Below are 57671 nucleotides of genomic sequence, written 5' to 3' on the forward strand. Positions count from 1 at the left end.
TCAACGAAACTAAACATGGGGACGGTTCTTCTGCTTCCATTTTTGACTATTCAGAAAATGGTGCAAGAGGACCGTCCTTTTGAAATGAAAGGATGGCGATAAGATATGAATAATCTTACTAAAATGAAAATAAATCGTCCGGCTAGTGAGGTTTTTGAGGCGTTTGTGGATCCAGCAAAGATCGGGAGTTTTTGGTTTTCATCCAGCTCAGAGCGGTGGGAAGCGGGGAAGATGGTAACATTGAGATATGATGAGTATTATGCTGAAGTCGTAGTAAAGATAACAGATATCGAAACAAATAGGAAAATTGTATTTGAGGATGAGGAAGGAAATACAACGACAATCACGTTGAAAGAAGAAAATCCTTCGACCACCATTATTGTAGTCAACGAAGATGGCTTTGATGAAAAGGATGTGGAGGGTTTAATTGATAATAAAGAAGGCTGGGTTTATATGCTAACTTGTCTAAAGGCCTACATAGAATGTGGAATCTCAACATTAAGAGCAGCATTAGTTAAATAAGACATCAACGTTGCAACCGTTTCATTATTGATGAAGCAGAGGGACGGTTCTTTCGCTTCCTTATGTGAACATTCAGATAAGGAAGCAAGAGAACCGTCCCTCTGTCAACATATTTATCCCTAAAGGGACAAATACTATTTGAAATGAAATTGTTTTTTAATGGAGGGAATTATGGCACAGAGGGAAAGTTTGTTAAAACAAGGGAATAAGTCGTCTCTTATTGCGGCGATTGTGAATACGATTATTGCACTGGTGAAAGGCGCTGCATTCCTTTTTACTGGAAATGTGGCGATGTTTGCTGAAACGATGCATTCCTTTGGGGATGCAGCAAACCAGTTTTTTGTATTTATTGGAAGCGCCCTGAGTAAAAAAATGCCGAATGATCGTTTTCCTAATGGTTTTGGACGGCTTGTCAATTTAGTTCTTCTTGGTGCAGTTTTAATAGTAGGAATCATGAGCTATGAAACCATTAAGGAAGGTTATCAGCATATTATACATCCTAATGAATCAAGCGGTATTGCGATTAATCTATCTGTATTAGCGGTTGCTGTTCTATTGGAGGGATTTGTACTCTATAAAGCAATGAAGGAGATTCTCCACGAAACAGGCTCTGAGGCGAAGGGACTTTCTATTGCCACAAAAAGCTTCAGCAGCTTAAATAAAGCAAAACCGGCAACGAAGCTTGTTTTCATGGAGGATTTAGTTGCTACCCTTGGCGGAGTGATTGCTATTGTTGGAATCCTGCTATCCTATTTTGCAGGCCTGCATGCTGCAGAAGGAATAGCATCTGTCATTATTGGTCTAATGATGTTTTTTGTGGTAGGTAGAGTATTTTTAGACAATGCAAAGGGTGTACTTGGTGAAGCAGATCAGGAGCTGGAAGCTCAAATAGCAGAATACATCTTTACTAATCCAGAAATTAAAGATATCCAAACACTGTTTGCTGTTAAAGAGGGAGAAGATTATCATATTGAAATGAAACTGGAAATTAATCCTTCACTAACAGTTGCACAGGCAGATGATATAAAGGATCGAATTGAAAATAAAATTCTCCAAATTAAAGGCGTTACGGACGTCATCATCGAATTCGACGAAGATGACGGCTTTCAAACATGGGAACGCAATCTAATACCGGGTAATTAGCGTTGAGGCAGAGGGATGGTTCTATTGCTTCCAATAAAGCAATTGAACCACCCCTCTGCCTTTTTATGCTTTTTCTTCTTCCATCATAGGAATAATTATGAAATTCTGGTGCATTCTAAAGATAAAAAAGTGGTGAAATCATGTTTATATTTCGCCGTCGCAAGCAGAAGAAGGCTGGCAGTAAACCAAGAGTGAACGAGATTCCTAGTAAAGCTTTAGAAGAAATTGAAAAAAATGATTTGACTGGATCAATTGAGACAACAGTCCAATTTATGAAGGAAATGCTTGGGGACAGTGATGACTTTTCTGTAAAGCACTTTCGAATTTTTGGACGATTTCATGCGGTACTGTTTTATTTTTCAAACATTACCGATAAAGACCGAATCGATAACGAAATATTAAAGCCATTAATGTATATGCCTGAGCATTTATTACAGAGAGAGATGTCCAAGCAAGAGCTGATAACCGTTCTGGTAGAAGAAACACTTTTCGATAGTCAGACCAATCGTGCAAACAAACTTGATCAGTTAGTTAATGTTATTCTGCGCGGCGAAACCGTTATTGTCATTGAAGGAATTACCGAAGCAATCCATGTTGGAACGAGAAAAATTGAAAAACGTTCCATTAAGTCACCTGAAACAGAGCAGGCTATTTTAGGACCAAGGGAAAGTTATATTGAGAGCATTGCAACCAATATCGCTTTGATTAGGGCAAGACTGCCGACTCCTGATCTATGTGTGAAAATGACGGAAATCGGTCGCCTGACAAAATCTATGGTTTCAATTTGTTATATAAAAGGTATTGCCAATGAAAAGGTTATAAAAGAAGTAGAAAAACGATTATCAGAAATTGATATTGATGCTGTTTTAGATATCGGCTATTTGGAACAATTCATTGAAGATAATCCTTTTTCACCCTTTCCACAAACACAAGCAACTGAAAGACCAGATAAAACAGTCGCCAATCTCGCAGAGGGTCGTGTGGCGATCTTGGTCGATGGCTCTCCATTTGCACTGTTAGTTCCTGTTGTGTTTAATCAATTTTATCAGACTTTTGATGACTATTCATCGAGGTTTCTCATGGGCAGCTTTGCCAGACTAGCACGGATGCTGGCCTTAGTATTTTCACTCATCTTTCCATCACTCTATGTATCATTTATCTCTTTTAACCCTGAACTGCTTCCGACAGAATTTGCTGTTGCGGTGGCAGGAGGACGGGCGGGAGTGCCCTATCCAGCAGTAATCGAAGTATTAATCATTGAGATCGCGATGGAGGTACTAAGGGAGGCAACCGTCCGAATGCCAAAGCAGGTTGGTGGGGCCTTATCCATCGTAGGTGTCTTGGTTGTTGGTGAAGCGGCAGTAAATGCGGGTCTAGCCAGTCCCATAACCGTTGTTGTGATTGCATTAACCTCTATTGGCTCTTTCGCGACACCTGCTTACGTTGCTGCTTTTGCACTTAGAATGCTTCGCTTTCCGATCCTTTTTTTAGCAGGGATTTTTGGTCTTTATGGAGTGGTAATCGGAGTTATCTTTATTTTCAATCATATGCTCTCCCTAAAATCATTTGGGGTTCCTTATATGTCACCGGTATCTCCAGGAGACTCTCAAGGTCTAAAGGATGTTATTATCAGAAGTCCATTATGGTGGATGCCAAAAAGACCAGCTTTTCTACAGCCAACGAATCGTGACAGACTGGGAGAAGTAAAAAATAAAGTGTTACAGCATAGTAAAGTGGGAAATGACCAGCGGGAGGAAGTACAGAATGGAGGATCCAAAAGAGGTCACAACGGTTCAGGCAGCGACAACCTTAATTAGTACGATTATCGGAGTAGGTGTACTGCCACTGCCGCTTTTTGCTGTAAGAGCAGGAGATACGGGAGCTCCGTTTATCACTTTATTAGGAATTGGGATTGCTGCATTTGGATTGTTTGTTGTTACAAAGCTTGGTCTACGACATTCAGATAAAACCATAATTACCTACAGTGAAGATATTCTTGGAAAATGGCTGGGGAGATTTTTTAGTTTATTTGTCATCGTGTTTTTTTCGATTTTAACGGCTCTTGCTGCGCGTGAGTTCGGGGCAGTCGTCATTACGGCAGTACTGCTTGAAACACCGCTGGAGGTAACGGTAATTGTTATGCTTTTATTAGCTGCTATTAGTGCACGGAATACGATGAATACCTTTGCCTATATACACAATTTTTACATTCCTATTATTTTGGCGCCAGTCCTAATAATTGTCGCTTTATCATTAAAAAATGCGAACTTTCTATATGTACGACCTTTTATTTCAAGCGGGCTACATGATAGTTTCTTTGGTGCCTTAACGATTGCGGCCTTATTCCAAGGCTCATTCATCATGACGTTGATTATTCCGTCAATGAAAAATCCAAAATCAGCTATGAAAGCAGGCTGGTGGGCCATTTTCATTTCGGGAGGCTTATATTTATTACTCGTTCTTGCAACTGTAGCAATCTTTGGAGCTGAAGAGATAAAAAGACTGTATTGGCCCACTTTAGAGCTTGCACGTACGACTTCACTGCCAGGAAATATTTTGCAAAGATTGGATGTTATTTTTATTTCGGTTTGGGTTATTGCGGTGTTTACAACAATTTTTGCCAGCTACTTTTTAACCATTCATTCGGTCAAGCAGCTGTTTCGTTTACAGGATCATAAAATGCTTGCCTATTTTATGCTTCCTTTTATTTTTATTTTGGCCATGCTCCCGCAAAACATTGTCCAGTTATACGATGTTATAAAAATCGCCGGAAGAGCGGGACTCATAGTTACTATTCTTTACCCCATGCTCTTATACATAATTGATGCAATGAAAAGTAAGATGAGGAAAAAGGGTGAGTCTAAACAAGCATAGATGGAGACAGATCCTTCTGTTACTAATAATCATGTCTCTTTTAACCGGTTGCTGGGACAGTCGAGAAATAGAGAAACGTGCGACGATTTTAGCTATTGGCATCGATAATGCAGAGCATAATGCTAAAAATGAAGAGGATGAAGTAAACCATTTAAAGGGAGCTAACCAAATTCCTAATGAACGAATGATTGAATTAACGGTTCAAATGGCGATTCCAGGAAGAATTCCACTTGGTCCACAGATAGGAGCTGGGGATAAAAGCCCCGTCTTGGTTATACAAGCAGTAGGTCACACGATAGAAGACGCCTTGCTTAATATTCAACAAGAAGTGGCAACTGAGATTTTTCTAGGTCATTTACGGTTAATTATTTTAAATGAAGAAGTGGCAAGAGCGGGTGTAGGTCGGTTTACTGATTATCTCAGACGCAACCCTCAAATTCGGAGAACGGCTTCACTCGTCATTTCAAAGGAAAAGGCCTCAGAATATATGAATATTAAACCGGAGCTTGAGCGTGTCCCGTCATTATATTTGGCCGAAATGGTTGATAGTTTAGTTCAATTGGGAAAATTCCCACCCACTTTTATTGGAATGTTTTGGAGCATCCTATCAAGTAAGGGACAAGAACCCTATTTGCCATATTTTAAAATAAAAGGAAAAGCCAATATCCAAATCAACGGCCTTGCCTACTTCAAAGGTGACAAAATGGTTGGGAAGACTAAACCATTACAAATTGGTGGTTTTATGGCTGGAATTGGGGCTGAAAAAGGAGGATATGCTCTCTTTATTAAAATTCCTGACTTAGAACAGGCTGTATTGGTTCGTGCAGTAGAAAGAAAAACAAGAGTGAAAGCAAGTATGAAAAACGGAAAGCCACATATTTTACTGAAAGTACGTTATGAATGTGAAATCGAGGAGGTCGAGAGCGTCAATCCCTCTAATATTAAAGAAGAAGAGTTACAAATACTTGAAAAAAAATTTTCAAGTGAAGCTACTAGAGCTTGAGAAACGTTAATTGTAGAGACCCAGGAAGTGAAGTCAGATATTTTTGGCTTTGGAGAGCATTTTCGGGCAAAACTACCTAATTATTGGAATAACCAGGTGAAAACAAAAGAAAACTGGCAGGATATCTATCAAAATCTAGCTTATGATGTAGAAATAAAGACAAAGATTCGACGGACCGGTATGAAAGCCAAATAGAAGGGATGTAAGATTACGATGTTTGGATTCATTGGATATGCTGTTTTTGTTTTTGAAATAAGCGGCTTTTTATTATTGATCGAAGATGTACGAGCCTATAAAAATGCAAAGTTAAAAAAAGAAAAAACAACAGCCAAACTACTAGGCTGGTCCAACATCATTCTAGGACTGCTTATCATCCTATCTAACTGGATCTATCAGCAATTGACTTGGTAGCAGGGGGACGGTTCTCATGCTTCCAGCTTAATTAAAACCATCCTATTAATGAGAATACAAGAAAAACGGGGACTTCCTATTGAAGTCCCTTCATATGTAGATACTCATTCTATGAAACCGTAACAAATATTTGAACAATTAGGTGTTCTTCTGTTTACCTTCATGTTAGTTTGATGGTACAGTCATTAATAAGAACATTATTAATGCTTTTAACTTGGAAAAGAAAAATAGTAATCTATAGGCATGCACCTTGTCTCTTTACTTAAAGGAAGACTGCCTGATTCAAGTTCAAAAACTCACATATATAAGAAATCTCTATGGAGTTGACGCTTTACAATGAATAAAGTAATAACAGATTACCATAATAAACGATATGAATGGGCATTCCATGCGAAAAAGGAATTCTTAGATAAATTTATTCAATTAGACGTGAAAAAAATGAATCTATTACATATTGCTGAAGACAATTCGATAGGCTCCGATATGAATATATCACCCTTTCTATGTTTAACAAACTGTCTCAACCTAGCGGAAAAAGAGAGGAAGCAAAAGGCTGAGGAAACCAATAAAGAATTAGAAAGGCTTGGGCACATAATCTCGGAAAAAAAGGCTGTGCTTGACCAGAAATTGAACTTTTTTCACATGAAAAATCACGAATATTTAAGTAAAATAGAGAAATATACTAGATTTTCTAATGAAATAGAAGCGATTATCCAAGAAATAGAACATACAAATCGTGAATTACTTGTGAAAAATATCCTGACATACGATGTAAAGCAAAAAAAGGCAAGTGTTCTTAATCAACATGCCCTACAATTACAACATTCGTTCGAAAAAAAGATTGATAATCAGCTTTCAGCAATAAAAGAGAGAGCAGAAAAAATAAACTTGTCAAAAGCCAGCCATTTAAAGCTGCCAAATTTGGATCCTATACCGAAAATTCAACAAAAAATAGATTCATATTGGTTAACAAGCCGATATGATAAGGCATTTAATCGAATGTGTCACAACGCAATTCTATGGGTCGAGCAATTGTATCATGCCTACAAGGAAGTTCTAACACCCATTTTAGATGAGGTTTTAATGCACCGGGATCAATTATTGATTGAAGCTGAAGCATTAAAATGTAAAAAAGAGCTGATCATTTCCGAATGGCTTACCGAACTGGCTGATAAGGAGAAAACACGTGACGCCCTGCGTGAAGAACACGTAAAAGTGAACGAAATGTGGGCACAGGATTGTGAGCATGCTAAGCAGCTCCAAGGCTATTTCATAAAGCATTGGCTGCGATACAAGGAAGAATTACAAGAGAAATTTCTAACAACTAATCCACAGGAGCGCTGGGCTGCTACTCAATATTTGCAACTCCTCCAGCAGGATGGTGAAAACATTATCGAATCTATGAATATATGAGGGGATAATAATGGTTAATACTGAATTACCAACAAAAAAGGACTATGAAGAGGCTATTAATGAGCTGAGGAAGTTAAATGATGAGCTATTTTATGAAGATTTTAAAATGAAAATGAAACAATTAGCTGATCATAGTGAGCATTTGACTAATAGCAGCCTGCAGGATTTTAAGAATGAAGCCGATCATATCCTCAGTCATACCGAAGACTTAGTGAGAAAGCTAGAAAGCCAGCAGACTGAAATGAAAGCGGCGATTGAACATCAGCAGCAGACAATCATTGATAAGAACCTGGAATTCATAGTGAATGAAAGAACACAGCTTTTAGCGGTGTATGAAAAACTTGAAAAAAGCATAAGTGAATTTAATGCACTAACATTCGCTCTCCAGCAAAATATAGAAAATAGTAATAAGGAATTAGTTGATAAGGCCACTTTGGCTGTGGCATCTGTCTCAGATCATATTAACGAGTTTATTCAAAAGCTTGCTCTAGCGGACGAAAAAAATAAAGAGTTTTTGGAGCAAAATCGAGCATATGTAACTTTGACCAAGAAGCAAATTACCGAAACGGAAGAAAAGTTAACCATAATGGGGGAAACGCTACAGCAGATGGATGAGCGCTGGGAAGACTTGTTTACGTCTTACGAAAAAAAGTATCAAGTCCATGAACAAGCATTAAAAAATCTGTTGGTGATTCGTGAAGAAGCACTGATTAACAAGGTTACACAGCTTCATGAGAACTGGAGCGTTCAGCAATATAACCATGATGAAGCGCATAAGTCAGAAATTCTACATTGGCATGAACAAGTGGCTGCCCATATTAAAGCTCAAAGCAGGCAGAACGAAAAAATGCTTGAAACCATTACAACCAATTTGTCCAGCAAGGCTGATTTAGTAAAGGTTGAAAAAAAACAATCCCTAAAAACCAATATTCTAATTGCCGCTGTCATAGCTGAAGCCCTATTAATTGGTATGCAGTTTTTTATTTAATTTGAAAACGCTGGTTTAGCTCATATTTCATTGCATCTTTCCAATATCTCATAGTGCCTTCTTTATATCCGCCATTGACTTTTACATAGAAGTTGTATTGGATGAATATTCCATCCCTTAGAGGCTCGAATATTTTTACGTTCTCTTTTCTAAGCTGTTGATTTGCTTGTTTTAACCTTTTTAGTGTTTGATCTAATTTTTCTTGGAAAAAGTGAACTTGGGGTGTTTTTTTTTGAGTAGCTTCGTTTAAACGTTTTGTTAAGACATGTACCTCTAAATCCAGGTAGATTTTTTCATCGATTAATTTTTCAAGCTTCTCAGATATATTTGCTTTCATTCTATTCACCTTTATAAGAACAAATGTTTGTATCGATATTATAATATGATTTTCCTATTAAAACAAATACAGACTTATTATTGCTTGGAAGATGGTTTATTATATAGCTTATGTATTTAACCATACATTACGTTAATTCGATGTTTAACAACGCATAAAAAAGATTAATCATATGAAGGGGATGATTATGATTCAAACTTTTAATGTATTCGTGTATGGTACATTACGGCAGCACGAGGAGAATTCTTATTTTTTACATGGTGCAAAATGTCTTTCATCTCAGTGCTGGACCTACGGAATTCTATACGATACAGGCTGCGGCTACCCGGCAATGGAAACGAGCCGTAATAAAAAGGTATATGGTGAATTGTATCAAGTAAATCATGAGCAGCTGAAAAGACTTGACCACCTTGAAGGATATGAGGGTGATGAGAAGGATAATCTTTATGACAGAATCACACAAACCATTTATACAGACACTGGTACAATACAAGCCTATGTATATGTATTTCTTCCTGACCAAACAGCGAATTTAGAGAAAATTTCTTTCGGTGATTGGAAATGTCACCGTTATATAAAACAGGATGAACTTTATTATTTTGCCTACGGGTCATGTATGGATGATGAGCGATTTCAACTTGCCGGAGTTGAAATGCAGTTTGAACATGTGGTTGGTTGTGGGATTGCTAACAACTTTTCACTCGCATACACGCGAAAAGCACATGATGGCGGGCGGGCGGACTTAATTGAATCAGGTGAACAGGTTGAAGGGAAGGTCTACCAAATTGAGCAAAAAACCCTTCATTACCTGTTCAAACGAGAAGGAGTCCATGCTCAGATTTACCGACCGGCTTTCATTGAGGTCACTATAAATGGGACACTTTATCAAAATGTATTGACCTTTTTAGTCATTGAGAAGGAAGAGGAAACAGCACCGCCAGAACATTATGCGATTGAAATTCTTCGCGGTGCTAAGGGCTTTGTCAGTGAAGAATATTATAAAAAACTGCAGAGCGATTTGGCTGAAAAGTTTGGTTTGAGACTTAATTAAAGGGAAGTGTTGCCCTCATCCAATGGTTGATCAAAAAAACCAAGGGCGCATTTAATTCCTTCTTCAATATTATTTGTTTCATACCCTGCTAAATCCTCTTGGGAAATATCCAATTTTGTTCCGGTCAGGGAATAACCGCTATCTAAATTAATATCAAGCAAAACCTCATACCCAATTGGTGTCTGCTTTACATTGATAATGTCATAATCACGGATGGCAGTTCCTGTTTGGTATAGAATGGGTTCTAATTCAGACATCCTATTTACCCTCCTTTTTCATAATTAGTAAGACTTCTGATTACAAAGCTATTATTTCTAGAAAAGCCTCTAATTATGCTGGGCGGTTTACTTTGATGATTCAAATGAGAGGATAATTTAGAATGGAATGAATTATTTCATAGAAGTTCTCAAATAAGAAAAAGGTATGACTGAAAAATAATTTAATCGCCTATTTTCAAAATATTAGTCAAATACCCATACACTTATAGTCAAAAGTACATAACAATATAGGGGTGGGTTTTAGTCATATCGTAAGAGCTATTAAGAACCGAATGGACCGCATGTTAAATGCGGTTTTTCTAGGTCATAATAAATCTATAACGATCAGTGCAAGATGAACCCAAAAAGGCAGGTGAAACATTTGGTTGATGTTTTGACAGAAATGGTTATTCATGCTCCAAGAGAAAGAGTGGCAGAATATGCTGCTAATCCTGATAATGCCCCAGAATGGTATGTAAATATTCAATCAGCTGTATGGCGAACACAAAAACCAATTGCCATAGGTACTCAGGTTGCATTTAAGGCGCAATTTTTGGGAAGGGAACTTTCTTATGTATATGAAATAATTGAATATGTTCAAGGACAAAAATTGAAAATGAGAACAGCAAACGGGCCTTTTCCAATGGAAACCATTTATACGTGGGAATCTATAAATGAAAATCAAACAAGGATGACTTTACGAAACAAGGGAAATCCAACAGGATTCTCAAGGGTGATGAAACCCTTTATGTCTCTCATGATGAAAAAGGCAAATAGGAAAGACCTCAAAAAATTAAAAAACATTCTAGAAAACGAATAAATACATATAAAATGCCAATCGCTCATCAAGAGTAAGGGCCTTTTTCATTATTTTTCCAGTCCATACATATAATCATAACCTCTATTTTTCAACTTACGTACTAGGTTATTGACGTTTTCATAATCCGTCCTAGTCACCAATTGATATGGATCATTTTCAGCAGGTGCTTCATTGGGAGCATAATTTTTTAATGGAACACATAAACATCTCTCTTCCTCTCCTCGGTCCTTTATATGCAAACATCAACTAAAAGTGTGAATGAAGCAGAGGGACGGTTCTCTTGCTTCCTTTTCAGCGCAATGTTCTCCTTGTATGATAAAATAAAGAATAAAAAAATAATCATTACCCTTCAAATATAAAGGCGGCAGCATTCATGAATATTAATACGACGATTTGTATTGTCGGTGGAGGACCTTCGGGTTTGTTACTAGGCTTATTACTAGCAAAACAGGGAATTGACGTGACTGTCATAGAGAGTAACGGAAACTTTGAACGTCAGTTTCGGGGAGAGGTATTGCAGCCTCGTTTTATACAACTCATAAGACAGTTGAACCTTGACACATATCTTGAACAATACGAATTGATAAAGCTTTCTTCAGGAGATGTTTGGAGTGGAAATCGAAAAGTGCTCTCTATCGATTACGTAACTGATACACCTGAAATCCCTTATGCGATTCGAATAAAGCAGTCAGTCCTGCTGCAAGCTTTATATAATCTAGCCAAAAAGTACTCAAGCTTTCATTTCTACTTTAACGCAAAAGCGAAAGCGCTTATCCGCAGTTCAGACGAAACCACAAAAGGTGTTGTCGCAGTAATAGAACAAAGAGAAGTAACCATTACAGCAGACCTTATTGTAGGAGCAGATGGCCGTTTTTCAACGATTCAAAGGCTCGGTAACTTCCAATATAAATACCATACCTATGATTTTGACATGATTTGGTTTACAATCCCAGCGCAGGAGATGCACGACTTTGGCATTCAATTCAAGGTAACTCCATTTAGTAATATGATTGCGATACCAAGCACTCCCACAAAACTCCAAATTGGTTTTACTTTAAAAAAGGGAGAATGGGAGAAATACAAAGAAAACGGAATTGTGACTCTAAGGAACCACCTAATCGAAGCATATCCTTTTTTGAAAAATGAACTCATGCAACTAACAAATTTTCGTCCATTCGTTCCTTTACAAGCCAAGACTTTTTTCGTTAATCAATGGTATAAAAAAGGCTGCCTCCTGATAGGTGATGCTGCTCATTGTTCCTCACCGTTGGGGGCAGTTGGACTTTCATTGGGAGTTGAAACAGCTACAGTTGCTGCGGGAATCATTACTGAATGTCTTCGGAATCAAGATATAGAGTTTAAAAAATTAGAATCATTAACCCATATTCGTTCGAGCGACATTTTACTTGTTCATCATATGCAAAAGATGTTGACTCAGCTTTTTATCAAAAACCCACCCTTTTTGAAAAAAGGTGTAGTGGGAATTATACCGATTGCTTCAAAAACAGTGTTTTCCAAGCTGGCTAAGCGAAAATTTTTATTAGGTTTAAAAAAGATACCGATTCAACCAAATCAAATTTTTACTGATAATGAAATCATGAAGGGGTCTTTTTATTTCACAAATTAAAGAATGGTAATAAATATAGATAAAAAGGATGAAGTTTTAAAACTCATTAAGGAAAGATTATACAACCCTTTTCCTTATCAAGAATTCGCTATGATTCAAGCGGATTATGAGGAAGTGACTTTGAATGAATGTCCCACAGGTGATTTAAACACCTATTGGTTAACTATCGCTGGAACGTTAAGCTATGTTCTAAGAGGGAGGGAAAACAGTATTCCAAAGGGGCAAATAGAATGGATGTATAAAACCTTCTTTGACTGCTTTCCGCAATTCAGCTTTTTGAAAACTAATCTATCTGACTATCCACTTCTTTATGAGGAATTTATGAATTATGAAACAGTACGACAATTATTAATTGAATATTTGTCTATTAAATAAAAGCAAAGGGATGGTTCTCTTGCCCCATGGAAGCAACAGAACCGTCCCTTTGCATCTATTTGGAGGGGTATTATTGAATAATCCATTGATTAAATCTCTAGAACCAATAGTGGATCAACAATCTAAGGTATTAATTCTTGGTTCCATACCAGGGGTGGAATCTTTACGGAAGCAGCAATACTACGGAAACCCGCGTAATCATTTTTGGGGAATTATGTACAGGCTTTTTCATCAGGAGGAACTGAAAACGTATGATGAGAAAATTACTTTTATCAAAAAACATCAGATTTCCCTTTGGGATGTAATTTATTCCTGTATCCGAGAGGGAAGTCTTGATTCCAATATTCAAGAAGAACTGCCAAATGATATTCCAGGTTTATTGGAGCAGTTCCCGAGTATTCAATTTATCGGCTTCAACGGCGGGAAAGCTTATGATGTTTTTAAAAAGAAAATCGGCTTTCATACCCTTAAGGATGTGCAGTATTTGAAACTGCCTTCTACAAGCCCGGTTCCCGGAAAAAATGTAAAATCTTTTGAAGAAAAAGTAATGGTATGGCAAGTAGTAAAGGATTATCTTGTTTAATTTGTACAATAAAAATGTGGTTCTCTTGATTCCAAAGGAAGCAAGAGAACCGTCCCCATGCGTTAGGCTTTTTCTCAGATCATTCACGAGTGCTTTACGAATCTCTTACTGCTGCGTTGTATATCTACTTCACTTTTTAATCCCTTTAGTAACGAGTAACTCATGACAATCATGATTAGAGCAAAAGGAAGGGCAGCTGCAATTGATGCTGTTTGTAATACGTTCAAACCACCTGCTAAAAGCAATACAGCTGCAACGGCTGATTGAAAAACACCCCAGGTCATTTTAATTTTATTAGAAGGGTTTAATGTTCCTCCTTCACTAAGCATGCCTAGGACAAAGGTTGCTGTATCGGCAACCGTAATATAATAAATGACTACAACAGCAAAACCCAGGATGCTTAACAGAGCACTCAATGGGAGATAATCAAAGAATGTGAAAATCGATAATGACACGTTTTCCGTAATAAAGGTGGCCAGGTCATGGTTGCCGGTGTTTTGAACAATTTGAAGCGCAGAGCCCCCAAAGATAGACATCCATAGACAGGTTCCCAGTGTTGGAACGAGCAGCACACCAATCACAAATTCCTTTACAGTTCTTCCTTTTGATACACGAGCAATGAACATACCAACGAAAGGAGCCCAAGCTATCCACCATGCCCAATAAAATAAAGTCCATGATGCAATCCATTCCCCTTCACCAAAGGGCTTTAAGCGTAAACTCATATGAATAAAATCACTTAAATAAATTCCCGTTGTATTAAAAAGGACTTTAATAATGGTCATAGTAGGGCCAACAATCAGGATCAGGAGCATGATTGCAAAAGATAAAATCATGGCTGCATTCGATAAAAATTGAATGCCCTTCTCTAAGCCGGTATTAATTGAAATGATAAACAGGACGGTGGCAACAGCTATGACGGTCATTTGAACCAATAGATTATTTGGAACACCGAATAAATCGTGCATGCCAGCATTTACCTGCATTGCCCCCAGACCTAAAGAAGTCGCAATACCAAAGACAGTTGCGAAGATTGACAAAACATCTATCGTTTTACCAATCGGTCCATAGATTTTTTCTCCAAGTATCGGGTAGAACGCAGAACTAATTGCAGCAGGCAGCTTTTTATTATATTGAAAAAATGCAAGCGCTAAACCGATAACCGTGTAGATTGCCCATGGATCCAAACCCCAATGAAAAAATGTATATTTCATTGCCGTATTGGCTGCTTCAATCGTATATCCTTCCCCATAAGGAGGCGTGGTGTAGTGTGTAACAGGTTCAGCGACACTCCAGTATACAATTCCAATTCCCATTCCTGCGCCGAATAGCATGGCAAGCCAAGACCCCGTATTGAAATCAGGCCGGTCCGTTGATTTACCCAGCCGTATATCGCCATATTTAGAGAACAATAAGTATATAGAAAAGATAACAAAAAACAAAGTAGCACCAAGATAGACCCAACCAAGGTAGTCGATTGAACCACTATAAATCGTATCGGTCACTTTAGCGAGATTATCGCTAAAAAAGACCCCCCAAACGATAAAAATAAGTATTAGTAATAGAGAGATAATAAAGACACTATTTCCCATATCTTTACTGTTATTCATAGGTAGCTCCTTATAATGAAAGTATGTAAAATATGTTTTTCGTTTTGTAAGCTGCAAATTCAACCGGATAAATCATTTATCGAGGAGATTATAAAGGAATTCCCAATTATCCGTATCCAGCAATTCTTCCTGTGGCAGTTCGAACCCGTCACCCAAATAAACCGTTTGACCATTAATAGCTATTACCATTGCTTCATGTATTGAATCACTATTCTTCTTTTTAAAAATATCTCCTATTACAGGCAATTCCCCTGAAAGTTGCTTAGCAGGTAAGTCAAGGCTATGAATTTTTTCTGACTCAACACCCTCCATATTTTGATAATCAATAGGTAGGCTGTTTTCTAATCGACCAGGTACCATTAGCAAATACTCGTGGTGCTTAATTCCGTGAGAATTACTTGTAACTACTCCTTTTTTATCCGACGTTTCTACTACTTCAATTTCATTTAACGAATACGTATCCAATGAATCTGGCATTGGATTATTGATGAGTATAAAATCTCCTGCTTCAGCATTTCTATCTTTATTAAGAGTGTATACCTTATGATTGAATATAAAGCTATCAAGTTCCTTCGGCCTGTATCTTTCAACGGCAGCGGCAATGGTTATATGCTGCGATAAATCTCTCAGCCTTATAAGATGAACAGACTTTTTAAACATTGGCTTGACCCCGTAAACCTTATGCAGCTCATTATTAAAATATACAAATTGTCCCTTTCTAACCTGATACAATTTCACTAGAAGATCTCCCTTCAAAACAGTGGATATATAAAGTGAATTTATTTGAAAATTAGTTTATGACTAAATCACTCGTTCTAAACATATCCCGTAATTTCTTGTGATTATGTAATTAGCTTGTCTTTTTTTCAATAAACATGTTGTTTGGAGATTGAACGTTTTTTATTTTTCTTTAAACGTTCACAATTCACATAGGGAAACGGTTACAAAATGAGATATGCTTAAGGTAGAACATTTGGGAGGTGCTGTTATTGTATAAATTGCAAATTCAAAATGCTGAGACCCAAGAGATCCTTCGTGAAAAGACTTATAAAAAGCCTGACCTGATTTTTAGTTTGTTAGAGTCAGCAGAAAAGGGCCAGGAATGTTTTCTATTTGATGAAAAATGTAAAACATATAGAGGGGACTATGTTACCCATTCAACTTATACTGAAAATGATACAGAGGTTTATCAGATTATGTTTCATGTAGAATTGTCTGATATCCAGGCAAGAGTAGCACAACTATAAAAAAAGGTTTCATGAAAAGAGGAATTTTTGTCCAATATGGAGATAGTTCCTCTTTTTTTTGATTCAATAATTCGTACTCACTGTAGTCCAAAATAAGTTGTAAAACTATTCGGAAGATTAAAGGCAGAATAGTTATGACAAGACAAACAAGTATATGTTCATGCTATAATATTAGAGTCTCTTCATTTCTACCGTTAGAGAGAGTGTAAAATAACGATCTTAGGGTAGTATACTGTACATAACTTCCATAATTTACCTCGATTAGATTAATCACTTACTATCTTTTTATTACAATCAATCGTACTATACTAAGCCCACCTGTTATTTTTCAAGTTACATAATTAAAGATGATTAATGATTCGTTAATTAGCCGAATGTGTTATTTGCTAACTGGAGGAATTTGATGAGTGAATTAGCAGTAGAAAAAAAGAAAATAAGTCATAAAAGGTTAACGCTTAGAAGTGTTATCAAAAGGGGTCTATTCATTACAATTGGAGCCATTATTATGGGCTACGGGTTAGAGGCTGTACTCATCCCAAATAATATGATTGACGGTGGTGTAACAGGGTTATCGATGCTGTTGAGTCATATTACACCAATCAACCTGAGTATTTTTCTAGTCCTATTAAACCTGCCTTTCTTTTTCTTGGGCTATAAGCAAATTGGGAAAACCTTTGCTTTCAGTATGCTATATGGAATCGTAGCTTTATCGGTTGCAACTTCTTTTATGCATCATGTAAAGCCTATCGTCCAGGATGAATTATTGGCCGTAGTTTTCGGTGGTTTAACATTAGGGGTAGGAGTAGGGCTGACACTTCGAAATGGAGGAGTACTGGACGGAACGGAAACCTTAGCAATCTTGGTTGAGAAACGCTTACCGTTTTCTGTGGGTGAGATTATCATGTTTGTTAACGTGGTTATTTTCGCCATTGCAGCTTTTGTATTTGGATTAGAAAATGCCTTATTTTCCATGCTAACCTACTTTATTGCTTTTAAGACAATTGATGTGGTGGTAAAAGGACTAGAAGATATGAAATCCATGTATATCATAAGTGACAATACAACTGAAATTGCAGAAGCCATTACAGAGCGGCTAGGTCGTGGTGTAACGTATCTCCATGGAGAAGGATCATATAGTGGTGAAGATAAGCGTGTTATTTTATGTGTGTTTACAAGACTTGAGGAAACCAAGATGAAGGATATTATACGAGAACTTGATCCAGGAGCCTTTATCATTGCTAGCGACGTTGCAGAAGTACGCGGAGGCAGATTTAAGAAAAGAGACATTCATTAAAAGTATTTTTTCATAATGGAAAATACAACGCTTCTTTTACCAAAAAGAGTAATAGGGATGCCTCATTAACGGTATGATTTTGAAGGAGAAAAAGAATAGTTCATAATAATATTACTCGGCTATATAACGAATCACCGACTTTTCGGGAAATGACTAATTCTTCGATACGCATCATATGAATGTAAATAAGCTTTATAAAAAATAGCTTGGAGGCTGATTCCAAGCTATTTTTTATGGAGTACATAGAGATTTGAATAAATAGCTTTATTTGGAGGTGTTAGGATTGATAAGAATTATGCTCCATACTGCCAGAATATTTCTTGGACTAGTGTTTTTAATCGCAGGTGTGAATGGTTATTTTGTTATTTTTGGTTATGAAGCTTTCATTCAAAATAGCCCGGAAGCATTGAAATTATTTGAATTTGAATATTTGTTGATATTCGAAAAATCATTAGAAATTATCTGCAGTGTTTTATTACTTTTTAATCGCTTTATTCCATTAGCTCTTTCCATCTTAGCCCCTCTTATTACAAACATATTCTTGCTCCATTTATTTGTCGACCATTCTTTACTACCTTTAGTTACTGTCCTTGTCATTGTTTATTGTTTTATGTTGTTTCAATATAAAAGGAACTTTATATCCATTTTTGAGAAAAATCCTAAATTGACTTTTGGTATCAAAGGAGGAAAGTTATGAAAGCTATAATATGCTCAGAATATGGACCACCCGAGGTTCTTGAACTCAAAGAAATTGAAAAGCCTGTCCCTATGGACAATGAAATCCTGATAAAAATACATGCAACAACAGTAGCATCTGGAGATATCAGAGTTCGAAGCTTTAACAGCCCTCTTCTGTTATGGATTCCAATGCGGTTGGTATTAGGGCTAAGGAAACCTAGAAAATCCATTCTGGGCGTAGAGTTAGCAGGTGTGATTGAAGAGGTAGGGAAGAATGTAGAAAAGTTTAAAAAGGGCGACCGCATTTTTGCTATGACCGGTATGAACTTCGGTGCTTATGCAGAGTACATATGCTTGCCTGCTGAAGGGAACGTGGTAATCAAACCTGATAATCTGTCTTGCGAAGAAGCCGCTGCTATTTCTTTTGGGGGTACATCCGCACTCCATTTCCTTAGAAAAGGAAATATCCAGGAAGGACAAAGGGTTCTCATATACGGGGCTTCCGGTTCAGTAGGGACGTCCGCTATCCAGATAGCTAATTCTTTTGGAGCAGAAGTGACGGCTGTTTGTAGTTCTTCCAATATAGAATGGGTAAGGTCATTGGGAGCACATCGTGTAATAGATTATATAAAAGAAGATTTTACAAAAAGTGAAGAGCGATATGATTTAATTTTTGATGCGGTTGGGAAATGTCCAAAGAAAGAAGTAAGTAAAGCACTCACTGCGAACGGGAAATTCATGTCAGTCGAGGGACAGGGAATCGCAAAAGTACTTAAGGAAGACTTACTCTTCCTCAGTGGGTTAGTTGAAAAAAAATTGTTCAGACCCGTTATCGATAAATGTTATCCTCTCGAACAGATTCAAGAGGCGCACAGATATGTTGAACAAGGACATAAAAAAGGGAACGTTATTATTACAATTAATCAAAAGTAATCACTACTAAAAAGAGGGTTAGATTTATTGCTTTTTAGAGCAATAAATCTGCCCTTTTCTAATATCAATTAACGGTTCCCCTTACTTCCAGGTCATTCCATTTGGGACATTATTCGTTCCAATAGTCGGCTTAAGAAGCCAGTTTGGGGCGCTCTATCTTTAACAGGCAGAAGCCGCACAAACAGGTTAATTTTTAAAAAAGTATAATAAACCTACAGTTTTACGAACAATAAATATAGGCAATAGGCGAATCGAACACTCAGAATGAAGCATCTTAGAACACATATGAATGAATTAATGATAAAGTATTCACAGTATATGAAATGAAAAGGGGATACAATGACAAATCAAAACGCATCAAACAATATTGGCTGGAACTTTGACAATAGCTTTGCCAGGCTTTCAACGTTTTTTTATAACAGACAAAATCCTGTGCCAGTAGATTCACCAAAGCTCGTTGTTCTGAATGAACTTTTGGCTGCATCACTTGGTCTAGATGCTCAAGGCCTTAATAGCACAGAGAGTGTAGAGGTTTTTACCGGTAATCGAATTCCCGAAGGTGGAGCACCTCTGGCTCAAGCATACGCAGGACATCAATTCGGGCATTTTACCATGCTGGGAGACGGCCGTGCCGTTTTGATTGGTGAGCAAATCAATCCTGAGGGTGAAAGGTTCGATATCCAGCTTAAAGGATCTGGCAGAACGCCTTTCTCCCGCGGGGGCGATGGCCGAGCTGCTCTCGGGCCCATGCTGCGTGAATATATTATCAGTGAAGCGATGCATGCACTAGGAATACCAACTACTCGGAGCTTGGCAGTTGTGACAACCGGAGAAACCATCCTTCGTGAAACGGTGCTCCCAGGGGCTATTTTAACTCGTGTTGCTGCAAGTCACATTCGAGTTGGTACCTTTCAATATGCTGCTGCATGGGGTAAGGTTGAGGAAATCAAAGCCTTGGCAGATTATACAATCAAGCGCCACTACCCTGACATTGAAATAGATGATGATCGCTATCTTACATTGCTGCGCGAAGTAATCAAACGCCAGGCTGCACTGATTGCAAAATGGATGCATACCGGTTTTATTCATGGGGTCATGAATACCGACAATATGGCCATTAGCGGGGAAACGATTGATTATGGTCCTTGCGCCTTCATGGACACCTATTATCCTGCTACTGTATTCAGTTCAATTGACAGAGAAGGCCGTTATGCCTATCGTAATCAGCCATTTATTGGAGGTTGGAATCTCGCACGTTTTGCTGAAACGCTATTACCTCTCCTGCATGATGAAGAGGAGAAGGCAGTGGCTATGGCACAAGAAGAGCTTTCAGGCTATATGGAAATCTATCAGTCCTACTGGCTTAACGGCATGAGAGCCAAGCTTGGCATCATGAATGAGGAACTGGAGGATCAAGCCCTTATTGAGGATCTTCTCAATATGATGCAAAAGCATCGAGCCGATTTTACAAATACCTTCCGTGCCTTAACCTTTGATAGGCCAGAGGAGACGGCTATGAACGGGATCAATGCATTCGATAATTGGTACGGAAAATGGAAGGCTAGATTGGAAAGACAGGAGGGGATGAAGGAATCCGCCCAAGAGCTGATGCGGAACTCAAATCCTGCAGTAATTCCGCGTAACCACCGTGTAGAAGCGGCGCTAAAGGCTGCAGTAGAAGAGAACGACTTCAGCGTGATGGAAAAGCTGGTTGCGGTACTTTCGAAGCCATTTGCACATTCGCCTGAACAGGAGGAATATGGCAAAACGCCTGAACCGACAAACACTCCGTACCAGACATTTTGTGGTACATGATAGATTAAACTATATATATTTTAAGAAAAAACTCGCCAGGTATGGCGAGTTTTTTTGCGGATAATGTAACAGATTATTTTTTTACAGCATGAATATAATGAATCGTTTCAAATGCAGACAAATAATCATCTCGATTTACGAAATAACGATGGTTAATCATTTCAGGAGTCAAATGCTCGTAAATAAGTAATCCTGCCTTTTCTAACAATATTTCGATTTCATCATATGAAAAACAAGATTTCATTGGCTCGCCACTGACTGAAGCCATTTTTCTAATGTTTTCTACTCTTTTAGACGCACCTTTTTCTTCAAAAAACTTCTCATCTCCAAAATCAAAAACAATGGAGCTTCCTAAAGGAAGTTCGGCAAATAGTTGGTTAAGTAAGCTTTCTAGCTCCTCTTTGCCTAAATAATAAGAAACTCCTAAAAGGCTGAAGAAGGTTTTTTCATTAGTAAGCCCATTATCACGCAGGCTTGGATATGAAAAAGGATGGCTAAAGTCCATTGAAACAAAGTGAAGATTACTTGGAGTAGAAAAATTGGCTTGAGCTAGTCTTTTCTTTTTAAATTCTTGGGTAGCCGGGTGGTCGATTTCAAAGATGTCGAGATCTGTTTCTAATTCCGGATGCCGGAAACAAAAGGTATCGAGACCGGCTCCTAGTATGACATATTGTTTAACACCTAGAAGAATTTCATGAAGTAATACGTTTTCGCAGAAAGCAGCTCGCGCTAAGGGTGTAGGAGAAAGCTGAACCTGTGTAATCCATCTTAATATTTCATCAGGTTTTTCCCGAAACTTTTGTGCAATCTCATTGTTAAAGAACTCAATTCCTTGAATCATATTTTGACTAATATCTGAAAACTCTTGTTTGGTAATAAGTTCTGGGGCAATAAAATCATCAAAAATTTTGGGTGTGTCATATATACTATGGTATGCTCGACTAAAAGCAGATACTAAGGATGTTACACTGAACTCATTTTGCTTCATGAAATCGTCCTCCCGAAAAAAAATAAGATTCCCCTGGCCAGGAGAATCTTATATTACAACAAATATATTAAAATGTAAAATTATAGCATAAAAACTAATATTTGTCAATACACTTTATTTTTTATTTATGGAATGGTGCTCTAAACCCGGTGTCAGGCACCGTAAAAAGACAAAAATGCTAAATTGTCCATTTCTGGTGCCTGACACCAGAGACTTTATTTCGTTGGAAGAAACGATTAGAATAGTAAAGAGTAATGTAGGAAAGGTTTGTTGATATGGCACAATTATTTTTTAAGTACGGTGCAATGAATAGCGGTAAATCGATTGAAATTATTAAGGTTGCCCATAACTATGAGGAACAAAATAAGAATGTGATGATTTTTACTTCAGCACTTGATGATCGTTATCAGACTGGTTATGTTTCTTCGAGAATTGGCCTGCAGCGGGAAGCCATTCCGATTGATGCTAGTAAGGATATTTTTACTATTGTCAGTGAAGCTCCCTTACCGTTAAGCTGTGTTTTGGTGGATGAAGTGCAGTTTGTATCAAAGGATCATGTTCTGCAAATGGCTAGGATTGTGGACGAGCTCGACATTCCAGTCATGGGATTTGGCCTGAAAAATGACTTTCAAAATGAACTATTCGAGGGCAGTAAATACATGCTGCTATATGCAGATAAGATAGAAGAAATGAAAACGATTTGTTGGTTCTGCGAGAAAAAAGCTATTATGGCCTTGCGGGTAGATGAATATAAAAAGCCGGTTCGCGAAGGCAGCCAGATTCATATAGGGGGAAATGACAGCTATTATCCTGTATGCCGCAAGCATCATCTGGATCCACCGTTATAAGTCAATAAGGCAAATGCAAAACAAACAAATATCTGTCAATATGCAATGCTGCTTGGTATGATACAGTTGAAAAGGAGGTTGTTAGATACCATGTTCTCATGCAAAAAGTTAATCTATTACATATTAGTTTCAATTGTTGCAGCTGTCCTTTTGACAGGCTGCGGAACTCAAGTTGAAAACAAACAAAATGCTGCAAAGAAAACGGAAGAAAGAGATGATTATTCATCGGAAGTGACTGAAAAACCAATTGTTACAATAACGATGGAAAATGATGAAAAAATTGTCCTTGAATTAGATCCTGCAACTGCACCTAATACAGTGGCTAATTTCATTTCTTTGGCGGAGCAAGGTTTTTATGATGGACTCATTTTCCATCGTGTGATCCCTGATTTTATGATACAGGGTGGAGACCCTGAGGGAACTGGCGGTGGCGGACCAGGTTATTCAATAAAAGGTGAATTTAATGCAAACGGCTTTGAAAATAACATGAAACACGAGCGCGGTGTTATTTCCATGGCTCGGACAAATGAACCAAATTCCGCCGGATCACAATTTTTCATAATGACGAAGGATTCTCCACATCTCGATGGTGAATATGCAGCCTTCGGTAAAGTAATCGAGGGAATGGAAACGGTTGATAAGATCGTTTCGGTTAAACGGGATAGCGCTGATAAGCCATTGGAAGAACAAAAAATGAAATCCGTCACAGTGGATACAAAGGGTTTTGATTATCCGGAACCAGTAAAGCAATAATGCACAGCACCAGCCTACAGGACAAGCACCGGCCTATCCTATTGGCTGGTGTTTTTTTAAAAGCTGCAGTTACGCTTTCTATTGATTTTGAGAATTCTAATAACAATAGACAATGTACCCAAACAAACACTCCAGCGTATAGTAACTTCTGTGTGAGATGTATTTTGAAAGGAAGGAAGAACGATGGAAAATCTCCAAATTAACAAGAAGAGTAACAATGCCTCAGGAAATGAATTTAAAGTTGTTAAAGTTAATTTATCAAATCCAACAGAAAGTATTTATGCGGTATGCACACCAATCAAACTGAAATAATTTGTGTAGAAAACCATCTCTTCCATTCTATCAAGTTGGTGAGATGGTTATTTTTTCCTGCGTATAGATAGGTCAATCCATTTTCCTTTTTCGTTCATAAACTTTTTCAGCTAAAAATAACCCCATCTTCTTATTCCTTATCCAAATGTCGTGGAACTCTTCAAGAGGCAGGCTGCTGTCTTCTATCAATTGGCCGATTTCAACAGTAAAAGCAGGCTTCCCAAATTCCTCGATAAACCAGTCCGTAAAGCCGCCGCCCTGTTGGTACGACTCAGGTTCGTCTATAGGATACCCTGTAAATGAGGAAACTTGTTCTGCAATGGCAAAATAATCCTGGGAAAATTTCGTTGTATGGGTCAAACCCCATTGATTAAACCCCCAAAAAATAATGTTTCCTGATGAATGATACGAAACGGCTACTTCAGGCTTTATCTCATATGTGAAATCAACTAGCGACCTTACTTCGTCTGTTTCAAGCGCCCGGGTTCCTTTATAGAATTGATAGCTTGGATTACCATTCACACCTTTTAAGTGTGACCAGTTGGCAGGATATTGACGATTCAAATCAATCCCGAGCAAATTCGCTTTCCACCTTGTAAAGTTCCAGGATCCTTTATTCATTTCAATCAAAAATGGATGAAGACCAATTGGATAAGCATTCAGACCAAATTGCTGCAACGTGACTCCATCAGGGTTAACCATTGGTACAAACCAAATAGAGACATTGTCTAAAATACTAGGATGAATATCCTCTACCGTTTTAACGTCTATGTATGAATCTGCATAGGTTTCAATCATCTTCATTAAAAGAGCGCTGGTTAACCATTCACGTGCATGGTGTGCTCCATTCATAAGTATAACTTTCTCACCATTGCCAACCTTGATTGCCCATACATTTCTTCCGAAGGGTGTTGTGGTTAACGATTTATAAGTTATCAAGTCTGGATACAATTCCGAAAGCAACAACATATCCTCCGTAAGGGATTCATATGTATAAATCTTCTCCGTGTCAACTATTTGTGCATGTGCCGTAATGGGAACTAACGTCATCCAGATCAAAAACAATAATCCAAAACACTTCTTCATAAGCTCCCTCATTTATTTAATCGATTTACAATAGTTTGAGTAATAGACACCTTTTTCATGATATATTTTGTGAATTCAAGTAAAATTGTGATATTGTGATGTATGAGATTTTGCGTTTTTTCATGAATGGATATTGTAGTTAAAATTTGAGGTGGAAATAAATGATACACATAGGTCTTGCAGGTTGGGGAGACCATGACTCCTTATATCCAGCAGGAATTAAGTCAAAAGATAAATTAGTCCATTATAGTAGTCATTTTCCAATTGTTGAAGTCGATTCATCCTTTTATGCCATTTCACCAATCAAAAATGTTGAAAAATGGGTAAATGAGACACCTGAAAAGTTTCGTTTTGTTGTGAAGGCCTATCAAGGAATGACAAGGCATAGGAAAGGTAAAGAAACTCCATTTAACACGATAACTGATATGTTTGAAGCATTTAAAAGTTCGTTGAAACCATATCAGGAAGCGAATAAACTGGCTCTTGTACTTTTTCAATTTCCGCCATGGTTTAATTGCAGGAAAGAGAATGTTGCTTATTTAAGATATTGTAAGAAAATGATGGAAGATATCCCTGTAGCGCTGGAGTTTCGACATCAATCTTGGTATAACGATGCTTATCGTGATGGAACATTATCCTTTATGAAGGAGGAAGGCTGGATTCACTCTGTTGCAGATGAACCGCAATCGGGGGAGGGCTCTGTACCGCTAGTTCCGGCACCCACTGATTCGCACGTAACGTTAGTACGAATGCATGGCCGGAACACACAGGGCTGGAATAAACAGGAGGGTGTCGACTGGCGTGAGGTTCGTTTTTTGTATAAATATAATGAAGCAGAGTTGTTTGAAATGAAAAACGTCCTACATGAACTGTCTAACCAATCAAATGATATTATACTCATTTTTAACAACAATTCAGGCGGTGATGCAGCCACAAATGCCAAGGAATTCCAAAGAATGCTAGGAATCGAATACACTGGACTTGCACCAAAGCAGCTTGGATTATTTTAAAAAGAAGTTCAGAAGCACATTGACAGGCATTAAGCAGTTGAAGGATATTTAATAAAATCTCAACTGCGTGCTTCCTGACGTGTAAAGAAAAAAATAAATGTAAGGACGACTAAAGCCACAAAAAAGATACTACTCTCTGATAACTCTATTGCTGGCAGTTTATTTAAGGTCATATAGATCATTCCTTTTCTAAGTGTCTAAAATGATTCGGGTCCACATGAAAGTGTGTGGATATCATCTGACGAAAGAATCTTACATTTGGAAGTGAAGGCTCGTTTAATGGATCTCCAAACATAGGGCCGCTTACTGTCAATGAAACCCTTCCAGGCCCCACTAAGACACCAACTAAACGTATTTCATCCATAATTAATAAGATGGAAAGAATCGCATCAATGATATCAATAATGGTATTTGTTACATCATCCCCAAATTTCCCTATTGTTCGGGCACCACCAATAATGGGCCCGCTTAACGAAATACTAAACCTCCCCGAATTTACAAAGACCCCTCTGATCGTAAGCTGTCCTGATAATAATAAAAAAGCAAGAGTAAGATTTATATCTCGCTGAAGCGATGCAATGATGTGTTCTTCATTTTCAATATTTGTATTCAAAGAAAGCTCACCTCTTCATCATCCTATTCAAAACTGCCTAGAATGACTTTGAAATATTAGTCAATCGTTAAAATTTAGACTGACAAAAGGCATCCCACTAGTCAATCGCCTGCTCCTTTTTCAATCGGCTACATACACTATCTTTGAACACTTGGGTAAAATCATCAGGTTATATGTTGAAGTATTTGTGGAAAAAGAACAATCCGGAATATAAAGGACATATTAAGAAGGGAAGGAAATAGGGATGTCGGAAAACTTATTTGACGCAGCCTATTATTTTGAAAAGGTTTTTCGTGAGAGTAAGGAGTTTAAAGGCTTGCAGCAGCTTTGTCATGAAATAAATACCGACCCAGAGGCAAAGCTGCTTCTTAACCATATAAACCATTTAAATTCCCAATTACAGCAAAAACAGATGATGGGTCAGGAAATTAAGCAGCAAGAAGCTGAAGCATTACAAAAAATGGAGTTGGCTGTCCAGCAAAATGAAAAATTAAAACGCATGTTGGAGGCTGATTACCAGGTAAATATGCTATTGATGGAATTAAATAAAATTATTTCTAAGCCACTGGAGGATTTATACAACCAGGTGCTAGGAGGTAAGAAATAATCTACAATACTACTTATTATTTTCAATAAGGTGCCTGCTCAGTGATCTTTTCACTGGGCTATTTTTTTGATAAGGCTGTGTTTAAGCACAATGTTGTTTTTTTTGACAGAACATTTGCTAAAAAAATCCCCTCATGAAAATGTTGATTAAAAGCATTAATGGTTCATACATTGGTTAATGAGGAAATAGGGGGTGACTTGGTGAATATTATTGGAAAAAGCGTCATTCGGAAGGATGCCTTTGAAAAAGTAACAGGAAGGGCTAAGTATACAGCTGATGAACTAACAGTTCCATTACTGCATGCAAAAATGGTCACAAGTCTATATGGACACGCCAAAATTGTTTCTATTGATGTAACAAAAGCAAACAAAGTACCTGGGGTCAGAGCCATCCTATTAGGTAGTCATGACTTACCACTTACAGGGGAGGAAATTAGAGATCGGCCGCCGCTTGCTGTTGACAAGGTCCGTTACTACGGTGAACCCGTCGCCCTTGTTGTAGCGGATACCCCGGTCATAGCAAAGAAAGCTGTAGATGCAATAGAGGTACAATACGACCTTCTACCGGTTGTAAACTCCCCAACAGAGGCTTTAAAACCAGAATCCCCAATCCTCCATGAAAACCTGACTTCTTATAAAAAAATAGGGACTGCCTATCCTGTTCCACATTCGAATATTTCAAATGTAACTAAAATCCGTAAGGGCAATATGGAAAAAGGGTGGTCGATGAGTGATGTGGTAGTAGAAGGTTCTTTTCATTTGCCACCTTCCGATCATGCTGCAATGGAAACAAGAAGTGCAACAGCGGAAATCGATCCAGAAGGATTTATTCATATCACGACATCATCACAAGCCCCATTTATGGTCAAAAGATTACTTAGTACTTATTTTGAACTTGATATGGGGAAAATTTTGGTAGAAACGCCCTTTGTTGGCGGCGGATATGGGGGAAAAGCGCCAATACAGTGGGAAGTTCTAGCCTATCTTGCTTCGAAGGCTGTTGGGGGTCGGAGGGTTAAAATTGTTTACACAAGAGAAGAGGATTTAGTTACGGCACCTTGTAAAGTGGGCCTAGAAGCAAAAGTGAAGCTCGGTTGCACAGCACACGGGAAGATTCATGCTGCAGAAATTTTATACCTATTCGACGGAGGAGCCTATTCTGACAAAGCTATAGACGTCAGCCGGGCTGGAGGCGTTGATTGTATAGGACCCTATAGTATTGAGAATGTTTGGTGCGATTCCCTATGTGTCTATACGAATCATCCTTATGGAAGTCCTTTCCGAGGTTTTGGACATTCAGAGGTCTTGTTTGCATTTGAAAGGACGATGGATATGCTTGCAGACAAATTAGGGATCGACCAGCTTGAATTGCGGAGGCAGAACGCGATTCTTCCTGGACATACAACGCCGACACAGGTGTTATTGAATAAAAGCAATGTGGGAAATTTACCTGCTTGTATCGATCGGCTGAAAGAAATGATTCATTGGAATCAGGGGCAAATTCAAGTCATTGACGAAAGAAAAATTAGAGTGAAAGGAATTGCCTGCAGCTGGAAGACCTCAACGATTGACCCTAATGCGAGTTCTGGGGTTATTCTGACATTTAACCCTGATGCTAGTGTGAATTTAATCTCAGGCGTTGTTGAAATTGGCACAGCAACGAAGACAGTTCTTGCGCAAATGCTTGCAGAACGTTTAAAAATTGGTATTGACAAGGTCCATGTGAAAATGAAAATTGACACACAATCGACACCGGAGCATTGGAAAACAGTAGCGAGCCGTGGTACTTTTATGGCCGGAAGAGCACTTTTAGAAGCGGCAGATGATGCTATACGCCAGATAAAGTCTATCGCCGCATGTGTTCTCAGAGTATCAACAGAGGATTTAGAGGTAGCTTACGAACGGGTATTTATAAAAGATGATCCGAAAACTGGTCTTCCTCTAAAGGAGGTTGTTTACGGCTATAAATTTCCCAATGGAAATGCCATTGGCGGCCAAATTATCGGTTATGGAAATTATATATTAAGAAGGATGACTTCTTTGGATCCGGAAACAGGGGCAGGACAGCCTGGGCCGGAATGGACGGTTGCAGCACATGCTGTAGAGGTAGAGTATAACAAAAGGGACTTTACCTACAAATTAATTCAAGCTGTCACTGTTGTAGATATTGGAACTGTATTAAATCATATGACAGCACGTGGACAGGTAATGGGTGCTATGAGCATGGGATTAGCCTATGCTGGAAGAGAAGCTTTCATTTTTGATGAATGGGGCAGAGTAATCAATCCACAGCTTCGAACGTATCGGCCGATACATTATGGGGAAAACCCTCATTATGAAGTAGACTTTGTCAAAACAAAGCAAATTGATGCAGCTTACGGTGCAAGAGGTGTCGGGGAACATGGGCTGTTAGGAATGCCAGCTGCACTTGCCAATTGTTTAAGTATTGCAGCTGGTGTTGGTTTGAATCAACTTCCACTGACCCCTGAATTAATCTGGAGATATAAAACTGCAAATGATTAAGCTCCTATCATTTTATAAGAATAGGTGATGGTTGGAAGATTATCTATGAAACTTTACAAATATCCATTCTTCTTTCCACGTTACCAACATAAATTAACTGTGAAATGATTTGAGGAGGCGAAATGAAATGGATCAACCATTTTTTGATGAAAGAACCACTGGCTACGGCATGGGGTACGGCGGTTACCCAGGCTACGGCATGGGACACGGCGGTTACCCAGGCTATGGCATGGGACACGGCGGTTACCCAGGCTACGGCATGGGACACAGTGGTGGTTACCCAGGCTATGGCATGGGACACGGCGGTTACCCAGGATACGGCATGGGACACGGCGGTTATCCAGGATATGGTATGGGACACGGCGGTTATCCGGGCTACGGCATGGGACACGGTGGTTATCCAGGATATGGTATGGGACACGGCGGTTATCCGGGATATGGCATGGGACATGGCGGTTACCCGGGACAGGGCATGGGACACGGCGGTTACCCGGGATATGGCATGGGACATGGCGGTTATCCGGGACAGGGCATGGGACATGGCGGTTATCCGGGATATGACATGGGACACGGCGGTTACCCAGGCTATGGAACAGGTCATAGCACACAGCCCTTTCAACAGCAACAGGGACAACCGACAGGACGTGATATAGAGGATGAATATTAATTTAGGATAAGGTTTGAAAGATCTATAATACCGAATCGCTTTAATATCAAAAAGAAGCTCAGGTTCAACTGAGCTCTTTTTGATTATTCCTAATGGAGAAATGAAGGATTCATTTATTGAATTGCTACTTCAGAATGGTCTATAGACGATAGGAGGCAGGGCATTGATTTCGGATGATTTTGAGTATTATCTTCCAGCATCAATCAAAGAAGCCATTCAACTATTCGAAGATTTACATAAGAAGGAGAAAAGACCTATTTATTTTTCCGGTGGTACCGAGATCATCACACTTGGAAGATTAAATATGGTCGAGACAGATGCCGTAATTGATATTAAAAAGATTCCAGAATGTCAAATATTCGAGTATCAGCAGGGTTTTTTGGTCACTGGAGCCGCGAGTTCTTTAACATATCTTGAAGAGAAAAATCTATTTCCGTTATTAAGTAAAACGGTTAGTGAAATTGCCGATCGAACAGCACGAAACAAAATAACAGCGGGTGGCAATATTTGCGGGCAAATTTTTTATCGAGAAGCGGTTCTACCTTTTTTATTAACAGACAGTCAACTAGAAATTGCGGGGAGAAGCGGGAACAAGACTGTTTCCATACATGAAGTCTTTAATCGAAAGCTTTTATTAGAGCGTGGCGAACTTCTTGTCCAAATTAGAACTGACCAAGGATACCTTAATCAACCATTTGTTAGTATCAAAAGAAGAAGACAATGGAATACAGGCTATCCACTCATTACCGTTGCCGCCCTTAAGATAAATGGGATGGTTAGGATAGCAATAAGCGGGCTGACTTCTTACCCATTTCGTTCGAAGGAAATGGAGGAAATCATTAATAAAAGGGGTACCTCCTTGGACCAACGAATCAATCAAGCAATTGAGGCTTTACAGGTACCACCTTTAGATGATTCAGAAGGTTCCTTTCCATACCGATTATTTGTCTTAAAAAATACACTACATGATGTGTTTCACCAATTAAAAGGAGAGGAGTAAAAACGATGGCTGATGTTTCACGAGTAAGTGCTGTCCTTCTAATCAATGGGGAAGAGAAGCGAGTCACCTTCCGTTATGCTGATATCCTTTTGGATATTTTACGCTATCAATTAGGTCTAACAGGTGCTAAGCCTGGCTGCCTAAATGGTGATTGTGGTGCTTGTACAGTGAATATAAATGGAGTTGCACAGAAATCCTGTTTGACTTTGGCGGTTGAAACTATCGGCAAGGAAATCCTTACAATTGAAGGGCTGAATGCTCCTATTCAAGGCGCATTTGTTGACCAATTTGCGTTCCAATGCGGATTTTGCACGCCGGGATTCATCATGAATTGCCATTCATTACTGAAGCATCGGAAGAATCCATCTAATCATGAAATAACGAAATGGCTGGAGTCCAATATCTGTCGCTGTACAGGGTATATGGAGATTGAGAATGCAGTTAAAGCAGCCATCCATTTAGTAAAAGAAAATGATTGATTTAGGAGGGTGAAGGAAACATTGAAAGAATATCTGCCTGTGATAGCAGAAGCAGCCAATACAGAAGAAGAGGGGGTCCTCGCCACCATCATTCATGTAGAGGGTTCGGCCTATCTAAAAGAAGGAACGAGCATGTTATTTCTAGAAAATGAAAAAACGGTCGGATTTATTAGTCCTGGTTGCCTGGAGGAGGATCTACATTATCATGTAAAAGATGTGCTCACATCTGGAATCAGCCGTACTGTGGTGTATGATCTAAGTGCCCAGGACGATTTCACATGGGGACAGGGAATGGGCTGTAATGGAAAATTATACATTGCACTTGAACGTTTAGATGAGAAAATGAAGCAGAATTTGAGGAAGGTCCACTACTATTTACAACACGGTTCAGAAATTCTTCATATAAAAAAATTAACCTCTGATTTATCAGTTACAGCATCAGCATACATAACGAATTCAGGACATCCTTTTGGACAGATGCACCAAGACATTACTAACTATGCTGATTGGAATCTTCCCACTGGTACCCATTTATCTAATTTCATTTACTGTCAAGTCTATTCTCCGCAAACGAAACTATTCGTTTTTGGCGCAGGACAAGATGCACGACCTCTGGTAAACTATGCTGCAGATATGGGAATCGCCGTGACGGTATGCGACTGGCGTGAGTCACTTTGCAGTTCCACCTATTTTCCAAAAGCAGAACAAAGCATAGTTGGTTTTCCTAATGAAATATTTCAGAAAATAACGATTCATCGGAATGATTTTGTGATCTTAATGACACATCATTTTAAAAGAGATCAAGAATTTCTTTCCTATTTATCACAACAGCAGCCAGAATATTTAGGAATTGTAGGTTCAGAAGAAAGAACAAAAAAACTGTTCGGGTCCAGTACGATCCCTTCCTACGTTTCCTCACCGGTTGGCTTACCAATTGGGGCAGTGGGTCCAGCTGAAATAGCGATAAGCATTATGGCAGAAATCATTGGTATAATTCGGCACAAGCAAAGAGGTTATCAGTGATGAAGGTAGTAGGAGTTTATCTTGCTGCCGGGGATAGCAGACGAATGAGGCGTAATAAATTAGCACTGGAGTTGAATGGTAGTCCATTAGGGTCTTTAGCTTTACAATCAGCTTTAGCATCTACTATTAACCATGTATTGGTTATGACGAAACAGGATGATAAGCTTGATTGGATTGCTCCCCATCTCTTTACACAGGAATATCGAAAAAAATGGACTTCTATCCAATTGAAGGAAAGTAATCAGGGGCAGTCCTATTCCATTAGGAGCGGGTTACAGGAGGCCATTGACTTGGGTGCAGATGCCATTGTTTTACAGCTAGCTGATCAGCCATATGTAGACACTACTATAATCAATTTACTTATCGAAGCTTTTGAGAAAGATCCTGCTAAATTGTTCTTTGCCTGTAGTCATCAAGGAGTAGTCAGGCCGCCTGTTTTATTTACAGAAAAATTCTTTTCAATCTTAATGGGTCTAAAAGGGGATAGGGGTGCACGAGATTTACTGAATGGGCATTATCGGGAAAAAGGTGAAATTGTAAAATATGATAAGGAAGAGCTTTTTGTAGACGTAGATACGATAGAAGATTATGTAAAAATAACAAATGTATCTAGAAATTTATTTCATAAGTGAGAAATAGGAGGGGCTAAAAAGACCATTATAAGTCTTTTTAGCCCCATTTTTTCACATTAACAAAAACTTGCACCAATAATAATAAGTAGGATAAATAATACTACGATTAGAGCAAATCCACCTCTAAAACCGTAGCCTCCATAACCATAACCGTAACCATATCCTCCACAACAACCATATCCAAACATAGTATCACTCCTCTCTTGGTATAAGTTATAATATGTAAAATTTCAAAATCGGAAGGGGTATATGCCTATTATTCATAATAATTTGAGTGGAAGTAGTACGAATACCGTATTGAGGTCTTATATGAACCTATGGAGCTCGTTTTACAACAGGCACAATAATTGCATGTTACTAAATATTATCGTATAATATGATTGAGTAACATGAAATAAGGGGTAGTTATCGATGGAATATGTTGAGGCGCTAAGGGATATTAAACAAATAAATGCAATGAAAAAATATTTAAAAAAGCAGTCGGAACGAGATTATGTTTTATTTGTTTTTGGAATTAACACAGGCTTAAAAATTAATGAACTTTTGGACATTAAAGCTGGGGATGTACTTGAAAAGAATGGGAAGGTAAGGGAATTCATCACACTGACTTCTAAAGATCCTAGACCTAAAGAAATCTATTTGAACCATAAGGTTCAAAAGGATGTTCAGCATTATATTGAAGCAAAGCAGCTTTGCAGCGATGATTATTTGTTTCAATCAACAAAATCTCCAAAACCCATTACTCGACAGCAAGCCTACAGGATTATTCACCAAGCAGCAGAGGCAGTAGGTATTAAAGAGAAAATTGGTACTGATTCTATGCGAAAGACCTTTGGCTTTCATGCCTTTAAAAGGGGTGTTGCTATCTCTCTGCTCCAAAAGCATTTTCATCATTCCACACCATCTGAAACACTTAAATATCTTGGAATCTCAAAAACTGAAAACATTAAAACCGAAATTGATGTAAATCTCTGAAGAGAAAAACCTTAATTCATGACTCAAACCATAAAGGAGGAAATATTGAATGAACATTAGAGAAACTGAACTACCTGGAATTGGCTATAAATTTGAAATCATAACAAAAAATCAAGACAAAATGGTGATTGTAATTCATGATGATGGAAGAAGAGAAATCTATCATTTTGATTCTGACGATCATGATGAAGCCATCAGCAGTGTGACATTAAGTGATACAGAAGCAAGACAAATGGCAGGTATTATTGGCGGCATGGCCTATAAACCGAAAGCACTAGAAACAGTTGACATGGCGTTTGATGATTTAATTATCGAATGGTATAAAGTGGAACCAAATGCATCTGCTGTAAATAAAACCATTGGAGAGATTGATATTAGAAATAACTTTGGTGTAAATGTAATTGCTATTAAGAAGAAACAATCCAATAAATCTCACAATCCTGGATCGGATACCATTATTGAAGCAGGGGATACATTAGTACTATCAGGAGAAAGAAATCAATTAAAAGAATTAATTAAAAATTTATTATCGGGGTGAGGTATATAGATGAATCATTTAGTATTTGAAGTCGGTACTGCACTTGTCCTTGTAGCCATTGGATCTATTATTGCAAATAAGTTAAAGTTTTCGATTATTCCTTTTCTCATCATCTTAGGTATGCTTGTTGGGCCGCATGCCCCGTCGTTTGGAATTATAGACCTAACCTTTATTGAAAGTAATGATATCATCCAATTTATGGGCCGAATCGGTGTTTTATTTTTACTTTTTTATTTAGGATTGGAATTTTCCGTAGGTAAACTGGTGAAATCAGGCAAAAACATTGTTGTTGGCGGAAGTATATATGTTGCAATCAATTTTGTTTTAGGGCTCGTTTATGGAATGATTGCTGGAATGCCTTGGATGGAAACTCTGATTATTGCTGGACTTCTCAGTGTATCATCCAGTGCCATTGTAGCAAAGGTGCTCGTTGATTTAAAAAGAACAGCGAATCCTGAAACAGAATTGATTCTTGGGATTGTTTTATTTGATGATATCTTTTTAGCCCTATTTTTAACCACAATGTCAGGTATTCTACTGGCAGGTTCCACTTCCCCCCTTGATATTATCACTTCCGTTCTAATTTCGGTTGGCTACATGCTATTGTTTTTTATTATTGCAAGAAAAGGGACACGCTTTTTAAACAAATGGCTTTCAATTAAATCAGATGAAATTTTCATTATTGTTATCTTTGCTATCCTGTTCTTTGTTGCTGGATTTTCAGAAACCTTGCATGTTGCAGAAGCCATTGGCGCGCTGCTATTGGGTTTAGTTTTTTCTGAAACCATTCATCGCGACCGTATAGAACATTTGGTTGTTCCATTCAGAGACTTTTTCGGTGCTGTTTTCTTCTTCAGCTTTGGTTTGAGCATTGATCCTTCCACATTAGCTGATGCGATATGGCTAGCAATAGGTGCCGCAGTGATAACGATTATCGGTAACTTCATTGCCGGTATGATTTTCGGCAGACAAGCTGGCTTATCACACAAAGCATCGACAAGTATTGGATTAACGATTATGGCTCGCGGAGAATTTTCAATTATTGTTGCCAATTTAGGTATTGCAGCAGGCTTAAATTCAATCTTAACTCCATTTACTGCTCTTTATGTTCTCATCTTAGCCATTTTAGGACCTTTGATGGCAAAAGAAAGTAAAGGAATATATAATAAGCTAAATAAAGTCTTTAAGTGGAAGAAAGAATCGCAAAAGAAAAAAATTGAAATTCCTCAAAACTCTTTGGATCAATAAACGAAACCCCCGTCATAATATGCACGGGGGTGTATTTTGTTATTTTACAATTTTAATAGATGTTAGTTGAAAACAACTGTTTTTTATTTATATGTTTCACGGAATTTTCAGATTTAGACATTACTATAAAGATAACAAAAAAAGAGGGATTCTTAGATAGGAGGAAAATGATAGGAAATGAAGATTTAACGAAAAAGCTATCCTTTTTGGACCGATACTTAACACTATGGATATTTGCTGCCATGGCGTTAGGAATTCTCTTTGGGGTAATGTCACCTAATTTTAGAGAGGTACTGGATACCTTCTCTGTTGGTACCACAAATATCCCCATCGCCATCGGCTTGATTATTATGATGTACCCGCCGCTAGCGAAGGTTAAATATGAAGAAATGTGGCGTGTTTTTAAAGATTGGAAAGTTCTAATCCTGTCACTCATTCAAAATTGGCTGCTGGGCCCTGTTTTAATGTTTTTTTAGCGTTTATCTTGCTTAGTAACATACATTTTCAGATTCTATTAGGCTAATAATACATTTGACTAACAATCGTAGCGGAGGGGATCAGATGTCTAGCCATGATATACAACGATCGTACATAAAAGTAGATAACATCAACCTGTACTGTGAATATGTTGTGAATGACAAACCGCCAATTCTTCTTATCCATGGCTTAGCTTCATCGGTTTTTACTTTTCGCCGTATTATTCCGTTATTGCAAAAGCACTTTTCCATTTATGCTGTTGACTTACCCGGTTTTGGAAAAAGTGAAAAGCCCACTTCTTTTATTTATAGTTTTCAAAACTATGCAAAACTGATGATTGGATGCATCAACGAATTTGGAATTCCAAATACGTATATTGTGGCCCATTCTATGGGAGGACAAATTGCCCTAAATATAGCCCTACTAGCACCTGATAAAATAAACAAGTTAATTTTGTTATGTAGTTCAGGATATTTAAAACGGTCCAAAAAACTGCTTATTTGCAGCTCGTATTTACCTTTCTTCGAAAGACTCGTCCAATACTTTGTTCAAAGAAAAGAAGTAAGGGACCACTTAAAAAATGTGTTTTTTAATCAAACCTTGATAAATGATGAATTAATTCAGGAATTTGGAAGGCCGCTTTCTGAGAAAGGCTTTTATAAAGCCCTAATTTGTCTTTTACGTCATCGGGAAGATGATTTGTTACCTGAGCAGCTGCAAACGATACAAGTCCCCACTTTATTGGTCTGGGGTGAAGAGGATCGTGTTGTCCCATTAGAAGTGGGGAAACGACTTGTACAGGACTTACCTGATGCCAAGTTAATAACCTATGAAAAAACAGGGCATTTAATAACGGAAGAAAGACCTGATCTTGTTTTTAAAAATATACTATTGCATACCAGCTGAGGGATATGAATGGTTTATTTTTCATTTTTTCTTTTAAAAAGTTTTGAAAGAAGTATGCTAACAAAATTCTTCCTTTGGGTTTCCTCAAGGGGTTTTAGCGTTAATTCAATTGGTGGTTGGACAGAGGATTCATTTGGTAATTCCGCTGATGATTCATTTGGTGTTTGCTTGGATGATATAATCGGTATTGGTAATACTGCCGCTGTTTCAGTTAGTGATTGATTTGACGACTCAATTGGCAATTCTGCCTCTGTTCTAGTTGGTTTTTGGACAGATGAATTGTCTGGAGATGGGACAAGTATATTAATTGGAAGTTGAACAATTGGCGGATTGGCCGGTGATTCGACTGGTGACTTAGCTAGTGGGTGGAGTTCTAACTCCATTGGTACCGTGACTGTTTTTTTGACTGGAGTCTCCATCCGTTTTTCTTCGGACTGTGGATAATGTTTCCTGAAGAAGTTCCATATAATTTCGGTTGCATTTGGACCAAAGGGATCTGTGAATGAACCATTGGGGTTCCCACCAGACCAGGTATGTCCCATTTGATTAATCATCCAAAGCTCCATTAATGGTTCGCTGTCCCGATCATGGTATACATGCTGCGTATAGCTTCTTCCATTGATGATATTTGAATTAACCCTTGCAGGGGTAATGTCTGCTAAGCCTATTCCATTTTCAACGCGAAAATTGGTTTGTGCCCATTGAGTGATAACCTGCTGGCTGTTAATAGGATGGACTGTTGTATCACAAATTCCATGGAAAACAATTACCCGCATCTTTTTCTTAAACTCGCCCATCTCCTGAAATGCACTGTTTCCACATTCATATGGGTCAGATACGCCTTTCTCCATACATTTTTTAGCTTCTTCGGCCATAGGGTCCGTAAGAAAAAATACATTAGCGGCATCATAGGGAAGTCCTGAACAAATTCCGATTCCGTTAAAGACATCTGGATACGTAGCACCAAGAATACAGGCTAGTGAACCTCCTGCTGATAATCCTGCAGCGTACACCTGATTTGAGTCAATCTTATATGTACTTTTCACCTCAAGAATCATTTCATAAATGAGCTTGGGATGTCCTTCACCTCGATGTTGATTCTTATCCAAAAACCAGTTCCAGCAGCCAAGAGGGTTGTATGCGGCTGGTTCTCTAGGATTTAACGGATGGTTCATATCTGGATAGAGGACAAGAAAGTTTTCTTTTTCAGCAAGTGTGTTCATGTCAGTACCTGTAGCAAAATCATCCGGATTTTGTCCACATCCATGAAGCATGACCAGCAATGGAGACTCTTTATCTGAACTATACTTACCAGGGACATAAAGCTTGTATTTAAAGTCTTGATACACAAAATCGAGAAATTCTCCCAAATTACTTAACCTCCGTTTTAATCTTCTATTTCCTATCTTATTCCGGCAGCTGTCACAACATAAGTAATTTATTCGATTTTGGAAAAATAAATAATGATAAAAAAGGTAATTCAAGCTACTATATTAAAAAATATATCATATAGCTTTATTCTATGAAATTTTCATGTTATTATAATAAATATAAATTAATAGAGAAGAATATTAGGAGGAGTCTGTCACCAAGGGATATTTATGCCCTTGGTTGCAGACTTCTTTTTATGTTCTTTTTTTGTTTTAGAATATTCGATTAATTCAAAGGAGGAAAACAATGGGAAAATATATTTGGAACAAATGAAAAGATTGGTGAAGTGGAATAATAATTATGATCTATATTTTATGCAAAGTGTAGTTATATTAACATGTTTTGCTACTTAAGAATTAAGGAGGTTTTGTTTTGTCTTATCTACACTTGGCAATCGTAGCTCCATTACTCCTGTCAATATTTATTCCGGCATTTTACAACAGATTTCGTCGGATTCATACAGGATGGTTTGTATTGCCTTTACCTATTTTATTGTTTTTCTATTTTATCTCGTTCTTAGCGACTACAATGAGCGGGAAATCAATCATTAAAACGGCTAACTGGATACCTTCATTAGGAATAAATTTCACAGTGAAAATCGATGGACTTGGACTATTGTTTTCCTTACTAATTACAGGAATTGGTGCTTTAGTTGTCCTTTATTCTATTTACTATCTGGCAAAGGATAAAGAAAAACTTAACAACTTTTATGTTTATTTACTGCTCTTCATGAGTGCTATGTTGGGAGTTGTTCTTTCAGATAACTTAATCGTGATGTATGCATTTTGGGAGCTCACTAGCTTTTCATCCTTTTTATTAATTGGTTACTGGTACGAACGAGATAAATCTCGTTATGGTGCACAAAAGTCAATGCTTATCACAGTATTCGGCGGACTGGCTATGCTGGGTGGAATCATTCTTCTAAACATCATAACTGGAACCTTTAGCCTGACAGAAATCATGTCACAGGGTAACGAAATATATAGCCATGTATTGTTTGTGCCTGCACTGCTTTGTATTCTACTTGGTGCCTTTACAAAATCTGCTCAATTTCCATTTTATATTTGGCTTCCGGATGCAATGGAAGCACCTACGCCGGTTAGTGCTTACTTACACTCGGCAACGATGGTGAAGGCTGGAATCTACTTGGTCGCACGTTTCACGCCTGTGTTCGGGGAGCATGCCCTTTGGTTCTGGTTAGTTGCAGGTGCCGGAATGCTGACCTTGATCTGGGGTTCTATATTCGCGGTCAAACAAACGGATTTAAAGGCAATTTTAGCGTTTTCAACAGTCAGTCAATTAGGACTTATCATGTCATTACTCGGAGTTGGGGCAGCGGCACTGCATTATGAATATTTGGATGATAACATCTTTACGGTAGCTGTTACAGCTGCTATTTTCCACTTAATCAACCATGCTACATTTAAATGCAGCTTATTTATGGCAGCGGGAATCGTCGATCATGAAACTGGAACAAGGGACATACGTAAATTAGGCGGATTAATGCATTTCATGCCGATAACGTTTACGATCTCTATTGTTGGAGCTTTCTCAATGGCAGGAATTCCGCCATTTAATGGATTCTTAAGTAAAGAGATGTTCTTTACGGCAATGGTTCATGTAACTGAAATGGATTTATTCAGACTTGAAACGTTGGGGATTTTATTTCCAGTGCTAGCTTGGATTGCAAGTATTTTTACATTTATTTATAGTATGATTCTTGTTTTTAGAACATTTTCGGGTAAATATCAGCCTGAAAAACTGGATAAAAAGCCACATGAAGCTTCAATTGGAATGCTGTTTTCACCGGTCATATTAGTTTCATTAGTCATCATATTTGGATTCTTCCCGAACCTATTATCCGAGAGTCTTATTTCACCAGCGATGGCCTCGATTCTTCCAAGTCTATTAGGAGAAGGAGGAGAGTTTATCGTTCACATTTCCTTCTGGCATGGATTTACTATTGAATTGTTTATGACTTTAGGGGTTGTTATCTTAGGAATAATTTTATTTAAAACACATCATAAATGGAAAAAAATCTATCAGGAAATCCCAGAAAAGCTTTCTCTTAATCGATTATATGATTCCATGTTAGAAGGGGTACAATCAGGCTCCAATAAGTTAACGAATAGTTATATGAACGGATCGATTCGATCGTATTTAGTTTATATATTTATATTCTTTATTTTTATTCTGGGAAGCACGCTTATAGGAAAGAATGCATTTAAATTAGATACAAGCAATGTATCCTCCATAGGCATATATGAAGTAGTCTTGGCCATTTTTGTTGTTGTGGGCTCAATTAGTATACTATTCGTTAAATCAAGAATGACATCTATTATCTTACTTGGTGCAATTGGTTATACCGTTTCACTGTTCTATGTGCTTTTTAGAGCACCAGATTTAGCTTTAACACAGTTAGTGATAGAAACCATTTCGGTTGCGCTATTCTTAGTTTGCTTCTATCACTTGCCAAAATTAAGAAAAATTGAGACACGTATGAGATTTAGATTAACAAACGCCCTCATCTCTATAGGAGTAGGTGCAATGGTAACACTTATAACCCTTTCCGCTCACAGCCATAAATTATTTGACTCCATATCACAGTATTACGTAGAGAATACGTATACAGAGGCTGCCGGTAAAAACATGGTAAACGTCATTCTAGTAGACTTCCGTGGCTTTGATACGCTCTTTGAAATTACCGTATTGGCAATCGCTTCATTGGGGATTTTCGGCATGATTAAATTACGATTGAACAGGAGGAAAGAAGGATGAGAAGAACTAACAATATCATACTTGAAACAGCTATTAAAGCTCTTCTTTTCATGATTGTCCTGTACTCAGTCTACATTTTCACAGCAGGCCATTATTATCCAGGCGGAGGATTTATCGGTGGATTGATGACAGCTGGTGCAATTATCCTACTTTTAATTACCTATGATATTAAAACCGTTTCAGAAATTTTACCGATAAACTATCGAATTCTTACGGGAATTGGACTGCTATTTGCCATTGGAACGAGTGCAGGATCGCTTTTATTTGATGTTCCGTTTTTAACCCATGCTTTCGGCCATATTCAATTACCGATATTGGGGGAATTATCTCTTCATACAGCCACCCTTTTTGATTTAGGTGTTTTCTTTGTTGTTGTCGGAGTAACGATGACCATTATTCAAACAATAGGGGAGGATGAATAATGGAAATAGTAATGGCCATTGTTATTGGCATTTTATTTATGACAGCGACCTATCTCATGCTGTCCAAAAGTTTATTACGCATTATTGTCGGTACAGGCTTGTTGAGCCATGGCGCACATCTCCTTATCCTTACCATGGGAGGATTAAAAAGAGGAGATGCCCCCATTTTAGGAGGAAATGCAGAAAGCTATACAGATCCACTGCCACAAGCGCTAATTTTAACAGCCATCGTCATCAGCTTTGGTGTAACAGCTTTTTTCTTGGTTTTAGCTTATCGCTCCTATCAAGAGCTGGGGACAGATAATGTAGAAGAAATGAGGGGAACGGAGAAAGATGACTAACTTAATCATTTTACCAATATTAATCCCCTTATTTACTGGGGCAATATTAATTTTTCTAAATAAAACTATCATGGCTCAGCGAGTTGTTGCTGTTATATCTTCCATCTCGACCATTATTGTATCATGGCTTGTCGTACAGAAAGTACGAGAGGTAGGGATACAATCCCTGAAGGTCAGCAGCTGGGATGCTCCATTTGGGATTACTCTGGTCTCTGATATGTTAGCCGCACTTCTAGTTCTAACAACGAGTGTAATCGGGTTTGTTTGTTTAATTTATTCATTTAAAACAATTGGTAAAGAACGTGAGGAGCATTACTACTATGCCGTATATAATTTTTTACTAGTTGGGGTAAACGGTGCATTTACCACAGGAGACATCTTTAATTTATTCGTCTTTTTTGAGGTTATGCTTATGTCTTCCTATGTGCTGTTAGTGCTTGGGGGAACAAAGCTTCAATTAAGGGAATCGATTAAGTATTTGCTCGTGAATGTTATTTCATCCGCATTATTCGTAATTGCCGTTGCTTATTTGTATTCTGTAGTTGGTACATTAAATATGGCGCATATATCCGCTAGAATTAGTGAAATTAGTGTAAACGGGATGCCTGGGATTTTAACGGTGATTGCAGTTTTGTTCTTAATCGTCTTTGGATTAAAAGGAGCCATTTTTCCACTCTACTTTTGGATGCCAGGCTCCTATTACGCACCACCTGTTCCTGTTCTAGCCCTTTTCGGTGCCTTATTAACTAAGGTAGGAGTTTATTCGATAACAAGAACTTATACACTTTTCTTTTATCATGATATGGATGCTTTTGGACTTCTTTCTGTTCTAGCGATTTTATCTATTGTATTAGGTGTGATAGGTGCCATTGCTTTCTGGGATATGAAGAAGATCATTATTTATAATATCATTGTCGCAGTAGGGGTAATTTTGTATGGAGTCTCCGTCTCGAACACAGCTTCCATAACAGGAGCTGTTAATTATTTGATTCACGACATGATTATTAAAGCAGCATTATTCTTACTGATTGGGATTGTCATTTCAATTACAGGGACAAGTGATTTACGGAATGTCAGCGGGCTGATGAACCGTTATCCAGGTCTTGGTTGGACATTTTTCATAGCTGCTATAGCACTTGCTGGTATTCCGCCATTAAGTGGTTTTGTTGGGAAACTTCTAATTGTAAAAGGTGGATTTGAAGGAGAAAGCATTTTTGGCGCTTCTGTTGTCTTGATGTCTAGTTTACTAGTCCTTTTTTCAGTCATGAAAATTTTCATTAACGGATTTTGGGGACTGGACCGTACTTATGCTGGAGAGGAAAAAGCTCCTGCAAGATATCTACTTGCTGCTCCTATTGTTTTAGTAGTCATTTCAGCTCTTTACGGAATTGGCTCTGAATCCATATTACCGTATTTTACGCAGGCAGCAGATACATTACTTAATCCAGATAGTTATATTGATGCTGTCTTAAAGGAGTGAATAAGCTATGGCATTTCAAATATTATTAAATGTAATTTTGGGATTTTTGTGGATGTTTATTAAGGTATCATACGATCCGATTAGTTTTGTAAAAGGGTATATTTTCGGTCTTCTCGTTATTTTTTTATTTAGACGCTATTTCCACAGCCGTTTTTATTTATTTCGGTTTTGGTCCTTTATAAAGCTAATTTTAATATTTATTAAGGAGCTCATTTTGTCCAATGTAGCGATCGTTAAAATTGTTTTAAGCCCTAAATTAGATATGAAACCTGCCATTTTTTCGATGAATACAGACCTCACTGAGGATTGGCAAATTACTCTTCTTTCGAGTTTAATTACCTTAACTCCAGGTACATTAGTGATTGATGTATCAGAAGATAATAAAACATTATTTATTCATGCAATGAATATCGGCGAGGTAGAAGACGAGATTGACAGTATCAAGAATTCGTTTGAGAAGGCTATTTTGGAGGTGAGCAGGTAATGCTTGAGATTATTATTCGATTAGCTTTATTATTCTGCTCGATTTCCATGCTCGGATTAATTTATCGTGTTATAAAAGGACCCAGTGTAGCAGACAGAGTAGTGGCTTTAGACGCGATTGGCGTAAACCTAGTTGCGATTACCGCATTGTTTTCAGTTGTTTTAAACTCCTATGCTTTTCTTGAAATCATCCTTTTAATCGGTATTCTTGCCTTTATCGGTACAGTAGCGTTTGCAAAGTATTTGGAAAAGGGGGTTATTATTGAACGTGAGCGTAATCATTAATATACTCATAGGATTTTTTATTTTAGCAGGTGCCGTGCTTTGTCTCATTGCTACTTTTGGAGTGATTAGACTTCCGGATGTATATACGCGAAATCATGCAGCTTCAAAAGCTGCTACACTCGGAGTCATGTTTATTTTATTGGGAACTTTTCTATATTTTTATGCCCTTGAAGGTCATTTTAATTCCCGGCTAATTTTAGGAATCGTTTTTCTTTTTATGACTTCTCCGGTTTCCGGTCATTTAATTAACAGGGCGGCCTATCATTCGGGAGTTAAACTCTGGGATAAAACGGTAAGAGATGACTTAAAGGAATATAATAAGAAAGTAATGGATCAATCATCGGTAAATGAATAATAAAATTGGGAAGTCCTTTGACTTCCCTTAATTTATTCCTGAAGAATATTGTAATTATGGTGCCTTTTGTCATTTTTGTAAATCAAAACTGTACTTTTCTTACATATTCCCTAGGCTTAAATGGGTCATGTATTCTCCATTCAACATTTGTTAACTCAGAGTTAAGTTGCGGGTTAAACTCAGCGCTTTCATAATTTATTTGAACTGCATTCAAATAATTGATATTGGATTGCAGTTTATAAACTTTAGATTCTCGTTGATTTTGCTGCTGCCATTGCAGGAACCCTGCTGTTGAAAATAAGAGAGAAAATATTGATAAACTTAGTATAATTTTTAGTTTCATTTTGTACATACCTCCATAAGTATTAGTGTGTACAAAAAATTGGTCAATTATAAAAATCGAATATGTAGTTCAACTCCTGAGTCTATTTTAAAAGGTCCAATTATAAATCTTACGTTATTAATTTTTTGGGCATTTTTGAAAAGGTTAACTCTGGCTCAATAGATTCTCAATATTTCTTTGGTACAGTGGTGCTAATAGGAAATTTCAAGAATGCCAATTTTCAAAGAAGGGAATGTTACAGATGCGATTTACAGTTATTCCGGAGATAAATGGAAGTATACGAACAATAAAGCGATATCCGGAAGATGTTGACATACAAGTGATGAGATATAGTCATTCAGTTTTCCAAACAGCTATACCTATACCATTTAACCCTCCCATTCAGCGATTAACCTGTATCCCTCTTTTGCTGTGTCACAAATATAGATACCCCATGTACATGAATCAAGCCTTGGACAAAACCTGCTTGAAATCAATCACACAATCAGAGTAAATCCTTAATAAACGAACTTTTTATTTATAGAGGCGGTAACAACAAAGGAGTGGTGCTAACATGCGGAAGCCAAAGGTAGTAATATTAACAACCAATTACGGTAATGGCCACCTTCAAGTAGCGCGTGCACTTGAAGAATGCTTCCTTCATAAAAATCAGGCAAATGTTGTGGTGCGAGATATCTACCAAGAGACAAACCCACGCTTACATGAATGGACAAAGAAGCTCTATTTAAAAAGTTATACGAAGAGCGGCAGACAGCTATATCGGCTATTTTACTATAGCAGTCAGGAAATAACTAAAAGCAGGCCATTAAAAATATTCTCCTATGGCTATTCCCAGCTTATGAGGATTATTCAACAAGAGCAGCCCGACATCATCATTAATACCTTTCCATCCATAGCCGTTCAGCATTTTCTCATGAAAGCAAATTCTGCTGTCCGAACTTATAATGTAGTAACAGATTATTGCCTGCATCATTCATGGATACATCCTTCAATTGATAAATACTATGTTGCGACACAGGAGCTTAAATCCCATTTAATCGCCAATAACATCAAACAAAACCAAATTGTTGTTACAGGAATACCTGTTCAAGCCCAATTTTATCAAAGCTTCTGCCGACAAACCCTGGAACATAAATACCAGCTGAAACCAAATTGTAAGACCATTTTAATTGTGGCAGGTGCGTACGGGGTGACGAAGGAAATTAAATATATTTGCGATGACCTCAAGAAAGACAAAACCCTACAAATACTCATTGTTTGCGGAAAAAATAATCAGCTATATGAAGAAATGCAGCTGAAATTTAAGCACGAAACACGTGTTCGTGTTTTTGGATATATCAACCAGCTGGCTGAATTGTTTGAATTAGCCGATTGTGTAATGACAAAACCCGGTGGAATTATCCTGTCAGAGGCAGTCGTCAAGAACGTACCAATTATTCTTACAGGTGCAACACCAGGGCAGGAAAGTGAGAACGCGGAATTTTTCCAAAGCAAGAGAGCTGCCATTTTATATGAAAAGTGGGACCTGCTAGTCGAGCAGATATATAAACTGCTTTATAGCGAGACCACATTGTCAGAAATGAAGAAAGCTTTAACCAAGCTGCATGTACCAAATGCCGCGGATACGATTGTAAATGATGTTCTGAAAACCTATTATTGGCAAGGTTCACAGAATAGCATGGTAAAAGGATAAGGAGGTCCACCAATGTGGATACATCAACACATGTACTAACAGGTGTGGGATTAGCAGGGTTGTCTTTACTAGATCCAACTGTCTCCAGTCATCCGGAACTGCTTGCCTCTATGTTATTTTGTACCATACTAGGCTCCAATGCACCAGATATTGATTTCATTTATAGGTTCAAGGGGAATAATGTTTATTTACAGAAGCACAGAGGGATGAGTCATTCTCTATATTCACAGCTTTTGCTGGCACTCACGATTGCTGTCATAGCTGCGATAGGTAATGGGGGAAAGTACTTTTTGACCTTTTTGATGTGGACATTGTTAGCTGTAATCCTGCATGTCATTTTCGATATTTGTAATATTTATGGAACACAAGCATTTCGGCCGTTTACACAAAAATGGTTCGCATTAAATCTCCTGCCGATTATCGATCCGTTCATTTCAGCTCTCCATGTCGGGGGAATTATTTTCTGGTTTGCCGGTTTTTCACCGCGAATAATCTTTTTGTTTGTTTATATAATAATCTTAATCTATATCTTCCTTCGATATTTATCCCAGTTGAGGGTGAAAAAAGTACTGCTACGGCTTCGTGAATCCGGAGTATCCTATACGCTTCTTCCAACGTCCAGCCTTTATCGTTGGGGGATTGTTGCCAGCTTTCAGCATCATTATAAACTTGGAAAATATGAGTTTAACCGAATCACCTGGTCAAAAGTCTTAATGAAAGCAAGCGATTATAATGAAATTATTGCCTCTTCAAAAAAGCATGTTTTTGTAAATTATTTGCGGATGCATACCGATTATCTTCATGCGAAGGTGCTGAAGATCAAGGACGGCTATGTGGTCCAATGGTTTGACCTGCGCTATCAATCTAAATTCGACGAACCGTTTGTACTGATTGTAAAACTAGATGAAGAGCTTAATTTAATCCATTGTGAAGTAAAACGTGGGTTAATTGCCGTTCCTGAAAAAATAGAAGCAGTAGAAAAATTATAAATGTTAGTATGTAGTCCCTTTCCCTAGCGGAGAGGGTTTTTATTTTAAAATAAGGATGACGAACTAAAGTGAAGTATAATAATATTATGTTAACTAACAATACACAACAAATCCTGAATATAAATGGAATGGAAAATAAGTTATAATTAATGGTAATTGAACGTAGATAGGAGCTGTTGTTAGATGTCAAAAATGACAAATGCTGAGATTGCGCTAACCCGGGAGGTAGGTGCAAACTAATACATGCATGAGACCTCCCAAAAGTTAGGATTAAACTTTAGGAGGAAACAAAATTGAACCATATAGATATGAAAAACATTGGACTGACTGAAGAATTTATACAGGAAGCTAATAAATATAAGGACTTATATATAGGTCGAATCACATCTCAATATAAGAACGGTTATAAGGTCATAACGAGTAATGGAGAACTTCCAGCAGAAATATCTGGTAAGTTCCGTCATAATGTAAAAAGTCTGTCTGAATATCCTGCTGTTGGGGATTTTGTTCTAGTGGATCGAACCAATCACTCACAGGGCAATGGAATTATTCATCATGTATTAACCCGAAAAAGTGCTTTTGAACGAAAAGTGGCAGGTAACACAACGGATACACAGGTTGTAGCTGCAAATATTGATACGATTTTTATTTGTATGTCACTGAACAATGATTTTAATCTACGCAGACTGGAACGGTACCTTTCCATTGCCTGGGATAGCAGTGCTATTCCGGTCATTGTGCTGACAAAATCAGATTTATGTAACGATATAGACGTCAAATTAAAAGAAGTAGCCTCCATAGCTTTTGGCGTGGATGTACTGGTTACAACAAGTATTTCTAATGATGGGTATCGTTCCTTGCAAAAGTATCTTTCCAGCGGTAAGACCCTCGCATTCATCGGTTCATCAGGAGTGGGTAAATCAACCTTGATTAATTGTCTACTCGGTCAAAGTCTATTAGACACGAGCGAGATAAGAAGTGACGATAAGGGCAGACATACCACTACAAGACGTGATTTGATCATATTTCCGAATTTAGGTGTTGTGATTGACACTCCAGGAATGCGGGAGCTCGGGATTATTAGTGCTGACCTAACAAAATCCTTTGCAGATATCGATGAGCTGGCTTCAAAGTGTAGGTTTAGCGATTGCACTCATAAAAGTGAACCTAACTGCGCGGTGCAACAAGCGATTAATGATCAAATATTGTCTGTCGACAGACTGGAGAGCTATTGGAAGCTTAAAAAAGAGACGAAATATGATGGCTTAAATTCTAGAATGATTGAAAAAGAGAAAATAAACGAAATGTTTCACAGCATGGGCGGGATGAAAAACGCCAGGAAATATATTAAAGAAAAAAGCAGGAATAAAGAAAGATAATATTAGAGCCTTTTAAATATAAAAAAACAATCATGTTTCATTCCATTTGATGAGTAAATTTCTTATAATGAACAGTAAAGGGGGTGCTTACAGTTGGAGAATCATTTAAGATTGTCTGGTACTTCTTCCACTCATGCAAAGCCTATTATGGGAAAAGCGATACTTTGCATGGGGCGAAACGATTAATCGATCGCTGATCAAGCTTTTCTTCTATTTTGGCTTTGCACCTTATTTATAAAAAATTAAAATAAGGGAGCGGGCAAGATTGAAATATATTAACGCAAACAAGGTTTTACCTGAAAAGCTAATCATGGAAATTCAAAAGTACGTTCAAGGGGCAGCCCTTTATATTCCGAGGCCGGAAACAGAGTATCTGAAATGGGGTACTTCAAGTGGCACAAGACGTCTGCTTGACAGCCGTAATACTGCCATTCGACAATCATTTAGCAGCGGAAGCAGCATCGAGCAGCTAGCTAATGAATATCATCTGTCAGCTGAAACCATTAAGAAAATTGTTTATTCAAATAAAAAGTAATTGAACAGCACTGATGGAAATCTTTCATCAGTGCTGTTTCTTATGTATAAAACGTTTCTAAATCAACTTTTACATTTTAAATTCGTGTTATATTCTCTAAAATAAATAAAAGAAACATTGTAAATGTTAGGAGAGACACGTAATGACTGAGAGATTTATTAAAAATGAACAGTTAAATTTTATCAAAAAACAAATTGCTTATATTAAAGATTCTGCTAAAAAGAATGTGCCCCCTGCAGTTATGGCCGCAGTGATTGACATAAGTAATGCGAAAATTTTGGAGCTCTTTCCATATGCATCATTGGAGCAACAAGAAATGCTGGACCTATCTAGTTTGAAAACAGATGGAGAGTTTGACCAATACATTCAGCGGCTTTTAGATTATTTACTGCCATTTCCAAGGATTACGGAACAGCAGCTAAAAAAAATGTTTCCAAAGAATAAAAAATTAAAAATGCCTGATCTTTCTGAAATAGACCACAGTCAGTTAACTTACTTAAGCTGGAATGACCTTAGATCTAATAAGAAATATATTGTCTATGAGTTGGAAGGAACAATGGCTGGCATTGAATGTAAACTTTCACCTACAAGTAAAAAGAATATTTGTTCAATCTGCCATGGTTTTGGTGAGGTTGCTTTTTTTTCTACCGTCACAAAAGCAAAAAGTTCTAAAAACCCTGATTACTACAAATCCATCGGCAATCTTATCTGTGCCGACAGCCGTGAATGCAATAAAAAAATAACCAATGTCGATTACTTAACCAACTTTTTTAAAGACTCATTAGTGATATGATAATAGTGGAAACGAGATAACGCACCATCTTAAATGTAGATGGTGCTTTCGATTTTTTGTAACTCATTCATATTTGATAATATATTTTAGAAAGGAGGCAGTTTCATGAACATTATCCTATTCGATGGAGAATGTAATCTTTGCGACTTTAGTGTTCAATTTATTATCAAAAGAGACAAACAAGCCTTATATCATTTCACTTCTAAACAAAGTGATGTCGGACAACAGCTATTAAAGAAGCATCGTATCCCTGCCGATTTAGACAGTTTTATTCTCGTTGAAGGAGAAAAATGTTTCTACAAATCCACAGCCGCCCTTAGGGTTTGTAGAAATTTAGAGGGTGGTTGGAAGCTATTACATTATTTGATAATTACCCCAAAACCTTTACGGGATTATGTTTATGGAATGATTGCGAAGAACAGATATAAATGGTTCGGAAAGAAGAATAGCTGTATACTTCCATCGCCAGATTTGACAAAACGATTTTTATGAAAATGACGGAACCTTAAATTTCAAAGAATCGTCCTTTAGTTAACTTAGTAAAATAAACGATTACTCCATTCTCAAAAATTAGCTATTTAGATGAACAAAAGATCTGTAAGGTCACTTAAATAAGCAAAATGATATTATCATTTTATTGTTTTAGTTTATAATAAGCATCGAACACAACAGCAGGGGGAATGAACATGATTATCACAGATGAAGCCCGTGATGAATTTAAGCAAATGTTCAGAGAAGAGAATGCAGCGAATATTCGTCTCTTTTTTGATGGCTATGGCTGAGGTGAGCCAAGAATTGAACTGACTCTGGATGAGCCGGAATTAGATGATATAATCGTTACCATTAATAGCATAAAAGTAGCAATTGACCCATTCATTGAACCCTATACAGAAAACCTTACTCTTGATCGCAGCGGAGCTGGTAATGGGATTTCTATGTTAGGGAATACAGGTGGATGCTGCTAGAAGGACAAGTTAGATGAAAAAGGATCACAACGTTGGATCCTTTTTTTATATTCTCTCAATATTTGTTGTAACAGCGACTGGTCGTCATATGGTATTTCCTAAAGATTAATAACCCCTAGATTCATATACCTTAGTTTGTTCTATTTCTTGATCCTATTCGTATGTTAGTTATATATAGAATTTGGAGGAGAATGAATGAAAGCCATTGTATATACAAAATACGGTCCACCTGAAGTTCTTCAACTAAAAGAGATCGAAATGCCATCCCCAAAGGATAATGAAATTCTCGTTAAAGTAAAAGCAACAACTGTAACAGTGGCCGATATTAGGGCGCGGGGTCTTTCTGTTCCTAAAGCTTTTTGGCTTTCTGCACGTATTTCACTTGGTTTCAGAAAACCTAAAAAAGAAATATTAGGGATGGAGTTTGCAGGTGAAGTTGTGTCAGTCGGAAAAGCAGTTAAAAGGTTTAAGCCAGGTGATGGAGTTTTTGGCGCTACCCTAGTCGGTTTTGGTGCTTATGCCGAATATATATGTCTTTCTGAAAATGGATCGGTTTCTCTTAAGCCCTTTAATCTCACTTTTGAGGAAGCTGCGGCCATTCCAATTGGTGCACGAACAGCATTGCACTTTCTTAGAAAAGCAAACATTCAAAGCGGTCAAAAGGTTCTTGTCTATGGGGCATCTGGAAGTGTCGGAAGCTATGCTGTACAGCTTGCTAAGTATTTTGGTGCACGCGTTACTGGGGTATGCAGTACATCGAATTTAGAATGGGTAAAATCTCTTGGAGCCGACCAAGTGATTGATTATACGATGGAGGACTTCTCTAGTGCAGAAGAGAGCTACACAATAATATTCGAAGCTGTAAACAAAAGTTCGTTTTCTGCATGTAATAGATCGTTAAAGAAAGGCGGTACTTATATAAATATTACTGAGCCGCTTCCAACAATTCATATGCTATGGACTACATTCTCAAACCGAAAAAAAATCATTATGAGTCAAAATGCACCTGAAACTCCCGAAGCGTTAAACTTTCTTAAAGAAATTATTGAATCAGGAAAATTAAATGTAGTTATAGATAGAACTTATTCGTTCGAAAAGATTGTAGAAGCTCATCAATATGTAGAGAAAGGACACAAGAAGGGAAATGTAGTAATTACCTTGGAACAAAATAGTTAAAATTGAAGCAAATAATAAAATATGAAGGAAATGATAATAAGACCAATTTCTCATCAAAAATGAGTAATTGGATTTTTTTATTATTGGCTACTTAAAATGGTCTTAATACGTACAAAAACATATTTTGCAGGTAATCTTTTGAGGACTATAAGGAACTTACACAATATGTTCTAAATATTGCCAAAGTTCCGCTTCGCAAATAACCGTATCAACAGTTATAATAAAAGAAAAACGAAAACGAATTTTGTAGAAGAAACTCGTATGGAGGTAAATGGATTGGAGTCGAGTAAGATAAAAAATAAAGTAAAGCTTTTTACACTAAATTCAAACCAGGAGCTGGCATTAGAAATTGCCGAGATATTAGGCTATGAGCTAGGTAAAGTGAATGTATCTCGGTTTAGTGATGGGGAAATTCAAATACATATAGAAGAAACGGTGCGAGACAGTGATGTTTTTATCATTCAATCCACTTCAGATCCTGTCAATGAACATTTGCTGGAGCTTTTGATTATGATTGATGCTTTAAAAAGGGCTTCTGCAAGTCAAATTAATGTAGTCATTCCTTACTTTGGATATGCACGTCAGGATAGATTGGCACGTCCAAGAGAACCAATTACGGCGAAATTGGTAGCAAATTTATTGGAAAAGGCTGGCGCTACAAGAGTCCTCTCCATTGACCTTCATACGGACCAAATGCAAGGCTTCTTTGATATTCCGATGGAACACTTAACAGGAATTCCAGTTCTTTCACAGTACTATGAAAACAAAGGGTTAGAGGATGTGGTTGTCGTATCACCACATCACGGGAGTATTAGAAGAGCAAGAAAACTTGCCGATTTGCTGGATGTTCCACTCGCACTTATAGATGAAAGAGATCCGGAAGAATTAGATGCTCAGGCAATCAACGTTATTGGACATGTGGATGGAAAAAATGCCATCATCATTGATGATATGATTGATACAGCAAAGACCATTTCCTATGCAGCTAAGGCTTTAGCAGAAAGCGGAGCTAAAGCCATTTATGCCTGCTGTACCCATTCTGTATTCACCGGAGAATTTAAAGAGAAAATTGAATGGTCCCCGATTACAGAATTGGTTGTTACCAATACGATCCAGCTTCCTGAGGAAAAGAAAATTCAAAAGGTAAAAACCATTTCCGTTGCACCATTACTAGCAGATGCCATTGATCGAATTCATTATGAAAAAGCAGTTAGCCCATTGTTTGAATAGTATTCATACTATGTACCAAACGATAAATGAAAAGCCGAACAGATTCCTTTAGGAGTCCTTCGGCTTTTTACATTAAACTGATTACCAATTTATGACTTTCATGATTTCGAACACACAATTAGATACTAAGAAAATACAAGAAAGTTTAAAGGAGGAAGTATGAGAAAAAGTAAATACTCCATTTCAGAATATTGGAGAAACAAAATCAGTCAAAACGAAAAGTTTTGGTACGGTCTTTTCGATAAACAGTCGATTAATCATGACTCGATAATCATTAGTCCGGTTATTCTTAATTCTTATAGCAATCAAGCTGAGGATGGCTGGGCTGTCTATCCTAATGTTCAAAGTGTGCTTGGCTTTTTGCAGTACATCTACCTGCCAACAGCGTTTACTGGCATTATAAAAGGAGAGAATATGGATTATCCGTACTACTTTCAAGAGGATTTAGGTGAGAATCTTTATGAATACAAGGAAACATATCCGGAAAAAGTCCAGCTGATTGAGAAAATGGAGAATCTATTTTATGATCTCATCACTTTATGGGATCATGATCATGACCATTCGCTTGAAATGCTAAAGCAATGGACACAGGATTTTAATCGCGATTGGGAAGAGTCGAAGTATATATCCTGCTCTTTTCATGTATTTGGTGCTCCGAAGGAAGCAGCCGATTTTATTGTTGCCGTTTATGAAGAGGATTTAGATATTAAATTTTTTGAGGATGAAATTGGTTTGTCGAAAGATGAATTTCTCCAATTAGCTTCAGATGACCTTTACCAAAATGACTTTTTAAAAAGAAAATTCACTGATATTTTGACGAATCGATTATCTGTTGCTTTTTAATGAGTAAGAACTGCAACTGTAAAAAGAAAAAGGTGGCAAATATGGGCGACAAAACAATCAATGTAGAGGTTTGTATTGTTGGAGCTGGGCCGAGCGGCTCCTTATTGGGTTACCTGTTGGCCAAAATGGGCATATCTACATTAGTGATTGACCGCTCCTCTGGTGATACTCCTCCTTTTAGAGGGGAACATATAAGTGCTGAAACAGAAGAAATGTTAAAAGAGCTTCATTTGTTCAAAAAGATAGAAGAAAAAGGTCTGCTCAGAATGGAGAGGGTAGAATTCATTGAGCATGGACGTATAGTAAAAGAGATTCACCCGCAAGGAAGTGAGGAGCATGTTGGAATTCATGTGCCTCAAGCCCATTTAATTAGGACAATCCTTGAGGAAGCCAAGCAGTACAAGAATTTCTATCTAATGTTAAAGACAAAGTGCAGCGGGTTAATACAGGATGATCATGGTGCTTATTGTGGAGTAGTAGCAATAAGTGGAAAGGAAGAATGGAGGATTAATTGTTCCACTGTGATTGGGGCGGATGGTCGCTATTCAATTGTACGAAAGCTTGCGGATATTCCAGTTGAAATGATTCAACATGGTTATGATGTTTTATGGGCAAAAATACCTTCCCCATCTGGCTGGGAACCGACCGTCAGATTGCTGCTAACGCATGGTAAACAGCTGGCTCTTTTTACACAGACAGGAGGCTATGTTCAAATTGGATGGAACATTGAAAAGGGAACCTTTGGAGAACTAAAACAATCCCCATTTAAATTCCTATTAACACCACTGGAGGAAAATATTCCAGAATTAATAGAACCCATGCATCAACATCTTACCTCATGGAAGGATATTGTCTTTTTAGATGTTTTCAGCTCGAAAAGTCAAACGTGGGTCAAGGATGGATTAGTTATAATTGGCGATGCTGCCCATACCATGACACCAACCGGAGCAGTTGGAATAAATACAGGGATGAAGGATGCTTATTTATTAGCGCCAATCCTTTCTGAAGCGGTACAGAGTAAGCAGTTTGGTATAGAGATGTTAAGTGAATTTGAATTGAAGAGAAGAGATCATGTGGAATTACTTCAGGATGAGCAGGTACAGGAAGAAAAATCGTTTGTCTTTAACTTTAAGGATTTTCCTTTAAAAAACATGCATTAGGGACTAGGGGCAGGCACCTCAACTCGAAAGCTTTGATGCTATGGTCCCCAGCCCCTCACCTTTATTTATCTATGCTGATCGATAAGAATCTGATTTCCATCCGGATCTTCAAGGGTAAAAAACGCAGGACCTTCACCTGATTCTTCGGCTTCTGTTATGATTGCAATTCCTTTTTCTTTAAGTTGCTTTTGCAGTTTTCGAACATCTGTGAATGCTTCAAGGTTTTGGGCATTTTCATCCCAGCCTGGATTAAAAGTAAGGATATTTTTTTCAAACATTCCTTGAAACAGACCAATGATACAATTTTCATTTTTCATAATCAGCCAATTTTGTGAAATATCTCCACCTAAATCTTTAAATCCAAGGTTCTCGTAAAACTCTTTCGATTTATGAATATCCTTCACGCTTAAGCTAACAGAGAATGCACCTAGTTTCATGTTTCTACCACCTTTTTATTAGAAATAGCACTACCTTTTTCTTGTTGGCACTTATTTTTTATGTAAAACTACTTTTATCTTTTGGCTGTTTATTTGATTAAGCGTAGAATTGTTTTAAACTGGTCGTGGTCGCCTTGCTGCATCAGCTCATACAAAATCATTTCAGTACTTGTAGGCAAAATACCAAGTGACTGCATTTTGGTTAAGCCAATTTTCTTATTTTCCTTTGTGCGAGAAGATACTGCATCCACGACGACTTCAACCTCAAATTCTTGTTCCTTTAACTGTCTTGCTGTTTGGTATACACAAATATGGGATTCAATGCCAGTTATTATAAATTGTGTACGGCCGTTCATCCTTATAGCCTCCATAAACTCCTCTTCCTGACATGCACTGAAAGCAATCTTAGTGATCGGATGGCCGTCCAAGTGCTGTGAAATTTCTGAAGCTGTGGGTCCTAATCTGCTTGGATTCTGTTCCAGCCACAGAATCGGTACTTCAAGTGCTTGCATCCCTTGCACAAGCTTTGCCGTATTTTCAATAATTGATTCGCTTTCATCCACAATAGTTGCAAGTTTTCTCTGTATATCCACAACAACAAGGCAGGCTTTTTCAGCTGAAAACATACTAACACTCCTTTTATTTAGTATTACTGTTAATAATACCTGATATTTCAAAATAAAAATGTTAAATAAATAGATAAATTTTTACAAATTAAGTGGTTTAGATCCATAAAAAAGGATACATACAGTCAAAACCTTTTAAGTATTTTCCATAGAATTACCTATAGTTTAAATGGGAAATCTAATGTTAACTCGATTAAAAATACATTATAACTTTTAGAAAAGGGGAGAAGTGGGATGGAGTCAATATGGTTAGAGTATGCTT

General features: G+C 37.7%; 61 protein-coding genes and 3 pseudogenes (2 of these 64 running past the window's edge). 52 read left to right on the forward strand and 12 right to left on the reverse strand.

Translation table 11 applies throughout. From position 1 onward, the window contains the following. The 9 genes and pseudogenes from ACHUFV_RS02120 to ACHUFV_RS02160 all read left to right on the forward strand — a co-directional run. A protein-coding gene (locus ACHUFV_RS02120; RefSeq protein ID WP_394231957.1) for a citrate/2-methylcitrate synthase crosses the window boundary here: on the forward strand, positions 1-13 show its 3' end. Its footprint begins 1352 nt before the window's first position; only the last 13 of its 1365 coding nucleotides appear in the window; its start codon lies beyond the left edge, outside the window; its stop codon occupies positions 11-13. 92 nt (positions 14-105) lie between these two features. Beyond that, entirely contained in the window at positions 106-522 is a 417-nt protein-coding gene (locus ACHUFV_RS02125; RefSeq protein WP_394231958.1) for an SRPBCC domain-containing protein, read from the forward strand. Positions 523-693: 171 nt separating this feature from the next. Continuing rightward, the gene (locus ACHUFV_RS02130) at positions 694-1665 is read left to right on the forward strand and encodes a cation diffusion facilitator family transporter (protein WP_394231959.1); all 972 of its coding nucleotides are present in this window, start codon (positions 694-696) and stop codon (positions 1663-1665) included. Between the two features lie 140 nt (positions 1666-1805). Then, a complete protein-coding gene (locus tag ACHUFV_RS02135) occupies positions 1806-3482 on the forward strand; it encodes a spore germination protein (RefSeq protein WP_394231960.1) in 1677 nt (558 codons plus the stop codon). After that, on the forward strand, positions 3430-4539 hold the full coding sequence (locus ACHUFV_RS02140; protein ID WP_394231961.1) for a GerAB/ArcD/ProY family transporter: 1110 nt from the start codon (positions 3430-3432) through the stop codon (positions 4537-4539). The genes ACHUFV_RS02135 and ACHUFV_RS02140 overlap by 53 nt, the downstream gene beginning before the upstream one ends. After that, a pseudogene (locus ACHUFV_RS02145) lies at positions 4520-5737 on the forward strand (Ger(x)C family spore germination protein). Before ACHUFV_RS02140 ends, ACHUFV_RS02145 begins: the two are co-directional and overlap by 20 nt. A gap of 18 nt (positions 5738-5755) precedes the next feature. After that, positions 5756-5953, forward strand: coding sequence for a CLC_0170 family protein (locus ACHUFV_RS02150; protein ID WP_394231962.1), 198 nt, complete (start codon positions 5756-5758; stop codon positions 5951-5953). Between the two features lie 336 nt (positions 5954-6289). Next, positions 6290-7366 (forward strand): hypothetical protein, encoded by a 1077-nt coding sequence (locus ACHUFV_RS02155; RefSeq protein WP_394231963.1) that lies wholly within the window; start codon positions 6290-6292, stop codon positions 7364-7366. A gap of 10 nt (positions 7367-7376) precedes the next feature. Further along, positions 7377-8354: a hypothetical protein gene (locus ACHUFV_RS02160; protein ID WP_394231964.1), complete on the forward strand. Its 978-nt coding sequence runs from the start codon at positions 7377-7379 to the stop codon at positions 8352-8354. Here the strand turns inward: ACHUFV_RS02160 and ACHUFV_RS02165 are convergent. Beyond that, positions 8347-8691, reverse strand: coding sequence for a hypothetical protein (locus ACHUFV_RS02165; protein WP_394231965.1), 345 nt, complete (start codon positions 8689-8691; stop codon positions 8347-8349). The genes ACHUFV_RS02160 and ACHUFV_RS02165 overlap by 8 nt on opposite strands. A 187-nt stretch (positions 8692-8878) precedes the next feature. Here ACHUFV_RS02165 and ACHUFV_RS02170 point away from each other — a divergent pair, with 187 nt between their 5' ends. Further along, a complete protein-coding gene (locus tag ACHUFV_RS02170; RefSeq protein WP_394231966.1) occupies positions 8879-9742 on the forward strand; it encodes a gamma-glutamylcyclotransferase in 864 nt (287 codons plus the stop codon). Here the strand turns inward: ACHUFV_RS02170 and ACHUFV_RS02175 are convergent. Then, a complete protein-coding gene (locus tag ACHUFV_RS02175) occupies positions 9739-9999 on the reverse strand; it encodes a hypothetical protein (RefSeq protein WP_394231967.1) in 261 nt (86 codons plus the stop codon). The genes ACHUFV_RS02170 and ACHUFV_RS02175 overlap by 4 nt on opposite strands. Before the next feature lie 382 nt (positions 10000-10381). Here ACHUFV_RS02175 and ACHUFV_RS02180 point away from each other — a divergent pair, with 382 nt between their 5' ends. The 4 genes from ACHUFV_RS02180 to ACHUFV_RS02195 all read left to right on the forward strand — a co-directional run bounded on the left by ACHUFV_RS02180 (position 10382) and on the right by ACHUFV_RS02195 (position 13404). Further along, the gene (locus ACHUFV_RS02180) at positions 10382-10819 is read left to right on the forward strand and encodes an SRPBCC family protein (RefSeq protein WP_394231968.1); all 438 of its coding nucleotides are present in this window, start codon (positions 10382-10384) and stop codon (positions 10817-10819) included. Positions 10820-11192: 373 nt separating this feature from the next. After that, positions 11193-12446 carry an FAD-dependent monooxygenase gene (locus ACHUFV_RS02185; protein ID WP_394231969.1) on the forward strand — a complete coding sequence of 418 codons (1254 nt, stop codon included), beginning with the start codon at positions 11193-11195 and terminating at the stop codon, positions 12444-12446. A gap of 3 nt (positions 12447-12449) precedes the next feature. Continuing rightward, positions 12450-12821 (forward strand): YxiJ family protein, encoded by a 372-nt coding sequence (locus ACHUFV_RS02190; protein WP_394231970.1) that lies wholly within the window; start codon positions 12450-12452, stop codon positions 12819-12821. A 73-nt stretch (positions 12822-12894) separates the two neighbouring features. After that, a complete protein-coding gene (locus ACHUFV_RS02195; protein ID WP_394231971.1) occupies positions 12895-13404 on the forward strand; it encodes a DNA-deoxyinosine glycosylase in 510 nt (169 codons plus the stop codon). An 83-nt stretch (positions 13405-13487) separates the two neighbouring features. On the opposite strand, the gene ACHUFV_RS02200 is transcribed toward ACHUFV_RS02195, so the two are convergent. Further along, complete coding sequence (locus ACHUFV_RS02200; protein ID WP_394231972.1) at positions 13488-15014, reverse strand: glycine betaine uptake BCCT transporter; 1527 nt, start codon at positions 15012-15014, stop codon at positions 13488-13490. Positions 15015-15086: 72 nt separating this feature from the next. Then, positions 15087-15752 (reverse strand): hypothetical protein, encoded by a 666-nt coding sequence (locus ACHUFV_RS02205; protein ID WP_394231973.1) that lies wholly within the window; start codon positions 15750-15752, stop codon positions 15087-15089. Positions 15753-16003: 251 nt separating this feature from the next. On the opposite strand from ACHUFV_RS02205, the gene ACHUFV_RS02210 reads away from it, so the two are divergent. From ACHUFV_RS02210 to ACHUFV_RS02230, 5 genes are all read left to right on the forward strand, one after another. Continuing rightward, entirely contained in the window at positions 16004-16261 is a 258-nt protein-coding gene (locus tag ACHUFV_RS02210; protein WP_394231974.1) for a hypothetical protein, read from the forward strand. Positions 16262-16664: 403 nt separating this feature from the next. Further along, on the forward strand, positions 16665-17555 hold the full coding sequence (locus ACHUFV_RS02215) for a YitT family protein (RefSeq protein ID WP_394231975.1): 891 nt from the start codon (positions 16665-16667) through the stop codon (positions 17553-17555). A gap of 283 nt (positions 17556-17838) precedes the next feature. Beyond that, on the forward strand, positions 17839-18252 hold the full coding sequence (locus ACHUFV_RS02220; protein WP_394231976.1) for a DoxX family membrane protein: 414 nt from the start codon (positions 17839-17841) through the stop codon (positions 18250-18252). Continuing rightward, complete coding sequence (locus tag ACHUFV_RS02225; protein WP_394231977.1) at positions 18249-19166, forward strand: NAD(P)-dependent alcohol dehydrogenase; 918 nt, start codon at positions 18249-18251, stop codon at positions 19164-19166. Before ACHUFV_RS02220 ends, ACHUFV_RS02225 begins: the two co-directional genes overlap by 4 nt. A 339-nt stretch (positions 19167-19505) precedes the next feature. Then, positions 19506-20981 (forward strand): protein adenylyltransferase SelO, encoded by a 1476-nt coding sequence (locus tag ACHUFV_RS02230; RefSeq protein WP_394231978.1) that lies wholly within the window; start codon positions 19506-19508, stop codon positions 20979-20981. A gap of 73 nt (positions 20982-21054) precedes the next feature. On the opposite strand, the gene ACHUFV_RS02235 is transcribed toward ACHUFV_RS02230, so the two are convergent. Next, positions 21055-21969 carry a class I SAM-dependent methyltransferase gene (locus tag ACHUFV_RS02235; RefSeq protein ID WP_394231979.1) on the reverse strand — a complete coding sequence of 305 codons (915 nt, stop codon included), beginning with the start codon at positions 21967-21969 and terminating at the stop codon, positions 21055-21057. 275 nt (positions 21970-22244) lie between these two features. Between ACHUFV_RS02235 and ACHUFV_RS02240 the strand changes: the two genes are divergently transcribed. Continuing rightward, entirely contained in the window at positions 22245-22817 is a 573-nt protein-coding gene (locus ACHUFV_RS02240) for a thymidine kinase (protein ID WP_394231980.1), read from the forward strand. A 90-nt stretch (positions 22818-22907) separates the two neighbouring features. Next, on the forward strand, positions 22908-23570 hold the full coding sequence (locus ACHUFV_RS02245; RefSeq protein ID WP_394231981.1) for a peptidylprolyl isomerase: 663 nt from the start codon (positions 22908-22910) through the stop codon (positions 23568-23570). A 384-nt stretch (positions 23571-23954) separates the two neighbouring features. Here the strand turns inward: ACHUFV_RS02245 and ACHUFV_RS02250 are convergent, their stop codons facing one another. Next, the gene (locus tag ACHUFV_RS02250) at positions 23955-24968 is read right to left on the reverse strand and encodes a M14 family zinc carboxypeptidase (protein WP_394231982.1); all 1014 of its coding nucleotides are present in this window, start codon (positions 24966-24968) and stop codon (positions 23955-23957) included. A gap of 161 nt (positions 24969-25129) precedes the next feature. On the opposite strand from ACHUFV_RS02250, the gene ACHUFV_RS02255 reads away from it, so the two are divergent. Then, positions 25130-25978 carry a DUF72 domain-containing protein gene (locus ACHUFV_RS02255; protein ID WP_394231983.1) on the forward strand — a complete coding sequence of 283 codons (849 nt, stop codon included), beginning with the start codon at positions 25130-25132 and terminating at the stop codon, positions 25976-25978. A gap of 178 nt (positions 25979-26156) precedes the next feature. Here the strand turns inward: ACHUFV_RS02255 and ACHUFV_RS02260 are convergent, their stop codons facing one another. Continuing rightward, on the reverse strand, positions 26157-26591 hold the full coding sequence (locus ACHUFV_RS02260; RefSeq protein ID WP_394231984.1) for a hypothetical protein: 435 nt from the start codon (positions 26589-26591) through the stop codon (positions 26157-26159). A 244-nt stretch (positions 26592-26835) separates the two neighbouring features. Between ACHUFV_RS02260 and ACHUFV_RS02265 the strand changes: the two genes are divergently transcribed. The 7 genes from ACHUFV_RS02265 (at position 26836) to ACHUFV_RS02295 (ending at position 33521) form a co-directional block, all read left to right on the forward strand. Beyond that, positions 26836-27198: a YlbF family regulator gene (locus ACHUFV_RS02265; RefSeq protein ID WP_394231985.1), complete on the forward strand. Its 363-nt coding sequence runs from the start codon at positions 26836-26838 to the stop codon at positions 27196-27198. Positions 27199-27356: 158 nt separating this feature from the next. Beyond that, entirely contained in the window at positions 27357-29720 is a 2364-nt protein-coding gene (locus ACHUFV_RS02270) for a xanthine dehydrogenase family protein molybdopterin-binding subunit (protein WP_394231986.1), read from the forward strand. A 127-nt stretch (positions 29721-29847) separates the two neighbouring features. Further along, positions 29848-30387, forward strand: a complete 540-nt coding sequence (locus ACHUFV_RS02275; protein WP_394231987.1) for a hypothetical protein — start codon at positions 29848-29850, stop codon at positions 30385-30387. A gap of 163 nt (positions 30388-30550) precedes the next feature. Beyond that, a complete protein-coding gene (locus tag ACHUFV_RS02280) occupies positions 30551-31387 on the forward strand; it encodes an FAD binding domain-containing protein (RefSeq protein WP_394231988.1) in 837 nt (278 codons plus the stop codon). A gap of 5 nt (positions 31388-31392) precedes the next feature. Next, positions 31393-31866, forward strand: a complete 474-nt coding sequence (locus tag ACHUFV_RS02285) for a (2Fe-2S)-binding protein (RefSeq protein ID WP_394231989.1) — start codon at positions 31393-31395, stop codon at positions 31864-31866. Positions 31867-31875: 9 nt separating this feature from the next. Beyond that, positions 31876-32889 (forward strand): XdhC family protein, encoded by a 1014-nt coding sequence (locus ACHUFV_RS02290; protein ID WP_394231990.1) that lies wholly within the window; start codon positions 31876-31878, stop codon positions 32887-32889. Then, entirely contained in the window at positions 32889-33521 is a 633-nt protein-coding gene (locus ACHUFV_RS02295; RefSeq protein ID WP_394231991.1) for a nucleotidyltransferase family protein, read from the forward strand. The genes ACHUFV_RS02290 and ACHUFV_RS02295 overlap by 1 nt, the downstream gene beginning before the upstream one ends. A gap of 56 nt (positions 33522-33577) precedes the next feature. On the opposite strand, the pseudogene ACHUFV_RS02300 reads toward ACHUFV_RS02295, so the two are convergent. After that, positions 33578-33658: pseudogene (locus ACHUFV_RS02300) on the reverse strand (YjcZ family sporulation protein); the annotation flags it as partial. Positions 33659-33932: 274 nt separating this feature from the next. Between ACHUFV_RS02300 and ACHUFV_RS02305 the strand changes: the two are divergent. The 5 genes and pseudogenes from ACHUFV_RS02305 (at position 33933) to ACHUFV_RS02325 (ending at position 37665) form a co-directional block, all read left to right on the forward strand. Further along, positions 33933-34496, forward strand: coding sequence for a tyrosine-type recombinase/integrase (locus tag ACHUFV_RS02305; RefSeq protein WP_394231992.1), 564 nt, complete (start codon positions 33933-33935; stop codon positions 34494-34496). Between the two features lie 49 nt (positions 34497-34545). Beyond that, positions 34546-35034, forward strand: a complete 489-nt coding sequence (locus ACHUFV_RS02310) for a cation:proton antiporter regulatory subunit (RefSeq protein WP_394231993.1) — start codon at positions 34546-34548, stop codon at positions 35032-35034. Between the two features lie 9 nt (positions 35035-35043). After that, on the forward strand, positions 35044-36282 hold the full coding sequence (locus ACHUFV_RS02315) for a cation:proton antiporter (RefSeq protein WP_394231994.1): 1239 nt from the start codon (positions 35044-35046) through the stop codon (positions 36280-36282). A gap of 170 nt (positions 36283-36452) precedes the next feature. After that, a pseudogene (locus ACHUFV_RS02320) lies at positions 36453-36755 on the forward strand (arsenic resistance protein); the annotation flags it as partial. An 88-nt stretch (positions 36756-36843) separates the two neighbouring features. Then, positions 36844-37665, forward strand: a complete 822-nt coding sequence (locus ACHUFV_RS02325) for an alpha/beta fold hydrolase (RefSeq protein ID WP_394231995.1) — start codon at positions 36844-36846, stop codon at positions 37663-37665. 14 nt (positions 37666-37679) lie between these two features. Here the strand turns inward: ACHUFV_RS02325 and ACHUFV_RS02330 are convergent, their stop codons facing one another. Then, a complete protein-coding gene (locus ACHUFV_RS02330) occupies positions 37680-39035 on the reverse strand; it encodes an extracellular catalytic domain type 1 short-chain-length polyhydroxyalkanoate depolymerase (RefSeq protein ID WP_394231996.1) in 1356 nt (451 codons plus the stop codon). A gap of 433 nt (positions 39036-39468) precedes the next feature. Here ACHUFV_RS02330 and ACHUFV_RS02335 point away from each other — a divergent pair, with 433 nt between their 5' ends. From ACHUFV_RS02335 to mnhG, 7 genes are read left to right on the forward strand one after another with little or no spacing between them, the layout of a single operon-like run. Next, positions 39469-41874 carry a Na+/H+ antiporter subunit A gene (locus ACHUFV_RS02335; protein ID WP_394231997.1) on the forward strand — a complete coding sequence of 802 codons (2406 nt, stop codon included), beginning with the start codon at positions 39469-39471 and terminating at the stop codon, positions 41872-41874. Continuing rightward, the gene (locus tag ACHUFV_RS02340; protein ID WP_394231998.1) at positions 41871-42296 is read left to right on the forward strand and encodes a Na(+)/H(+) antiporter subunit B; all 426 of its coding nucleotides are present in this window, start codon (positions 41871-41873) and stop codon (positions 42294-42296) included. Before ACHUFV_RS02335 ends, ACHUFV_RS02340 begins: the two co-directional genes overlap by 4 nt. Continuing rightward, positions 42296-42637 (forward strand): Na(+)/H(+) antiporter subunit C, encoded by a 342-nt coding sequence (locus ACHUFV_RS02345; protein WP_394231999.1) that lies wholly within the window; start codon positions 42296-42298, stop codon positions 42635-42637. The genes ACHUFV_RS02340 and ACHUFV_RS02345 overlap by 1 nt, the downstream gene beginning before the upstream one ends. Further along, positions 42630-44117 (forward strand): Na+/H+ antiporter subunit D, encoded by a 1488-nt coding sequence (locus ACHUFV_RS02350; protein WP_394232000.1) that lies wholly within the window; start codon positions 42630-42632, stop codon positions 44115-44117. Before ACHUFV_RS02345 ends, ACHUFV_RS02350 begins: the two co-directional genes overlap by 8 nt. Positions 44118-44124: 7 nt before the next feature. Next, on the forward strand, positions 44125-44601 hold the full coding sequence (locus tag ACHUFV_RS02355; protein WP_394232001.1) for a Na+/H+ antiporter subunit E: 477 nt from the start codon (positions 44125-44127) through the stop codon (positions 44599-44601). Beyond that, positions 44601-44885, forward strand: coding sequence for a Na(+)/H(+) antiporter subunit F1 (locus ACHUFV_RS02360; protein ID WP_394232002.1), 285 nt, complete (start codon positions 44601-44603; stop codon positions 44883-44885). Before ACHUFV_RS02355 ends, ACHUFV_RS02360 begins: the two co-directional genes overlap by 1 nt. Then, a complete protein-coding gene (gene mnhG / locus ACHUFV_RS02365; protein WP_394233351.1) occupies positions 44869-45240 on the forward strand; it encodes a monovalent cation/H(+) antiporter subunit G in 372 nt (123 codons plus the stop codon). Before ACHUFV_RS02360 ends, mnhG begins: the two co-directional genes overlap by 17 nt. 82 nt (positions 45241-45322) lie before the next feature. Here mnhG and ACHUFV_RS02370 read toward each other — a convergent pair whose 3' ends face one another. After that, positions 45323-45583: a hypothetical protein gene (locus tag ACHUFV_RS02370; protein WP_394232003.1), complete on the reverse strand. Its 261-nt coding sequence runs from the start codon at positions 45581-45583 to the stop codon at positions 45323-45325. Between the two features lie 553 nt (positions 45584-46136). Here ACHUFV_RS02370 and ACHUFV_RS02375 point away from each other — a divergent pair. The 10 genes from ACHUFV_RS02375 to ACHUFV_RS02420 all read left to right on the forward strand — a co-directional run bounded on the left by ACHUFV_RS02375 (position 46137) and on the right by ACHUFV_RS02420 (position 56346). Continuing rightward, positions 46137-47276, forward strand: a complete 1140-nt coding sequence (locus ACHUFV_RS02375) for an MGDG synthase family glycosyltransferase (RefSeq protein WP_394232004.1) — start codon at positions 46137-46139, stop codon at positions 47274-47276. A 14-nt stretch (positions 47277-47290) separates the two neighbouring features. After that, complete coding sequence (locus ACHUFV_RS02380) at positions 47291-48265, forward strand: metal-dependent hydrolase (protein WP_394232005.1); 975 nt, start codon at positions 47291-47293, stop codon at positions 48263-48265. Between the two features lie 293 nt (positions 48266-48558). Then, positions 48559-49644 carry a ribosome small subunit-dependent GTPase A gene (gene rsgA / locus ACHUFV_RS02385; RefSeq protein ID WP_394232006.1) on the forward strand — a complete coding sequence of 362 codons (1086 nt, stop codon included), beginning with the start codon at positions 48559-48561 and terminating at the stop codon, positions 49642-49644. Positions 49645-49909: 265 nt separating this feature from the next. Next, on the forward strand, positions 49910-50179 hold the full coding sequence (locus ACHUFV_RS02390) for a CD3324 family protein (protein ID WP_394232007.1): 270 nt from the start codon (positions 49910-49912) through the stop codon (positions 50177-50179). A gap of 142 nt (positions 50180-50321) precedes the next feature. After that, entirely contained in the window at positions 50322-50972 is a 651-nt protein-coding gene (locus ACHUFV_RS02395; protein WP_394232008.1) for a FusB/FusC family EF-G-binding protein, read from the forward strand. 105 nt (positions 50973-51077) lie between these two features. After that, a complete protein-coding gene (locus ACHUFV_RS02400) occupies positions 51078-51464 on the forward strand; it encodes a thiol-disulfide oxidoreductase DCC family protein (protein ID WP_394232009.1) in 387 nt (128 codons plus the stop codon). A gap of 668 nt (positions 51465-52132) precedes the next feature. After that, entirely contained in the window at positions 52133-53113 is a 981-nt protein-coding gene (locus ACHUFV_RS02405; RefSeq protein WP_394232010.1) for an NAD(P)-dependent alcohol dehydrogenase, read from the forward strand. A 261-nt stretch (positions 53114-53374) separates the two neighbouring features. Then, positions 53375-54343: a ribose-phosphate diphosphokinase gene (locus ACHUFV_RS02410; protein WP_394232011.1), complete on the forward strand. Its 969-nt coding sequence runs from the start codon at positions 53375-53377 to the stop codon at positions 54341-54343. A 159-nt stretch (positions 54344-54502) separates the two neighbouring features. Continuing rightward, on the forward strand, positions 54503-55186 hold the full coding sequence (locus ACHUFV_RS02415) for a hypothetical protein (protein WP_394232012.1): 684 nt from the start codon (positions 54503-54505) through the stop codon (positions 55184-55186). Between the two features lie 41 nt (positions 55187-55227). Beyond that, positions 55228-56346 (forward strand): FAD-dependent monooxygenase, encoded by a 1119-nt coding sequence (locus ACHUFV_RS02420; RefSeq protein ID WP_394232013.1) that lies wholly within the window; start codon positions 55228-55230, stop codon positions 56344-56346. Between the two features lie 65 nt (positions 56347-56411). Here the strand turns inward: ACHUFV_RS02420 and ACHUFV_RS02425 are convergent, their stop codons facing one another. Next, positions 56412-56783 (reverse strand): VOC family protein, encoded by a 372-nt coding sequence (locus tag ACHUFV_RS02425; protein ID WP_394232014.1) that lies wholly within the window; start codon positions 56781-56783, stop codon positions 56412-56414. 89 nt (positions 56784-56872) lie between these two features. After that, positions 56873-57409 (reverse strand): isochorismatase family protein, encoded by a 537-nt coding sequence (locus tag ACHUFV_RS02430; RefSeq protein WP_394232015.1) that lies wholly within the window; start codon positions 57407-57409, stop codon positions 56873-56875. Positions 57410-57643: 234 nt separating this feature from the next. Here ACHUFV_RS02430 and ACHUFV_RS02435 point away from each other — a divergent pair, with 234 nt between their 5' ends. Then, positions 57644-57671, forward strand: partial view of a TerC family protein gene (locus tag ACHUFV_RS02435; RefSeq protein WP_394232016.1) — the beginning only. 752 nt of this gene lie beyond the right edge of the window; the window shows 28 of its 780 coding nt (coding positions 1-28); it begins with the start codon at positions 57644-57646; the stop codon falls past the right edge of the window.

Source organism: Niallia oryzisoli (assembly GCF_043641075.1).
GTDB classification, from domain to species: Bacteria; Bacillota; Bacilli; order Bacillales; family Cytobacillaceae; genus Bacillus_BD; species Bacillus_BD oryzisoli_A.

Excerpts from the sequence above, each read along its gene's own strand:
- ACHUFV_RS02250 (WP_394231982.1), bottom strand. The coding sequence starts at position 24,968 with ATGAAGAAGTGTTTTGGATTATTGTTTTTGATCTGGATGACGTTAGTT.
- ACHUFV_RS02370 (WP_394232003.1), bottom strand. The coding sequence starts at position 45,583 with ATGAAACTAAAAATTATACTAAGTTTATCAATATTTTCTCTCTTATTT.
- ACHUFV_RS02265 (WP_394231985.1), top strand. The coding sequence starts at position 26,836 with ATGTCGGAAAACTTATTTGACGCAGCCTATTATTTTGAAAAGGTTTTT.
- ACHUFV_RS02255 (WP_394231983.1), top strand. The coding sequence starts at position 25,130 with ATGATACACATAGGTCTTGCAGGTTGGGGAGACCATGACTCCTTATAT.
- ACHUFV_RS02155 (WP_394231963.1), top strand. The coding sequence starts at position 6,290 with ATGAATAAAGTAATAACAGATTACCATAATAAACGATATGAATGGGCA.
- ACHUFV_RS02245 (WP_394231981.1), top strand. The coding sequence starts at position 22,908 with ATGTTCTCATGCAAAAAGTTAATCTATTACATATTAGTTTCAATTGTT.
- ACHUFV_RS02355 (WP_394232001.1), top strand. The coding sequence starts at position 44,125 with ATGGCATTTCAAATATTATTAAATGTAATTTTGGGATTTTTGTGGATG.
- ACHUFV_RS02175 (WP_394231967.1), bottom strand. The coding sequence starts at position 9,999 with ATGTCTGAATTAGAACCCATTCTATACCAAACAGGAACTGCCATCCGT.
- ACHUFV_RS02310 (WP_394231993.1), top strand. The coding sequence starts at position 34,546 with ATGAACATTAGAGAAACTGAACTACCTGGAATTGGCTATAAATTTGAA.
- ACHUFV_RS02295 (WP_394231991.1), top strand. The coding sequence starts at position 32,889 with ATGAAGGTAGTAGGAGTTTATCTTGCTGCCGGGGATAGCAGACGAATG.
- ACHUFV_RS02185 (WP_394231969.1), top strand. The coding sequence starts at position 11,193 with ATGAATATTAATACGACGATTTGTATTGTCGGTGGAGGACCTTCGGGT.
- ACHUFV_RS02305 (WP_394231992.1), top strand. The coding sequence starts at position 33,933 with ATGGAATATGTTGAGGCGCTAAGGGATATTAAACAAATAAATGCAATG.
- ACHUFV_RS02200 (WP_394231972.1), bottom strand. The coding sequence starts at position 15,014 with ATGAATAACAGTAAAGATATGGGAAATAGTGTCTTTATTATCTCTCTA.
- ACHUFV_RS02405 (WP_394232010.1), top strand. The coding sequence starts at position 52,133 with ATGAAAGCCATTGTATATACAAAATACGGTCCACCTGAAGTTCTTCAA.
- ACHUFV_RS02125 (WP_394231958.1), top strand. The coding sequence starts at position 106 with ATGAATAATCTTACTAAAATGAAAATAAATCGTCCGGCTAGTGAGGTT.
- ACHUFV_RS02165 (WP_394231965.1), bottom strand. The coding sequence starts at position 8,691 with ATGAAAGCAAATATATCTGAGAAGCTTGAAAAATTAATCGATGAAAAA.
- ACHUFV_RS02395 (WP_394232008.1), top strand. The coding sequence starts at position 50,322 with ATGACTGAGAGATTTATTAAAAATGAACAGTTAAATTTTATCAAAAAA.
- ACHUFV_RS02410 (WP_394232011.1), top strand. The coding sequence starts at position 53,375 with ATGGAGGTAAATGGATTGGAGTCGAGTAAGATAAAAAATAAAGTAAAG.
- ACHUFV_RS02140 (WP_394231961.1), top strand. The coding sequence starts at position 3,430 with ATGGAGGATCCAAAAGAGGTCACAACGGTTCAGGCAGCGACAACCTTA.
- ACHUFV_RS02350 (WP_394232000.1), top strand. The coding sequence starts at position 42,630 with ATGACTAACTTAATCATTTTACCAATATTAATCCCCTTATTTACTGGG.
- ACHUFV_RS02135 (WP_394231960.1), top strand. The coding sequence starts at position 1,806 with ATGTTTATATTTCGCCGTCGCAAGCAGAAGAAGGCTGGCAGTAAACCA.
- ACHUFV_RS02375 (WP_394232004.1), top strand. The coding sequence starts at position 46,137 with ATGCGGAAGCCAAAGGTAGTAATATTAACAACCAATTACGGTAATGGC.
- ACHUFV_RS02430 (WP_394232015.1), bottom strand. The coding sequence starts at position 57,409 with ATGTTTTCAGCTGAAAAAGCCTGCCTTGTTGTTGTGGATATACAGAGA.
- ACHUFV_RS02415 (WP_394232012.1), top strand. The coding sequence starts at position 54,503 with ATGAGAAAAAGTAAATACTCCATTTCAGAATATTGGAGAAACAAAATC.
- ACHUFV_RS02325 (WP_394231995.1), top strand. The coding sequence starts at position 36,844 with ATGTCTAGCCATGATATACAACGATCGTACATAAAAGTAGATAACATC.
- ACHUFV_RS02425 (WP_394232014.1), bottom strand. The coding sequence starts at position 56,783 with ATGAAACTAGGTGCATTCTCTGTTAGCTTAAGCGTGAAGGATATTCAT.
- ACHUFV_RS02230 (WP_394231978.1), top strand. The coding sequence starts at position 19,506 with ATGACAAATCAAAACGCATCAAACAATATTGGCTGGAACTTTGACAAT.
- ACHUFV_RS02170 (WP_394231966.1), top strand. The coding sequence starts at position 8,879 with ATGATTCAAACTTTTAATGTATTCGTGTATGGTACATTACGGCAGCAC.
- ACHUFV_RS02345 (WP_394231999.1), top strand. The coding sequence starts at position 42,296 with ATGGAAATAGTAATGGCCATTGTTATTGGCATTTTATTTATGACAGCG.
- ACHUFV_RS02190 (WP_394231970.1), top strand. The coding sequence starts at position 12,450 with ATGGTAATAAATATAGATAAAAAGGATGAAGTTTTAAAACTCATTAAG.
- ACHUFV_RS02150 (WP_394231962.1), top strand. The coding sequence starts at position 5,756 with ATGTTTGGATTCATTGGATATGCTGTTTTTGTTTTTGAAATAAGCGGC.
- ACHUFV_RS02420 (WP_394232013.1), top strand. The coding sequence starts at position 55,228 with ATGGGCGACAAAACAATCAATGTAGAGGTTTGTATTGTTGGAGCTGGG.
- ACHUFV_RS02225 (WP_394231977.1), top strand. The coding sequence starts at position 18,249 with ATGAAAGCTATAATATGCTCAGAATATGGACCACCCGAGGTTCTTGAA.
- ACHUFV_RS02160 (WP_394231964.1), top strand. The coding sequence starts at position 7,377 with ATGGTTAATACTGAATTACCAACAAAAAAGGACTATGAAGAGGCTATT.
- ACHUFV_RS02130 (WP_394231959.1), top strand. The coding sequence starts at position 694 with ATGGCACAGAGGGAAAGTTTGTTAAAACAAGGGAATAAGTCGTCTCTT.
- ACHUFV_RS02340 (WP_394231998.1), top strand. The coding sequence starts at position 41,871 with ATGAGAAGAACTAACAATATCATACTTGAAACAGCTATTAAAGCTCTT.
- ACHUFV_RS02315 (WP_394231994.1), top strand. The coding sequence starts at position 35,044 with ATGAATCATTTAGTATTTGAAGTCGGTACTGCACTTGTCCTTGTAGCC.
- ACHUFV_RS02235 (WP_394231979.1), bottom strand. The coding sequence starts at position 21,969 with ATGAAGCAAAATGAGTTCAGTGTAACATCCTTAGTATCTGCTTTTAGT.
- ACHUFV_RS02400 (WP_394232009.1), top strand. The coding sequence starts at position 51,078 with ATGAACATTATCCTATTCGATGGAGAATGTAATCTTTGCGACTTTAGT.
- ACHUFV_RS02275 (WP_394231987.1), top strand. The coding sequence starts at position 29,848 with ATGGATCAACCATTTTTTGATGAAAGAACCACTGGCTACGGCATGGGG.
- ACHUFV_RS02360 (WP_394232002.1), top strand. The coding sequence starts at position 44,601 with ATGCTTGAGATTATTATTCGATTAGCTTTATTATTCTGCTCGATTTCC.
- ACHUFV_RS02285 (WP_394231989.1), top strand. The coding sequence starts at position 31,393 with ATGGCTGATGTTTCACGAGTAAGTGCTGTCCTTCTAATCAATGGGGAA.
- ACHUFV_RS02270 (WP_394231986.1), top strand. The coding sequence starts at position 27,357 with ATGGTTCATACATTGGTTAATGAGGAAATAGGGGGTGACTTGGTGAAT.
- ACHUFV_RS02215 (WP_394231975.1), top strand. The coding sequence starts at position 16,665 with ATGAGTGAATTAGCAGTAGAAAAAAAGAAAATAAGTCATAAAAGGTTA.
- ACHUFV_RS02240 (WP_394231980.1), top strand. The coding sequence starts at position 22,245 with ATGGCACAATTATTTTTTAAGTACGGTGCAATGAATAGCGGTAAATCG.